Origin of the sequence: Bartonella sp. CM86QHHN (assembly GCF_042194695.1) — a bacterium.
GTDB lineage: Bacteria > Pseudomonadota > Alphaproteobacteria > Rhizobiales > Rhizobiaceae > Bartonella.
Genome location: NZ_JBHIND010000074.1, coordinates 1 through 57,671, shown reverse-complemented (window position 1 = coordinate 57,671; position 57,671 = coordinate 1). Strand labels below are relative to the sequence as shown.

Sequence of the window (57,671 nt, the reverse complement as noted above, 5' to 3'; positions counted from 1 at the left end):
TGAAATAAGAGAAAACTGAATTATAGACTACAAATTAAATTATAAAGATATCTTGCTAAATCATAGCTGTTAAATTTAGAAATATAAATAAAATGAAAAATAATACCGTTTTGAAAAATTTATTTTATTAAATTAATTTTAATAAGAAAATAAATAAAAACAGTTTTATTTAATCAATATATTTTCAAAAATTTTTATTGTTAAGTATAATATTAAAAATAAAATCATCTTTGGAACCTGTTAGTAACACAGAGGTTAATGAAGTGTTGTTTCAACAAATGGTAACAAGATGACACTAAATAATTTTTTGAAATTAAGTACTTTTTTTATAATGATTGCATGTGTCTCGTTGATAGTCACGACTTCAATAAGTGAAGTTTTTCACCTTCCTTATTGTCAAACCTTTACCTATAGCTCTACTCAAAAGGTCACTAAAATAGGTCAGAACTCATTTACTGCTTCACAAGTTAAAAATTGTCTTATGCAAAATGGTTTTGAGAATATTAAACGATTGCGCTTAGATGACAATGGTATCTGGCGTGCTTTAGTAAAATTTAAAAAGTCCCATTTTTTCGTATCCGTTGACTATTCAGGAACAGTTAGCATTCAAAATGAAAGAAAAGAATATGATTGATTTAAAAACTTACAGCAACGTTTCTTTTCACAGCTGTAAGAAAAAAAAATTAAAAAAGTACTGCCATTCTATTAAAGAATTTTCTTTCATTGGCGGTTTAAATGGTAGCATATCAGGAGCTATCGCGGCAACTCTTGCAGCTTATGGTTATATTGCTCTTCCAGGATTTGGTCCAGTTATCGCAATGGGTATAGGAGTAGCACTTTCTTCCGGAATAATAATAGGAGCACTGATAGGATCAGGAATGGGAGGGAGTGTCGGTATATGCTGTATTTTATTGGGAAATTTATATGAATCATAATAATTTTTTCTCTTATAAATTTCATAATGAATAGAAATTTCTCGTCATTTTTTCTATGAAAAACAATTAAATCATCAACAAATTATATATTCTTTTTTTGATGAAACGATCATCATATTATAAATGAAATAATAGCTAACTTACTAAAATTCCTTATTATACCTCAAAAAGTAGATTTTTTAAAAGCATCTCTTGAAGAAATGTAAGTGAGATATAATTATCCATCCATAAAAGCTGTATTTTTTATAGATCAAAAAATAAAAGTTATGTTCAGAAATATATATAAACACACTTTAATTTATTTGCTCTTTCTAATAACAGCATATTTCTATGTAAATTATTTTTCTTAAAGTTAAATTTAAGACATTTATATAATATATCATTAATATAGATTGTTATTTATAGACAACAATATATTAAAATATAAGTATAAAGGTATTTTATGAAAAAATATTATTATCATTATTGTTTTTTATGGCATTTTTAATTCATAAAAATTCTGCATTAGCACTATCAAAACAAGTAAATATTTATAAATTAGAATATAACAATTCCAAAAAGGCTATTGGTAGCATTAAAATTGAAGAAACCACATACGGTTTGATTTTCATCCCTAATTTATCTACTTTATCAGAAGGAATGCATGGTTTTCATGTACATGTAAATCCTTCATGTGATACAAAAGATGGCATAATTGGTGGAAGCGCAGGTGGACATTATGATCCGGAACATACCGGAAAACATTTAGGACCTTATAATGTCAATGGTCATCTTGGTGATTTACCAGCACTTTATGTTGATAAGCAGGGATATGCCATAATGAGCGTTCTTGCTCCACGATTAAAAAAAATCTCTGAAATTAAAGGGCGCTCTTTAGTCATTCATTTAGGGGCTGATAATCAATCAGATAAACCATTACCGCTTGGCGGAGGTGGTGCACGTTTAGCGTGCGGTATTATTGAAAAATAAAGAGAGTATTGTGGCAGACTGCGACAGTACACACTTCCTTTACCATAAGGTGTGAGAGAAATTTATTTTTTAAATCTATTTCAAGAAATTGAGTAAACTATGTGAATATTTTATAAAATTAATGTTTTTTTGAATGTTTACTTCGGATAACAAAAAGCTTAGTAATCATCAAAACGAACAGCAATGGAAATTAAAGAAATAGTAGTGTAAATTCTCCGTAAGAAGACTTCAATATGAGGAAGTAATATTTTCCATGCTTGATGTAAACAAAGAAAAAAAGTCGAATTTCACCCTCTATAATAGCAAATTTATAATAAATTATAATCATTAAGTCTAGTATCTAATGGAATCACGCTCAATGCACAAAATAGAACAGGCTTAAAACAGAATTTTTACTCTTCCCCTACTCAACCCTACTCATGAGGTACGTGAGAAAAATTTTAATTGATACAATATCAATATGAGATGGTTTGAAAGGATTGAATACTAGGATATTCATTCCCCTCATTTAAGTTTAAAGACTAATTATCATTAGTAAATCAACATATTATACCAATATAATAAGACAAATAAAATAGTTAGAGTAATTTTCATCATTCTGAAAAAAGGCTTTTAAACAATAGAGTCTTTTTAAAAATACTCCTCATAGATACATACGATCCCAATCTAGTGGACGCATCTCACCAGTTTGATAAAATTGACGAATGAGCTTAATATAATCAAGAAAATCTTTGTTTTCCTCCACTAATCTATTAGCTGTATCCCAATCAATATCACTACGTTCTTTGGCAGGAATTAAGATCTCACTCTCGGAAGAGTTTTCCTTATTAAGTCTTATAAATCCAATTCCATGCAAACTTGAAAGCATCCGAAGCTCTTTTAATGTATCAACTCCTTCAATTTCACTAGCAACTAAATAACTCAAATTAGCCCATGAAGAATTACTAACTGTTTGAAAAAATGCTTTTCGTAAATTTGAACGATTGATGAGAATTTTTACTTCAAAAGACCAAAGCTTTGTCTTTTTATCAAAATATTGCAAAACACAGTCTTTTATTTCACGATTCCATTCCTTGCTTAAATCTTGCATCCCTACGAGATCTGGATAAAGCCATTTATTTCCGCCTGCTCCATGTTTATTACGAGAACATTTCTCATTAATGCGCTTGCTATAAACTGCAAGCTCTGACCATAAAAATTTAGATAATAATGGATAAAGATCATGCTCTTTAACAGAGCCATCTTCTGTTCTACTCTTTGCATTGTCCTCTATTGCATCAATTTCAGCACTATCTGTTTGTTCAGTAAAATAATATTGTCGCGGTCGTCCTTCAGTGGTTTTAATTTCTGAATAACGCTTTTGTAACTGAGGGCGTTTTGCCCCTATTTCAGCAACAATTTGCTGAATAAGAGCTGCATCACTATTAAGGGGAGTGATTATTGCCGTTGAATTCTTTTGTTTTTGACGGCATTTTTCTGGGTAATTTTCAAATATCCATTGAGCAATTTCTCGAGCTGTAAACTTTTTTGTCGGGTTTTTCTTTAAAAAATTAAAAACAGTGTTTGTTAAATTTAAAGTCATATGAAAAACTCCCCCTTTTATCCTCTGGGTATTTCATTATATTCAGGCGTTTTAAATGAAAGAACAATAAACTGTTTAAGTTTTTTAAAAAAAGAACATTTATCAAATTACTCAATAAAATTAAAATATTTTTTTTAATTTATGACTATAAACTCAAAGATTTTTTTACATAATGAAAATAAGATTGTACTTTTATAAAAAAGTGTAAATGTGCTACAAATCCCCATACAAAAGCATAATCTTGTATAACTTTTCTATACATTTTTCTTTTTATTTTAACGTCGTTAGAAAAAAGTTAAAAATAATTATTCAAACATTTGATTAAACCTCACACCCGTCAATTAAAAAACTTATGTGTTTTATTTTTGAAGCAAAAAGTTATAAGCTCTCAAGTATAGATTCTGAAATGGTAAACTCTGCACACAAACCTTCAAAACTACTATTTGCTTTAATAGCATCATGGGGAATAAGAACATAATACCATTTTTTATCGCCATAAGTCGCCGCATAGCGCGTTGCATGACAACACCATTGAACTGCAGCTTCTCTCTTTTTTAAAACAATAGGATTTTGCATTTCAGAGGCTTTTTTAGGCTCACAAAGATATTTGGCATCCTTCGTTTCTACAACAAAGTCTGGTTCATAGATTGATCTTTTATCATATTCTATTCTGAAAAAACCTCGAGCGGGTTTCATCCATTTCAAGACTTGTGCATCATCCTCTAATATTTGAGCAAATCGTAATTCCCCTTCTACTGAATCAAACTTTTGTAAAGGATAACAGCATTTTCTAAAGCCGCTGAATACAAGTTTTTTAATATCGCTTTTAATGGCAGGAATATTACGAAAATCAAGAGGAGACGTCCCTTGCGGCAACACATAATGGATAGGTTGTAAAATTGTAAAACCTCGTGTAACTTTAACCGCATAATCTTTTTGCGTTTCCCATTGATGTTCTCTTAATTGCGCAACAATAAAACTAGTAAGCTTGTGCTGATAGTGAATTAATACGTTCTCAACAGCTGTATCATTGGGTAAATAAGATCGGAAATGTTCTACTATCTGACTAGCTAATTTTCGTAATAAGAGCGTATGGTTATCATAATCGACAAAGTCATTATCAATCAAACCACGAATGATGTAGTTTTCAAGATAAGGCTCTTTGACATATTCATTCTTAGATGTGAGAAAAATGCTTTTATGGGTACGCAATTCTCGAATTAAAAGTTCTTTACTAACAGGTTGAAAATTTAAGTTTTCTAAATTTTCCAAATCAAAATCATAAAAACCATAAGTAACATCACGCGAAGGAATGAGTATAATATTTGGAATATCTATTATCAGTTCTGTTAATTGTTTTGTCAGAATTGTCACCACTTTTGATACAAGAGACTTTTGTGATGAAGGCTTAATATTCATAACTTTATTAGCAATTTTTTCTTGTATCTGTGCAGAACAAAGCATTTGAGAACTTGGCAATTTATCATTCTCTTTGATAAGATCCCACGCGATCGCTGCAATATCTTGCTCTTCAGGTGTTAATGTAGGGGAATCTGTATGACGTAATATGATACCTTGTAAATCAGAAGATGCTCCATTTATATCGGAATTACGTATTACCATCGTTTGCATCAATAAAGCTTCTACTTGACTTGGAACTATCACTATATCGGTCTTTTCAAAGGGGATATTCCCTCCTGTTCCAATCTCAATATGCTTTTTTATAATTGAGTTTGGATCGTTTGCACGATCAATAATATCTTGAAAACGATCATGCGCAATAATTGTTAAACGATCAATAGCTTCCACGCCTGTTCTATACCCATAAGGCAAACGCAATCCACGCCCAATTGTTTGCTCTGTTAAAATTTCTGAAGCCGATGCACGCAACGGTACAATAGTATAGAGATTCGTAACATCCCACCCCTCCTTTAATTTATTAACGTGAATAACAATTTCTGTTGAGTCATGAGAATCTTCAATTGCAATCAGCTTTTGAATATTTTGATCTTCTTCTATATTCGACTGTTTTGTATGAATCTCTATAACTTTTCCCTTATAAGCTCCTGCAAAAAAATCATCTGATTCCAATAAATCACGCAATTTCTGTGCATGATTTGTATCTTGAGCGACAACTAAAATAAAAGGCTTAACGAACTTTTTGTTATAATCTTTTGCATAGACAATTAAATCTGCTTTCACAGTTTCATGGGCATGAATTGCATCTTGTAATTTGATATGTTCTAATTGTTCAGATGTATAATTTTGAGGTTGAAAATCTTTACGTGTAGCAACAGCAGGCTCTTTTACAAAACCATCTCTCATAGCCTCTGCAAGTGAATAACTATAGACAACATTTTTAAAATCTACGGGTTTTGCACCTATTGTTTTTGGTGTCGCTGTAAGCTCTATTCCTAAAACAGGTTTTAACTCATTAATTGCTGCCGCACCAGCAGAAGCTCGATAACGATGTGCTTCATCCATTAACAAAACTAAATCAGGAAGATTTGCGAGATAATCAAAATAACTTTCACCAATCGTTTCTTGTAAGCGTTTAATTCGCGGAATACTAGATTTTAGTGCGCCTTTTTTATTATCCGTTGTATTAATTTTAGAAATATTAAAAATATTGATAAAGGCCGTATCTCTATTCTCAAACAAACGCTTTTGTCCTTGAATATGGTGTTCATCAACGCGAATACCTTTACCACTTTCATAATCTTCACCTGTAATAATAACGGGTCTATTGGCAATAAATTCACTCATTCCACTGAAAACATACTTCGGACTTTGGGGACTAAAATCCTGTTTTAACTTTTCATAAATAGTCAAATTTGGCGCTAAAACAAAAAAATGGCGACTATGACCTGTTAAATAAAGATAGCTGATAAAAGCCCCCATAAGTCGCGTTTTCCCAACACCCGTTGCTAAGGCAAAACAAAAAGAGGGAAAATTTCGTTCAAAATCTTGTACAGAAGGATAAAGATTTTTTATCACTTCTAACTCTGCAACCAAATCAGCATTTTTAGAAAGCTCTATATTTTCTAAGATTTTTACCAAAATATTTAAAGATTCACGTTGAGGATCACGCAACGATAAGCGAGCAGAAATCCTTTGTTCAACAGTGTTCATGAAAAACTCCGCTTTTTATATATTATTCAAATAGATCTAATTCTGCTTGCGCAATATCTTTATTTTTGCTGTTTTCTTTTACCACAATCACTGGTTCAAGATTGGCTACATTTAAACTGTAATCGTCCCTTCCCCATTCGCATTTTTCTAATATTGCACGGGGGATTTTAGTGAGTGTCAGATTTTCAAAGGATGCTGATTTTGTATCAAAGGCTGTACCACAAATCAGCAACGTGCGATGAGAGCCTACCTCTTCACTCATTATACGGAGTTGTTCATGGGTCATAGCGCTTGTTGTGACATAAATATAATCTGTTTCGGTTGAATACCCTTGCATCCAATAATGATTTTCATCAGGTGCATAGGTAAATCCCATATGTTTGCACATTGCTTCTGAAAGCATCGCAGCATTATATTCGCGACGAATAATCCATTGTCCCCATGGATCCTTTTGCAACAGAGAAGGTGCAAGGCGATAATAACGGAATCCACCGCCACCTTGCCAATTGACACTTTTGGAAATTCCCCCTTGATCAGTTCCATCAATGACTTGTTTTAAACGAGGGATAATGTGGGTGTGACAATGCTCACCAAGTTCAATCATAATCCACTTCCTTCCCATTTTATGGGCAACAGCACCGGTTGTGCCAGAATCAGCAAAAGAATCCAGTACAAGATCACCGGGATTAGTGGCAAGTTGAATAATGCGTTCCATTAAACGTTCCGGTTTAGGAGTTGTAAAGACACTATCAGAATTGAAGACTTTGGCTTCTTTTTTTGCATCTTGATTATGGCCAACTTCCTGATAAGGCCAAATGGTCATTGAAACCATGCCATTTTTTACTTCTGATAAAAAACGCTTCAAAGAAGGAACATTGCTTCCTGTGGGGCCAAACCAAATACGATTATCATTCAATAATTCAAAGAATTTTTTTTTATTCATAGCCCAACTTCTACCATTAGGAGGCATTACCTTGCGTCCAGAAGGTGTGATGATTTCATAAATATCCTTAGGTGTTACTCTTTTTACAGATAAATCTCCAGATTTCCAAGGACCGCGAGGATCATTATCAGGATTTTTATAGCGCGCATCCATATCGTTTGAACGAGGAAGCAATTGAGGGCGCCAAATCGTTTTGTCTTTGGCATAAACCATTATAAAATCATGATTATCAGAAAGCCATTTTGTATCATTTTGTGGAGCATATTTCTTTTGCCAAATAATATTGTTGATGAAATTTTGGCGACCAAAAATTTCATCCATCATCACTTTAAGATAGGCTTGTTCATCATCATCAATTGATATCCAGATACTTCCATCATCCGCCAGTAAATGATGTAACAATTCTAGCCTGTCTCTCATAAGGCTTAGCCATAGGGAATGCTCCAAACCATCTTCATAATGTTCAAAGGCATTGCCTGTATTATAAGGCGGATCGATATAGATACATTTTACCTTCCCCATATATTCTTGTTCAAGCGCTTTGAGTGCGAGCAAATTGTCACCAAAAATAAGTTTATTATCAAAAATATCTTGGGATGATATTTGATGCGAAGCGTGATAAGATTTTTCAAGATCTTCCAATAAAATACGAGGCTCTAGTTTTGGGCGTTTTTCTTTTCCAATCCAAGTGAGTTCTAGTTTTTGTTTATTATAACTCATGCGATCGTCCTTAAATTTAAACGCTTATGAAAAGTAAACAGCTTATTCATGAATGGCTAAATTAGAGTCTCTTAACAATACTTTTAGTACCATCCGACAGCAATTTGAGCTTCTTCTGACATACAATCAGGTGTCCATGGTGGATCAAAAGTCATAGTGACTTCAACATACGAAACCCCTTCAACTGCACTGACTGCATTTTCTACCCACCCCGGCATTTCACCTGCAACAGGACATCCCGGTGCTGTAAGAGTCATTTCAATTTTTACTGAACGATCATCGTCAATATCAATACGATAAATCAATCCTAGCTCATAAATATCAGCAGGAATCTCTGGATCATAAACTGTTTTGAGAGCAGCAATAATATCATTTGTCATACGATCAATTTCGTCTGCTGGAATTGCTGATATGTAAGATTTTTTATTTTCGCTTACAGTTTCAACGGATTCTGTAGAATGACGCTCTTCAATTGATTCAGCCATTAAAAAATGTCCTTGTTTCTTGCAATGCTTCTACTAATTGATCTATATCCTCTTGAGTGTTATACATGGCTAACGATGCGCGGCAAATAGATGTTAGACCAAAGCGCTGTAATAAAGGCTGTGCACAATGGGTTCCCGCGCGGATTGCAACCCCTTTTCTATCAATAAACATAGCGATATCATGGGCGTGAATCCCTTCAATTGTAAATGATATAATAGCTCCTTTATTGGGAGAATGACCATAAATACGCAATGACTCAACCATTTTAAGTTTTTCCTGCGCATAAGCTAAAAGGGACCTCTCATGGGCATGAATCGTGCTACGACCTTTCTCTTGTATATAATCAATAGCCGCAGTTAATCCAATAGCTTCAACGATAGGAGGAGTGCCTGCTTCAAAACGGTAAGGAGGAGCATTATAAAAAACCTTATCGGTTGTTACCTCCTCGATCATTTCCCCTCCCCCTTGAAAAGGACGCATTTCTTCTAACCTATCTTCTTTACCATACAAAACACCAATACCAGTGGGTCCATAAAGCTTATGACCTGTAAAGACATACCAATCACAATTGAGATCTTGCACATCAACGGTTAAATGTACTGCTCCTTGAGAACCATCAACAAGAACCGGAATAGAATTTTGATGTGCTAGTTTAATAATCTCTTTAACAGGAGGCACAGTTCCTAATATATTGGACATATGCGTTATAGCAACAAGCCGCGTTTTTTCGCTTAAAGCCTTTTGGAAATCTTCAATGTGCAGAACACCATTTTCATCGACAGGAACAAAAATAAGTTTAACACCTTTTTGTTCACGGAGAAAATGCCAAGGAATAATATTTGAATGATGTTCCATGATCGTTAGAACAATCTCATCACCTTCCTTGAGTTTTGGCATCGCCCAACCATAAGCAACAGTATTAATAGCTTCTGTTGCATTTTTCGTAAAAACAATTTCTTCAGCTTTTTGAGCATTTAGAAAAACACGAACGGTTTCACGAGAATTTTCATAGGATTGTGTTGCTATATTGGCTAAAAAATACATTCCCCTATGCACATTAGCATAACTATAGTGATAATAATTATTCATTGCATTGAGTACTGACATTGGTTTTTGGGCAGAAGCACTACTATCAAGATATGCTAATCGCTTTCCATAAACTTGATGGTGCAAAATAGGAAAATCACGCCGAATTTCTTCGACATTATAAGTAAATGTTTGTACGTTATTTTCCATTTTTTCTACCTTAAACATTTTTTTCAAGCCATTTACTAATGATATTCTCCAAAACGATTTGAATATTATCTTGCTTGATGTCATCAATGAGCTCAGAGATAAATCCTTTAATCAAAAGTGCTCGCGCCGTTTTAAATGGGATACCACGTGTCATAAGATAAAAAAGATAATCATGATTAATATTAGCAACTGTTGCACCATGACCACATGCAACATCATCAGCAAAAATCTCCAGTTCAGGCTTTGCATTAAATTCTGCATCATCTGAAAGAATAAGGCTATTACAAGCCATGCGTGCATCTGTTTTTTGCGCTTTTTGAGAAACACGTATTATTCCTTGGAAAACACCAACAGCCTTATCTGTAACCACATTGCGTATAATTTCGGTTGATGTTGATTTTTCTTCCACGTGACGAACAGTCATTGTAAGATCACTATGTGTTTGTCCTGATAATAAATTTATGACGCGTAATTGAAAATCAGATTCTTCTCCCTGTAATTCAATATCGATTTCTTGGCGATTTAATTGACTCCCTATATTAATGACATAAAGTGATAACTTCGCTCTTTGATCAAGAACAGCACAAAATCGACCAAATTGTGTAGAATTAAAATCACGATTGCGAATGAGAATCCACGTAACATCACTATCAGCAGCAACATTTAATGAAAATATTGAACTGACAAAGGTATCTTTATCATTGCCAACCTGATGTTCAATAAACATAACTTGACTATTTTTATCAACTTTTATATCCGAAAAAATATGAGATTGTCCCCCCATTTGTATATTTTGTAATTCAATGGGGATATTTAACTTTGTATTTTCAGGGATGTGAAAAAGCCAACCATCTGTAACAAAAGCTGTATTTAACTGTCCAATAAAATCTTCATCAGAAATGTTTTGATTTATCTGTACAGAATTATCTTCTAATGCGTCTGAAAGGCGTTTTACTGCAATGTTGTCTACCTTTGACTCTATCGATGTTTTTCCATTGTTTATGGAGAAAACAGCACTTTCTGAAAGCAATGCATCAACCAATTGATTGTCTTGAACTTTTGAAAAATTGCTAATAGACTTCAGTAAGGTACGCAGATTGGTATAATGCCAACTTTCGATTTTACGGGAAGGAAGCCGTGTCGTTTGAAACTGCTCAATAGTTTTCTTGCGGATTTCCTGTACAGCTTTATCACCAGGTAAGTGGTTTACATACTGATTAAAATTACTGAGTATATTTTCTTCAACCGCTAACAAGTTTTGCTGTGCATTCATATTTAATAACCTCAAACCGCTTCCCTAATAAGATCAGCATACCCATTTTCCTCTAAATAAAGCGCTAAGGATTTATCACCGCTTTTGATAATTTGTCCTTTATAAAGAACATGTACCGTATCAGGAATAATATAATTAAGCAGCCGTTGATAATGGGTAATCACCAAAAATGAACGTTTTGAATCCCGAAGTTTATTAACACCATCTGCAACAATTTTTAGTGCATCAATATCTAAGCCAGAATCCGTTTCATCTAAAATGCAAAGTGTAGGTTCAAGAAGTGCCATTTGTAAAATTTCAGCGCGTTTTTTTTCTCCACCTGAAAAACCTACATTTAATGGACGCTTTAGCATATCCATATCTATTTCAAGTTTGGCTGAAACTTCTTTAACACATTTTATAAATTCAGGAATTTTAAGTTCTTCGTCACCTCGCGCTTTGCGTTGAGAATTCATCGCAACTTTTAAAAATTCCATTGTTGCTACCCCTGGTATTTCCATTGGATATTGAAATGCAAGAAAAACACCATATGCAGCACGTTCTGCTGGATCCATTTCTAAAAGTGATTGTCCATTATAGAGAATATCTCCTTCTGTTATTTCATAATCATCACGACCAGCAAGCAAATAAGATAAAGTTGATTTTCCGGCTCCATTTTGTCCCATGATAGCGGCAACTTCTCCATCTTGAACTGTCAAGTTTAAACCACGAATAATTTCTGTATCGGTTTCAGCAATACGGGCGTGCAAATTTTTGATCTCTAACATAATTTAATCCTGTTTTGGCTGTTTTTCAGATATCAATGCGTATTATTTTACCTTAGCATCCATCTACTTTTGTAATTACCATAGAGGTCATTTTTAGCATTATGTGCTACCGTTACAGCCTTTTTACATAAAGTCTTCTATTTATCTAATTAAATAAAATTATCCAACACTACCTTCAAGGCTAATACTAATAAGCTTTTGTGCTTCGACAGCAAATTCCATGGGAAGTTTTTGAATGACCTCTTTTACAAAACCATTTACAATTAATGCGATAGCTTCTTCTTCGGGAATTCCTCTTTGCATAACATAAAAAAGTTGGTCATCAGAAATTTTTGATGTTGTGGCTTCATGTTCAAACTGAGCTGTTGCATTTTTTGCTTCAATATAAGGAACTGTATGCGCACCACAATCATTCCCGATTAACAAACTATCACATTGCGTAAAGTTACGCGCATTTTGTGCTTTTCGATGCGCTGTGACTTGTCCTCGATACGTGTTATTTGAAAAACCTGCAGAAATACCTTTGGAAATAATGCGACTGGAAGTATTTTTTCCCAAATGAATCATTTTTGTACCGGAATCAATTTGTTGATAACCGTTTGCAACGGCAATAGAATAAAATTCTCCACGCGCATTATTACCACGGAGTAAGCAGGATGGATATTTCCAAGTAATCGCAGAACCAGTCTCAACTTGTGTCCATGAAATTTTAGAGCTATCACCTCGACAATCTCCACGCTTCGTCACAAAATTATAAATACCGCCCTTTCCATCTTTATCGCCAGGATACCAGTTTTGTACTGTAGAATATTTAATCTCTGCATTTTCAAGGGCAATAAGCTCAACAACAGCAGCATGAAGTTGGTTTTCATCACGTTGGGGTGCTGTACACCCTTCAAGATAAGAAACATAGGAATCTTCAGCGGCGATAATCAATGTTCGTTCAAATTGGCCAGTGTTGCGTTCATTAATCCTAAAATAAGTTGAAAGCTCCATAGGACAACGAACCCCTTTAGGAATATAAACAAATGAACCATCTGTAAAGACAGCTGCATTTAAGGCCGCATAATAATTATCACTTATAGGTACAACTGTTCCTAAATATTCTTTAATAAGCTCAGAATGTTCAATAATCGCCTCTGAAATAGAACAAAAAATCACACCAGCACGTGCCAGCTCTTTTTTGAATGTTGTTACAACAGAAACAGAATCAAAGACTGCATCAACAGCCACCTGCCCCGATACAGACATACTGTCATCAAAAGTGGAGGGATCAGACTGTTTTCTTACTCCTGCCAAAATCTCTTGTTCTTTAAGGGGAATGCCAAGTTTTTCGTACGTTGCTAATAACTCAGGATCCACTTCATCCAAAGATTTTGGTCCTGTATGATTTTTTGGAGCAGCATAATAATAAAGCTCCTGAAAATCAATTTTAGGATATTCAAGACGCGCCCAATGAGGCTCTTGCATTGTCAGCCAACGGCGGTAAGCTTTTAAGCGCCATGTTAGCATCCATTCAGGCTCATTTTTTTTAGCGGAAATAAATTTGATAATATCCTCATTTAAGCCTTTTGGAGCTTTATCGGTTTCAATATTGGTTTCAAAACCATATTTATATTGGTCAACATCTATTTCACGTACTTGGCGTATCGTTTCTTGTACTGCCGGCATAAATTTTCTCCATTTTTTGGCGTCAAAAACCGGTAACTAAAGTCTTGTTTTTTACAAGATTAAAGTAAGCAAGTTATCTCCTAGGCTATAGGTAAAGCGCAAAAATTTCAATCAAACTTATTTTATTTTTAAAATAATTCTAATTTTTATAACTTTCTGATGATAAATCTTCCCCTTTTTTCCTGCTTATAATTTGAGAAAAAAACGACAGAAAATCATCAATATCTTCAGAAGTTGTGCCACGCCCTAGCGAAATGCGAATGGCACCATTTGGAACATGATACCCCATTGCCTCCAACACTTTGCTTTGTTTTACTTTTCCCGAAGAACAGGCAGAGCCGGATGATAAAGAAAACCCTTCTAAATCAAAAGCAATTTGCATCGTTTCAGCTTTTATATTTTTCACGGTAAAGTAAGTTGTATTTGGCAAACGTTGAACTCTTTTGCCAAAAATCTCAACATTTTTACTTATTTTTTGTAGTCCAGCTTCTAATTTATTGCGTAAATATATTAACTGTTTTATTTCCTCCTGTGTGAAGCAATCAGTCATTGCTGCCCCAAAAGCAGCAATAAGGGGCAATGCTTCTGTTCCTCCACGGAGACCTTTTTCTTGTCCTCCTCCAATAATAAGAGGGTGTGGCATGAGAAGATTACCACATGAAACAAAAGCACCAATTCCTTTAGGACCGCCAATTTTATGGGCAGACAGTATAAAAAAGTCTCCTCCTAACTGATGAATATCCACAAAATTTTTATCTACATATTGTGTCAAATCAACTATAAGAGTGCCTCCTAAATCCCGAACAATAGCGGCGATTTCTGTTAACGGTTGAATAACACCCGTTTCACTATTTGCAGCTTGAATAGCAACAAGAGGTAAACCTTTTGTTTTATCGTGAACCGTTAAGAGTGATGTTAATTTATCTTGTTGTATGAGCCCATCTTGATCAACATCAATGACGCTTATCAATTCTTTAGAAAAACGTCCTCCCTCTGCAACAGAGGGATGTTCAGTCGCTCCAAGGTAAAGATGAGAAAATTTAACTTTTGCTTTCCCCATATTGTAAAAAGGTGTTAACAAAGTCATTGCGGCTTCACTCGCACCAGAGGTAAATACCACGTGATCTGGATCTGTTTTAAGATTTTCAGCGATTTGCCGACGGGACTTTTGCAACAAAGTTTTAGCGGCACGCCCTTCCTTATGAACCGATGATGGATTACCAAATATCTCTAAAGATTCCAGTAACGCTATCCGTGCCACTTTTTTGAGCGGTGTTGTTGCGTTATGATCAAAATATCGGCGTTTTATAACCATTTTACATCGCTATCATTAATCTTATGAATTGATTGAAAAAATAGCGCATTTTTCTTGAAAAGTGCACTAAAAAAAGAATATCTAATAATTATTTAAGAGATTCTATGGTAAAAGTCGACCAGGGTCAAAGAGAGCCTTTTATTGCATTAAGGAGCATTTTATGCCAGAAATTATTTTTAACGGTCCCGCGGGTCGGCTCGAAGGGCGTTATCAACCTTCACAACAAAAAAATGCACCCATTGCGATCATTTTGCATCCTCATCCCCAATTTGGTGGAACTATGAATCATAAAATTGTCTATGACCTCTTTTATATGTTCCAACAACGTGGCTTTACAACTTTACGTTTTAACTTTCGTGGTATTGGTCGTAGTCAGGGTGAATTTGATTATGGAATAGGAGAACTTTCAGATGCTGCTGCTGCTCTCGATTGGGTGCAGACACAACATCCAGACTCTAAAAATTGTTGGGTAGCAGGATACTCATTTGGAGCATGGATTGGTATGCAGCTTTTAATGCGCCGACCGGAAATTGAGGGATTTATCTCAGTTGCCCCTCAGCCTAATGTTTATGACTTTTCATTTCTTGCACCTTGTCCCTCTTCTGGACTTATCATTCATGGCGGTATCGATAAAGTTGCCCCTCCAAAAGATGTTCAAATACTTGTCGATAAATTAAAAACACAAAAAGGTATCATCATTACACAAGAAATATTGGAAGAGGCTAATCACTTTTTCAGTGGATGTCATGAAAAACTTATTGAACGATGTGCCCACTATTTGGATAACCATATCTCCAATGAACTTCTCGCTCCTCCTCCTGAAATACTTTCACTAACTTAGGAAAATACGATAGATTTATAAAAAATTAGCAAAAATCGTCTCTGATCATAACAAAGTAATTTTTTTAGTCTGCATTTAAAATTTTTCTAAATTTTATTTCAGGATAGAAATGAGAATAACAGAACACCTTTTTTCTATTACTAAGAAGTTTCTTTTTTAGCGTAAAAAGGAAATAATACCTGTATTATTATCTTTATACTACCAATATGTCTCTTTCTCTTGTGAGGTGTGCGTCAGTTATGATAGATAACGCATTAATAATTCGTTATATAATCGCCTATTATATACAATAAATGCACTCTTAAATTAGGAAATTAAATCTGTGTTTGCCTTTAAATCTGATTTTTTACACATTATGAGCGAACGTGGTTTTATCCACCAAATTTCAGATGAAAAAGGCTTAGATGATCTTTTTTCAAAAGAAACTGTAAGCGCTTATACTGGATTTGACCCAACAGCATCGAGTTTACATGCTGGAAGTCTTCTTCAGATTATGATGCTTTATTGGTTACAAAAAACGGGTCATCGCCCCATTGCTTTAATGGGTGGAGGAACCGGATTGATTGGTGATCCTTCTTTCAAAGACGAAGCGCGACGCCTTCTGACACAAGATGATATTGCTGCAAATATTGATGGTATTAAAAAGGTATTTGCTAACTATTTGACATTCGGTGACCGAGAAACCGATGCTTGTATTGTGAATAATGCTGAATGGTTATGCAATTTAAACTACTTAGAATTTTTGCGTGATGTAGGAAAGCATTTTTCTGTCAACCGTATGTTGTCATTTGATTCTGTCAGACTCAGACTTGAGCGTGAGCACTCTTTGTCATTCTTAGAGTTTAATTATATGATTCTGCAAGCTTATGACTTTGTTGAACTTTATAAACGTTATGGGTTGCGTATGCAAATGGGGGGCTCTGATCAGTGGGGCAACATTATTAACGGAATCGAATTAGGACATCGTTTAGGAACACCGCAATTATATGCGTTAACATCACCATTGCTGACAACCTCTTCCGGTGCCAAAATGGGTAAATCATTGAATGGGGCTGTATGGCTAAATGCGGATAAACTCTCACCTTATCAATTTTGGCAATACTGGCGCAATACAGAAGATGCTGATGTAACACGATTTCTAAAGCTCTATACTCCATTGCCGATGGATGAGATTCTTAAACTTTCTCTATTACAAGGAACTGAAATTAACGAAGCAAAAAAAATTCTTGCAACAGAAATTACAGCAATGTTGCATGGACGTGTTCTTGCTGATGCAGCAGCAGAAACGGCTCGCAAGACGTTTGAAGAAAAAACTCTGGGAGAAAATCTTCCAACTGTTGAAATTAATGCCTCAGAATTAAAAAAAGGTGTTGGATTGCTCACTCTTTTAGTAGAAGCAGGACTCGCTAGATCTAATAGTGAGGCACGCCGACACGTTCAAGGTGGAGGTGTCCGTGTAAATGATCAAATTATTGAGGATGAAACACATCTTATTATTGAAGGGGATGTCAGTGCAGAAGGAACCATTAAACTTTCTTTTGGTAAGAAAAAACATGTTGTGATGAAACCAGTATAATCTTTTGCTGTTTTGTTTATGTTGTTCACGTCGAGCTTGTTCTTTCAATTCAATCGTTGTGATAGGGCGAATTTTGTTAGGGAAATAAAAGTCTCTTCAAAACGATAAAATTCTAGAGAGTTGAATAGTTCTTTTCTTCTGTGTACTCTGATATCTTATACCTGTTACACAAAAAAGAAAGATGAAAACAATGACAAGACCAATGAAAGGTGCTCTTGCTCCTGATTTTACTTTGCCGCGCGATGGAGGAGAGACAGTGTGTCTTTCTGACTTTAAAGGAAAGCCTGTTGTTTTATATTTTTATCCCAAAGATGACACCAGTGGTTGCACAAGTGAAGCACTTGATTTCACAAAATTAAAGATGAAATTTGATGAAATCGGTGTTTCTGTTATTGGAATCTCTCCAGATAATGTAAAAAAACATGATAAATTTAAAATAAAACATGAACTTGATGTCATCTTGGTTTCTGATGAAGAAAAAACGACCCTCGAAGCTTATGGTGTTTGGGTTGAGAAAAGCATGTATGGACGCAAATATATGGGAGTTGAACGGAGCACTTTTTTAATTGATGCAAATGGAATAATAGCAGAAGAATGGCGCAAAGTAAGCGTATCTGGGCATGCTGAAAATGTTTTAGCTACTGCAACACTTTTATATCATAATGGTAACTTGTAAATTGAGTGTTTGATTTATCTTCAAAAGCAAAAGTTATTCTCCCTAATTGATTTTAGTTTTTCAACGGATTCAATTTTTACAATATATTGATTTATAAGGATAATGAATTGTTTTACATTTATATTAGTCCCTCGAATATCCCAAATTTTTCTTATTTTAGATTCTTCCTATCACTTGCAATATCATAAGCAGAATTGGTGTGTGAGAAAAAAATGAAGAAAGAAACAAAAAAAATCCCTCTTTAAACCTTTAAAGTATCAAGGACTATCGTAACATCACAACATCAGTAAAACGAACAGCTTAAGAAAAAATCTACATGGCTTGAAGGAAGGATATATAATTAACGAATATCCTCAATTTTTTTGTCTTGTCTATGAATGCGCCGTGCGAGTGCTGCCTCTATAAATGCATCTAAATTACCATTAAGTACGGATTGTGGATCCGTATTTTCAATTCCTGTACGCAAATCTTTGACAAGCTGGTAGGGTTGAAGAACATAAGATCTAATTTGATGTCCCCATCCGATTTCTGTTTTAGAAGATTCAGCAGCATTGGTTTCTTCTTCTCTTTTTTTAAGCTCTTCTTCATAAAGCCGTGCACGCAACATCGACCAAGCCGTAGCGCGATTTTTATGTTGAGAACGCTCTGTTTGACATTGAACAACAATACCCGTTTTTATATGTGTGATGCGAACAGCAGAATCTGTCGTGTTAACATGTTGTCCTCCTGCTCCAGATGCACGATACGTATCAATACGCACATCTGCCTCTGAAACATCAACTTCAATATTGTCATCAATAACTGGATAAACCCAAATGCTCGCAAAAGAAGTATGGCGCTTTGCATTCGAATCAAATGGAGAAATCCGCACTAAGCGATGAACGCCTGATTCTGTTTTTAACATTCCATAAGCATTATGCCCTTTTACAAGAATAGTCGCTGACTTTATTCCTGCTTCTTCTCCATCATGAATTTCTAAAATTTCAACCTTCATTTCATGCTGTTCAGCCCATCGCATATACATACGTAAGAGCATAGAAGCCCAATCTTGGCTTTCTGTTCCCCCTGCTCCAGCATGAACTTCTAAATAGGTATCATTCGGATCTGCCTCTCCTGAAAGAAGTACGTCAATTTGCCTTTTATCTATCTCATTTTTAAGATTACGTATTGATCTTTCTGCATCAGCGATAATTTCAATATCACTTTCTTCTTCGCCCATCGCAATAAGCTCAATGCATTCTTCAAGTGTTTTTGTAAATGATAAAAGACCGTTGATTGAATCATCAAGACGTTGACGCTCACGCATCATATCCTGTGCTCGTTGTGCATCATCCCATAATGATGGATCTTCCGCTTTTTGATTAAGATATTCAAGACGCTTTAGTGATTGATCCCAGTCAAAGATGCCCCCTTAGCAATTGTATTGCTTTCTGGATTTCATCAACTAATGTTTCTATTTCTGCTCGCATAATTTAACACCGTATTTTTAAAAACTCTTTTTGGTTGTGTCTCTTAGCATTTTATACAAATTTAATAGCTGCTATCAGAAAATGGTACAGTTCTATCACTCTATTTATAGAACCGACATTGTAAAAAAGAGATAAAAAACATGACTCATGGCAAAAGGAGATTTTGTCGATTAATACAGCCCACCTGTCCCACTTTCAAGTGCTTTGTTGACTTGTGGAGAAGTCGTTACTGCAGGAACACCTTCTTGAAAAGAATTTGTACTCCCAATAACTTGATATATATCAGCAGGCCCAGTCCCTGGTTTAAATGCTTCTATAATGACATCTTGATCTCCTCTTTCGGCAAGCATTCCTGTTTTTCGATTAATTGGCATTAAAATCATACCCTTTGGCATCTTAAAGGGAACATCTGGCTTTCCTTTAAGAGCATCTGCCATAAAATCACCAAAAATAGGTGCAGCTAATGAACTTCCTGTTCCATTATATCCTAACGGAGCTGGTTGATCATAACCGACAAAAATACCAACGACAATGTCAGGAGTAAATCCCATAAACCAGACATCCTTAGAGTCATTGGTTGTTCCTGTTTTAGCGGCAATATGTCGATTAAGATAACGTAAACGTGCCGCAGTACCACGCTGAACAACCCCTTCCATCATCGATGTAATTTGATAAGCCGTCATAGGGTCAAGAACTTGATCTCGCTCATCAATCAATGTGGGTTCACTTTGATTATTCCATGAATTCGTATTACAATTTTCGCAAATACGATCATCATGACGATAAATTGTCTTCCCATAACGATCTTGAATTCTGTCTATCAGAGAAGGTTTAATAGAGCGTCCGCCATTGGCAATAACGGAATAAGCTGTAACCATTCGTAATACTGTTGTTTCACCAGCCCCTAAAGCCATGGGAAGATAAGGCTGCAATTTATCTACGATCCCAAAGCGTTCTGCATATTCAGCGACAAGAGGCATTCCCATATCATTGGCAAGCCGTATTGTCATAAGATTACGAGAACGCTCAATACCATAACGCAACGTTGAAGGTCCTGCAAAGGTACCCCCATAATTTTTGGGTTGCCAAACTTCACCATTATATTGACGAACTTCAATGGGGCCATCTAAAACAACGGATGCTGGTGTATATCCGTTATCAAGAGCTGCTGCATAAACAAAAGGCTTAAAAGCAGACCCCGGTTGGCGATAAGCTTGGGTTGCACGATTGAATTCAGATGCTGCAAAAGAAAATCCTCCCACCATAGCAAGAACGCGCCCTGTATGAGGTTCCATAGCAACAATTGCACCTTCAACCTTTGGAATTTGTTGTAAACGATAAGTGTTGTTTGTATTAGATAGTTTTTCAACAAAAATGACATCCCCAACTTGCAGAACATGAGATAAGCTCTGAACAGTTTTTCGATAACCATTTTCTTTTACAACATGGAGTGCCCATTTTGAATCAGCTTCAGATAAAACAGCAATTTCCCGTTTTTTTGATAATATACCTGAAGCTTCGCGCTGTGGCTGTAAACCAATCTCTACTTTATTGAGATTAGTAGAAAGAACAACAGCTAAACGCCATTCAGGAACATCACTTAGCCCTGTGATATCTGCAAGTTCTGTCCCCCAATCACCTTTCTCATCAATATGCGCATAAGCTCCACGCCATCCTTGCGCATGATCAAATCTAATTAATCCATCGTGCAAAGCACGTCGCGCAATAAGTTGTAAATGCGGATCAAGCGTTGTACGAATGGAAAGCCCACCTTCATAAAGTGTTTTAGCCCCATAGCGATGTATTAAACGACGCCGTACTTCTTCAGTAAAATAATCAGCCGCAAAAACATAGCTATCACTCCCACGTATTGTCGCTCCTAAAGGTTTAGCTTTCGCTTTTTCACCTTGTTCACGCGTTACATATCCATTTGCAATCATCCGGTCTATAACCCAATTACGCCGATCAATAGCACGTTGTGTATTCTTAAATGGATCATAATTTGCTGGTCCTTTTGGAAGAGCAGCCAAATAAGCACATTGTTCTAGCGTCAGGTCATTGACGGATTTATTGAAATAGGTCAATGAAGCAGCAGCTATGCCATAAGTGCCACGACCCAGATAAATTTCATTGAGATAAAGTTCGAGAATATGATCTTTTGAATAAGTTTTCTCAATACGCATTGCTAAAATAGCTTCCTTAAATTTACGTTCTAACGTTGTTTCTGAACTTAAAAGGAAGTTTTTAGCGACTTGTTGCGTTATAGTTGATGCACCCTCTGGACGTCTTCCAGAACCAATATTACGAATATTATTGATCAAAGCTCGAGAAAGTCCTTCAGGATCTAAACCAAAATGATGATAAAAGTTTTTGTCTTCAGCCGAAATGAAAGCATTTATAACAAGCTTTGGTATTGATTGAATCGGTAAATAGAGGCGATGTTTTGTTGCAAACTCTGCCATAAGACGGCCATCAGAAGCATGGACACGGGTCATTACCGGCGGCTCATAAAGTGAAAGAACTTCATAATCAGGGAGTGCATTTGCTTGACCACTGGTCATAACACCCCACGTTATTGCACCATAAAGTCCAATAGCAATAAAAAAACGAAGAAGATATCTTAAAAAAATCATCATAAAAACGGCTATCGCTTTCTTAAGAATTAATTAAAGAAAAAATACATTACTTCAAACACACCAAGTGGATATCACCACAAGATTGAGATCAAGAGAAATTGTTTTCTATCTTTTATTTATACTAGGGTACACTAGAAGCCCATATTGATACTCTATTTTCTCATAAATTTAAAGAGGCTGTATCATTTTCTGCCTATAATCAGCAAATTGACGAATAGAATGAGCAATAGAGGCTGCCATTTGTTTTCTCCAATGAGGATCATTTAATAACTTTTCATCCTCTTTATTGGATAAATAACCTATCTCTATCAAGACTGAGGGTATATCTGAAGCTCTTAAAACTTGAAAATTAGCATACCGATGTGGGTTATTAATCAAGTTAATATGATTCTTTGATAAACTTGAAATAACACTATTTGCAAAATTAACCGAAAATGTATGTGTTTCACGTCGTGTAAGATCCATCAAAATATCTGTAACTTCGAGCGTTTCATCTGCAGGCAAACCATCAAGCAAATCAACTTTATTTTCATTTTCAGCTAAAGATTTTGCAATGGCATCAGAGGCTTTATCTGATATGGTATACACTGTGGCACCGCGAAGAGAATGTAGATCAATCGTATCTGCGTGAATAGATATAAAAAGATCAGCATCAAACTCTTGCGCTTTTTTAACTCTTTCACTTAGTCTTAAAAAAATATTGGAATCTCGTGTTAAAGCAACGGTAATATGAGAATCCTTTTGTAATTCGTCTCGCAATGCACGCGCAAAGTCTAAAGTCACATCTTTTTCTAAAATTCCAGTAACACCCCGTGCACCGCCATCAATACCACCATGACCAGGATCAAGAACAACACGGAAATTATATGCTGGCATTAACTGTGTTTTTGTATCAAAATTGCTTCTTTGCTGTTTTTTTAATATCTCATCAAATTTTTCTTGTGTACTTTTACGAATATCAATCAGCAACTGCCATAAACCATTATTTAATTTTTTTACGACATTTTTTTCAACCACAAAAGCCGTTTTACTTGTCAAAATAATGCGTGAAGTCTGTATGTCAGAGAAAGCATAACGCACATCTGAAAGCATAACGGATAATGTATTCCGTTTCTTTAAAGGCGTATTTTGCATCGAAAAGTCAATTGTAGGTAAATTGATAACCAAACGTGCGGGCCTGTCAAAAATCTGTAAACGAACATTTGGTTTTGAATTAAAAACCGCAATAATACGCGTATGAATACTATCACCAATGGTTCGAAAATTAATAAGTCTCAGAGGATCTGCGGCTTGAACACTAGTTTGGAGTAGCAAAAAAGATAATAAAAAGTATGTGACGAGCACAATAACATCCCCATAAGCTGTTTTCAGCTTTTTGGTAAAAAAAACTCTTATCATAAGCAAAATACTCTACATTACCTTTGTAATAATTTATCTTGGTTACATAAAACGATACACCAATTTATTATCTATTTTTCAATAAAAGCTAAATAAACACCTCAAAACGAAATTAAGGTCATAAAGATATTATAATTATACATGATTTACATTGTTACTTGCCAAACGCATGATATCAACATAAAAGAATATTTATGCTTCCTAGCTGATAATAGTCATCTAAATTATCTGTAACTCATATTAAGTTGTCTTTAGAAGTTTTTTGTCTATTATGCGTTGAGACTTTTTTATGGATGAAAAATTTCTATGTTGTAACATTAGGATTGCATTACTTAAGATTCGTTGGTTCGGATATCCGAACTGTTTTAAAGATTATTTTACCGGAGACTTTTAAGAAAATATGAGTCATAAAAAACAGATGGAAATAATGATGAGAAATGGTGTAAATGCAGTCATGCCTTTGCACGTGGTGTTCCGTCCTGTTTTTCTGGTACCTCCCTTTTATGGCAGACAGCCTTTTATGTTTACGAATAATTATAGCATTCGTTTGAATAAAATTGTGCATGTCGCCTTCAGGATATTAACTTATGTCAAACAAAATGCTTATAGATGCCTCCCATCCGGAGGAAACACGTGTTGTTGTTGTTCACGGCAACAAAATTGAAGAACTTGATTTTGAATCAGAACATAGAAAACAGCTCAAGGGGAATATTTATCTCGCACGTATTACGCGTGTAGAACCGTCTCTCCAAGCGGCTTTTGTTGAATATGGTGGAAACCGACATGGTTTTTTAACATTTTCTGAAATTCATCCTGATTATTATCAAATTCCTATTGCTGATCGCCTTGCTCTTCTTGAAGAAGAAGAAAAAGAAGCTGTAGGAGAAAATTCTGTAGATACCTTTACGGAAGAAGCAACTAAAAATAAAAAACGCTCCAGAAGAACAAAAAAAAGTGAAAAAAACAATGTTATAGCAGCCTATATTGAAAATGATATCACATCTGAAGCGATAATAATTGATAATACAGAAGAAGCATTAAATGCCAATATCTCTTATGATGAGATTGAAATGGTCGGTGCTGAGGACATCCGTGAAGAGCTCCCGATTTATCAAAGAAAACAAGGGCGCCAGTATAAAATTCAAGAAGTCATTAAACGACGTCAAATTTTGTTGGTACAAGTTATCAAAGAAGAGCGTGGTAATAAAGGTGCTGCCCTTACAACATATCTATCTCTAGCTGGTCGTTACTCTGTTCTAATGCCCAACACAGCACGTGGTGGTGGTATTTCACGAAAAATTACGAACGTACAAGACCGTAAGCGTCTTAAAGAAATCGTAAAAGAATTAGCCGTTCCAAAAGGTATGGGCGTTATCTTACGAACCGCTGGTGCCAATAGAACAAAAGCTGAAATTAAACGTGATTATGAATATCTTATGCGGTTATGGGATACTATTCGCACTTTGACACTCGAGTCAACGGCACCATGCCTTGTCCATGAAGAAAGCAATCTCATCAAGCGTTCTATACGAGATCTTTATAATAAGAACATTAGTGAAATTCTTGTCTCTGGAGACCAAGGATATCGTGAAGCGAAAGACTTTATGCGTATGCTCATGCCAAGTCATGCAAAAGTTGTGCAACCTTACCGTGATCCTACGCCCATTTTTGCAAGAAATAATATTGAAATTCAACTTGATAAAATGTTGCAACCACAGGTTTCTTTAAAATCTGGTGGTTATCTTGTTATTAATCAAACAGAAGCACTTGTTGCTATTGACGTAAATTCTGGCCGCTCTACGAAAGAATTCTCTGTCGAAAAGACAGCCTTACAAACTAACCTTGAAGCTGCTGAAGAAGTAGCGCGTCAATTACGCTTGCGTGACCTTGCTGGTTTAATTGTGATTGATTTTATTGATATGCTTGAAGAACGCAATGTGAAGCTGGTCGAAAAAAAATTAAAAGATTGTTTAAAAAACGATCGTGCTCGTATTCAAGTAGGTCATATTTCACACTTCGGCCTTTTAGAAATGAGTCGTCAACGTATTCGCATATCGGTTTTAGAAAGTACGACACAGCCCTGCCCACATTGCGCAGGAACAGGAAATATACGTTCTGAATCATCAATTGCGTTACATGTCATGCGCTCAATTGAAGAATATCTTCTTCATAATTCGCAACATAATATTATCGTGCGCACCCCCGTAGCAACAGCGCTTTATGTATTAAATCATAAACGCAATATTCTTGTTAATTTAGAAGCTCGCTTTAAACTTAATATTAGTATTGAAGCAGATGATAGTATTGGAACGCAACATCTTGTTATTTCTAAAGGCTCAATAGCAGAGAGCATTTCTCGATCTTCATTGGAAGATGCCAATGAGCAAGAAATTGAAGATTCTGTTTTCATAAAGAGTGAATCTATTGAAAATCCTTCTCCCATTGAAACAAACCAAAAGCGTAGGCGCAAAAATCGTCACGGTGAAATTACTGATCATTCTCTCTCCAACGTTCATAAAAAAGAAGATACTTTGAATGATGATTCTTATCGTCGAGGACGTCGTCGAGGACGTCGTGGTGGTCGACGCAATCAAGATAATAGTTTTCATCAGATTCGCGTTCCTTACGCAGAACCAGTGGGAGATTTTGCTAAGCAAGCTTTGGCAGAAATTAAAGCAGCGCATCGCAAACGTCGTATTTCGCCTACTAAATCTTTTGAACTTGAAGAAACAACAAATAATACACAAGCTCTAGATATACAACAACAGGGTGAATCTGAAAAAATTGATACAAGTATTAAACCTAAAAAACGTAAAACACGTTCTTCAAAAGTAGTAGAAAATCAGCTTTCTTTAGAGAATGATCAAAATATTGCAGAACAAAAATCTCTTGAAGAAAAACCTACAACCAGTCCGGTGCGTAAAACTAAAACAAAAAAAGCAGACAAAGTTATTCATGAGGTAGAAAATAAAGCTCTTGAAAAGAGTAAAAAATCAACACGTGAAACACGTAAAAAATCATCTTCTAAAGAGACAACGCAAATACAAAAAATATTAGAGCAAGAAACTGTAATCGAGATGGAGAAAGTTATCGAAACCTCTCCTTCCCAAATTGAAGAAACAATTAATCAACCCGTTGTTATTTCATCAACGCCTAATGATTCTTCCAAAACTGAACGTATTGGTTGGTGGAAACGCAGAATTCTTTCGAAAAATTAAGGATTTAAAAAAAACGCCACAGTTTTCTGTGGCGGTTCAAATAAACAATTATAGAAAACGTTTTGACCAACTTTTATGGTGTGGTTTTATTACTTTTGTTTCGCTTTTTCTTGCTCAGCCCGCATACGCTCTTCAATTTCTTTTTGCTTTGATTGAATAGCTTGCTGCAGCTTTATTTGTTCTTGTTGGAAATCTTTTTCCTCCATACCAGGACCGGTGTAGGCTGCTGTAAACCCATTAAGAGAAAATTCAATAGGATTAGCTGAACCACGGAAATTAACTGTGGTTACAACCATTTTTGTACCACTTTTCATAGCTGCTATAAGCTTATCATCTAAGACATCATTAGCAATACAACTTGGTCCATTACAAATAATATAAGGAATTTTTTTAGAGAACTCGTCACCAATTTTAATGTGAACACCTTCTGGCAAAAAACGACCTGTAGGCACTTGAATACCTATACGTTTCTCATTTTGCTTCCCTTTTATTTCAACAAGATTAAAAGCCGTTAAAGGTTGTCCCGTATTCGATAATACAGTATTCATTGTATTACAAATATCAACATCATGCTGCTTACTGCAAACTTTGTACCAACCTTGTGATAAAGTTTGCGCATTTGCAGAAATACCAGCTATAAGAAAAAGGGTAGCGGCTCCAACTAATACTGAAACAGCAGAATAAACATTTTTATGCGACATGATTAAGTTAATCCTTTCAACGCGCTCTTAAGTAACTTCAAAAAAATATTAAATATAATTCCAACTTAATTTATTAAATTATAATGAAATAACAATTAATTTTACTATTTTTACTTCAATATAAAAAAAAAGTCAAATTTAGAGAAAAAATACGACGAGCCATTCTAATTTTTATACACTCATATCATTTCCCCTCTTCATCACATTGGTATTTGATGCAATCTATCCATAAAACACCTCTGTGCATTTAAACTAAGATTACACAAACGAATCAATATTGCAATATTAATTAAAATAAACTCTGATACTACTCTAAAAAACTTACTAATTAAAATTTTTACATTTATTACTCTTCATGTTAAGCTTATAGAACCTTAGCAACAGGTGTTGCAATGCATGAAGCTCCAAAATATCAGATAAATTTTACTGTTTTCCTTATGTGCCTCGTGTGATACACAAAAACAAAATCATCTACGATATTATTGAAACATTTAATGAATTAAAACCACTGATTGTCTAAAATTTCTGCATAATTGTAAGAGAGCTTTTTGCTAATGAACAATTTTCTGCCCTTGTTTACAAAATAATGGTGATACGCTTTTGTAATAAAAATTTTATATTCCATAGCGTTTAACTAAACAGTTTAGTTTAAAAATACGCTACTAAAGAAGTGCTTTTTTCTTAATTAAACAACACATTTTCTTAGAGAGAAAATGTATAACTGCTGAAAATGTTTTATTTATAAAAAACTTTCTTAAAATATAATAACATATTAATTTATAATAATAATTTATCTTTTTTCTATTTCTATATTGTATGAAAGATCCTAATAGCGCAAACCTCTCTTATGTTGAATCAATAAAATTTATCCACTTGTACATCACAAGCAGAGTTAGTTTTATAGATAAAACTACTGAACAAAGGAATTCTCCCCTATGAATCATCTCACGTGCCTAAAGCCATAATAAATTTATGCTCATATATTATACATCTATTATTTCACCTCTGTACAAATATCATCTCTCAGCTTTATAACGTGAATAAAAAATGTAGCTTTTATCAATTTATTTTAAGTTATTTCTCAAATAAAAGAAGCTTCTAAAATGATAAATTCTTTTCAGTTTTCACAACATCAAAGATATAAATCGTTAATGATTTAAGTTTTAAGAAAAAATGAATTAAAAATATCATTTTGTTTTCCTATATAACACAACTTAGAACTATAAAATATTTCTCTTATCGTATTAATGAAACAAGATTTATGATATGAGATGTATCGTCATTAAAATAATTAATCAGATAAAAATAAAAAACTACAAGCACAAAAAATTATGCATAAAAAGAAAACATAAAAAAGATATATGAGTTTATTATTTAATATATATTAAATCTTATATGATAAGAACAATAGATAATATCTTATGTACATAAAATTACTTTATTATAAATAATAATTAAAAACAAAAAGTTAAAATATATTTTACTAACATATTTTAACTATTATTTAGTATATAATCTTAATTTCTCTGTATTTATACGAGTAATTTTTTAATTGGATATTATTATAGCATTATTTTTTATGAATTTTCTAAATTATACTGTTATGAAAAATTAATTATTTTTCTATTTTGAATATACTTCTACATAAATCAAACAATACTTTTTAATTGAATAATTCTTTAACATGAGAACGCATACGATCTATAATATTCTTTTTCTTGTTTGGCAGCATTATATTATGTACTTCTTTAATGGTTCTACAAAGCTCAGGTGCATTTTTAACAAACCAATTATCTCCTGTAAGACTATTTTTTATATCGTCAAATATTTGTTTTTCATAACTATAAGAGCCATCTGTTAGTAATTCTTTAATATCCCTGACTAAACTAGGACTTATTGAATTATTTGCGCCTTTAGCCCAACTAAAATCTTTATCTTTCCAATCAAAATCTTTGCGCAAAATCGCACCTATATCACTCTGCAATATATCCGCTAACGTGTTGCAAGCAATAATAAATATAAGATAATTTTTCATTATCTCATCATCACCTCCACTTTTCTCATTCATTCCCCATTCATTAAACATTTGAGTTTTTTTTAAATAGTTTTTTGTTTTAATCAACTTTTCTTCATACTCCCCTACTTCGTACTCTCTCGCTATATGTATTCTAGAGATAATTTTTTGTTTTTTTTCAGCTAGATCCTGTAATTTCGAACCAAGATTATAATATTCATTCTTCAGAGTTTTCAGTTTTTTGTATAACTTATTCCGTTCCTGCAAACGCTCATAGTACTCTGCTTTAGAAATATTTTTTTCCCAAATATCCAAATGAGACATACTTTCTTCAATAAATTGTATGCTCTCTTTAATATTCTTTCTTTTGTTTTTTAAATGTTGGTATTGTTCATCAGAAGATAACTCAGCGTGAGCGTTTTTTACGCCATATATCAAAGTGAGTAATAAAAAAACGATAGTTAGACACTTTTGTAATGAAGAAAGCATGCTATCTTTACCTAAATTTTTTCTTTCTAAAAAATTTACAGGAGCTTATTAGCTTATTATATGCAAGTGCTATTTAATGCGGTTAAACCGTCTAATCTATTTTCTTCATTATATCAATACGTATATAATAAAAACTAAATAAATATATAAAGGGTTCTTTATTATAAACTTAAATTTTATTCAGAATGATTTTATAAAAATGAGTAACAGTTCTGAAACAATAAAGAAATTTTTTAAACAGAATGTTGTTCTGCCATTTCGACAAGCTGTGTCATAATATTCGCTGCTCCAACAAGCCTTTCATCCGCTGAGGACCAATCACGAATAAGAGCAATACTTTGATCTGGTCGAATTTTTGCCATTGAACCTTGTTTTCCCACCCACTGAACAAAAGCAACACTATTTGCGAAATAGTTATTACGAAACTGTATGACAATCCCCTTTGGTCCAACATCTAATTTCTCTACATGTGCTTTTCGACACAATGTTTTAATATGAAAGACTTTAAGAAGATGTTGAACCTCAAGGGGCAAAGGACCAAAGCGATCAATTAACTCCGCTGCAAATTCATCAATTTGTTCTAAACCATCAAGTTCTGTTAAACGACGATAAAGTCCCATACGTAATGATAAGTCAGGCACGAAACTTTCTGGTATCATCACTGTTGTACCAAGGGAAATTTGAGGTGACCATTGCTTATCTTCATTTAGCTCTCCATCTTTTAATTCAGCAACAGCTTCTTCAAGCATTTTTTGATAGAGTTCAAATCCAACTTCTTTGATATGCCCCGATTGCTCTTCACCTAAAAAATTGCCTGAACCGCGGATATCCATGTCATGGCTTGCCAATTGAAAACCGGCCCCTAAGGTGTCAAGAGATTGTAACACTTTAAGACGGCGATCAGCAGCAGTTGTTAAAACTTTACCAGCAGGAAATGTAAAGAGAGCATACGCACGTTGTTTTGAACGTCCTACCCTACCACGTAACTGATAAAGGGCAGAAAGACCAAACATCTCAGCACGATGCACAATTAGGGTATTGGCTGTTGGAATATCAAGACCTGATTCAATAATGGTTGTTGAGAGCAGCACATCATATTGTCCATCATAAAATGCATTCATGATATCATCAAGTTGTCCAGCCGGCATTTGTCCATGAGCCACAACGAATTTCAGTTCTGGCACATGTGTTTTGAGATATTCTTCTACAAAAGCCAGATCAGAAATACGAGGACAAACATAGAAACTTTGTCCACCACGATAATATTCTCGAAGCAGGGTCTCTCGTATAACAAGTGCATCAAAGGGTGAAATAAAAGTACGAACCGCCATTCTATCAATGGGGGGGGTTGTTATCAATGAAAGTTCACGTACACCCGATAAAGCTAACCCTAAAGTGCGTGGTATGGGAGTTGCTGAAAGTGTGAGAACATGAATATCACTTTTAAGCTCTTTTAAACGCTCTTTGTGTTTGACACCAAAATGCTGTTCCTCATCAATGATAAGAAGACCTAACCGTAAAAAATTAACTGCACCACTTAATAATGCATGGGTTCCAATGACAATATCGATTGTACCATCTGAAACACCTTTTTTTACTCGTGCAAGTTCTTTCGCTTTTACAAGCCTCGAAGCATGTCCAATTTTAACCGGTAATCCTTGAAAACGCGAAATAAATGTTTTGTAATGTTGACGTGAAAGCAAAGTTGTCGGTACAACAACAGCAACCTGATATCCATTTAATGCTGCAACAAAAGCACTTCGAATGGCTACTTCAGTTTTTCCAAAACCAACATCACCGCATATCAAGCGATCCATCGGCTTGCCTGAGGCTAGATCGTCCAAAACAGCATCAATTGCATTCATTTGATCTTCCGTTTCTTCATAGGGAAAGCAAGCAACAAACTCATCAAATGGTCCAATTGGTGGAAGTAAAGCAGGCGCAGCACGAGTCATACGCTCTGCAGCTATACGGATTAATTGCCCTGCCATTTCCAATAAATGTTTTTTAAGCCGAGCTTTACGTGCTTGCCAAGCAACACCTCCTAATTTATCTAAAGTTACCTCTGTTCCTTCTGAGCCATAACGTGAGAGAAGCTCAATATTTTCAACAGGTAAAAAGAGTAAATCACCTCCAGCATATCTAATTTCAAGGCAGTCTCGTAAAATTCCAGTGGTTCTGATGGTTTTAAGACCAACAAATTGGCCAATACCGTGGTCGATATGCACAATAATATCACCAGAATTTAAAGCAGAAATTTCAGAAATAAAATTTGTATTATTCTTACGCCGCTTTGGCGATCTTATAAAACGATCGCCAAGGATATCTTGCTCTGCTATAATAGCCAAATCTTCAGCCACAAAACCATGTTCTATCATGATAACAGCTGCTAATATGCGATCCCGAGGTGTTGCTTTGACAGTTTGCAAAGATTTTGCAACATCTATTTTTTTCAATCCATGCTCATCGAGAACTTGTAACAAACGATTGAGAGATCCTTCACTCCAACACGCTAAAAGCACTTTTTTACCAGCAGCGCGTAAAGATGCGATATGATCAATGACACTTGAAAAAACATTTTTTTCCTGCGCATTACGCTCTTTTACAAAATCATATCCTTGTTTAACATTGGTGTGAATAACAGTTTGTTCCAAACTTTGTGGAATATTAAAAGGCGAAAAATCAATACGCTGCGAAGATTGTTGCGCACCTTCCAAAACACGCTCTGGCGTTAAATAAAAAAGACTAGGATCTATTGGATGATAAGAAGTAGAATTTTTTTCATCACTTTCGCGCTCTTTGCGCGCATTATAATAGTCTTCAATAAGACGATAGCGCTCAATGAAGACTTCTTCTATGAGATGCTCAAAAACTATCGGTAAGTTGCCACAATGGTCAAAAAAAGTGTCAAGCTCTTCATAAAAAAATGGAAGCCAATGTTCCATACCGGCAAAACGCCGACCTTGAGCAATTGCTTCATAAAGCATATTATTTTTTTGTGATACACCAAATGTACGGGTATAATTGCTTTTAAAACGACTGATACGTTCTGGTGTAAGAACAACCTCACTCATTGCCTGTAATAAAAGTTCAGTTTTTTGGCCTGTTGTCCTTTGACTTTCTGGATCAAATACGCGGATACTTTCTAGGGTATCTCCAAAAAAATCAAGGCGTAAAGGTTCAACATCCATCGGAGAAAAGATATCAAGTATTCCTCCTCTTACAGCAAACTCACCAACATCACGGACAACCGTAACGCGTTCAAAACCATTGGTTTCTAGAAATTGAATAAGATTTCCCATGTTATTGCGCTGGCCAACACGTGCGTGAATAAGCTGAGCTTCTATCATTTCACGAGGAGGCAACTTTTGCATAATTGCATTTGCTGTTGTTAATATAATTGCAGAATATGGATCTTTCCGTAAATTTGCTATGTGTGCCAATGTTGATAGTCGACGTGCCATAACAGCAATTCCTGGTGATACGCGATCATAAGGCAAACAATCCCATGCAGGAAATTGAAGTACGGGTAAATTGGGTTCAATAAAACTTAAAACTTGTTGTAAATGCGCAATTTTTGTTCCGTCACGGACAACATAGATGAGCGGTTTACCTTGTGCAATTTCTGAACTTAATTTAGCAAGCGCAAAGGCTTCAAATCCATCAGTAACGCTATCTAAAATCATACGAACAGAATTATTTTTGGGAATAACAATTTTTTTAAATATAGGCATCGGGATTAATAACTTAAGCAAGTACGATAATTGGCAATATCACGGAAAAGTGGACTATCAACTTCAGAGGGGGGCAAAATTTCTCCAGTAATCCATGTGAGTAAATCACGATCATCAAAAGACATAATATACTCAAGCTCAGAGAGCGTTCTATCATTCATCCCAGTAATATGAGCATCGACATAATGTCCAAAAATGAGATCCATTTCACGAATACCGCGATGCCATGCACGAAAAATCAATCGACGACGACGAGCATCTAATTGATTTTTGTCAACGACAAAAACTGTCATAAAAAATCTCCTTGAATAAAGTAATATAAACTATTCAATTAGTCGTATAAAATTTTTACCTTGCTTTAAGGAAGTTCTATAATCTTTTGTTCTTTAAGTGTAATTCGACGATGCATTTGCTTAGCCAAAGCGTAATTATGTGTTGCAATAAGAGCAGAAAGACCAGACTGACGAACAAGGATAGATAAAGCTTGAAAGACATAAGCTGAAGTTACTGGATCAAGATTTCCTGTAGGTTCATCAGCCAAAAGAACCGAAGGGCCATTTGCTACTGCACGTGCAATAGCAACACGTTGTTGTTCTCCTCCCGATAACTCTGAGGGACGATGGTTCGCACGATGAGAAACACGCAGATACGTCAATAATTTGCGCGCACGATCTTCTGCTATAGATTTTTTTAATCCTGCTATCATTTGGGGTATCATGACATTTTCTAACGCCGTAAACTCTGGAAGTAAATGATGAAATTGATAAACAAAACCAATATCATTTCGTCTTATAGCTGTTCGCTCACTATCAGAGCGCTTTGCACAAGAAACACCCCGTAACATCACATCACCAGCTGTTGGTTTTTCTAATAATCCAGCAATATGAAGAAGTGTTGATTTTCCAGCACCAGATGGTGCAACAAGTGCGACAAGCTCTCCACGATTAAGAATAAAATTCGCTTTATCTAAAACAATGAGTGGCTTATGACTCTCGAAAAAGTGTCTTTCAATCTCTACAAGCTCTAAAATAGCTGTCATTATTCATACCTCAAAGCTTGTACGGGATCTAGCTTAGCAGCACGCCATGCCGGAATGAGAGCAGCAAGAAACGACAAGAATAAAGCCATCATAGCAACCAAGATGGTCTGTTTCCACTCAATTTGTGCAGGCAATTTTGTTAAAAAATAAAGTTGAGGATTAAAAACGTCGACATTAAATAACCAAGATATAAAATCTTGGATATGATTAATATTCGCGGTCGCGATAACACCTAAAACTAAACCCAATATAGTTCCAATAAAACCAATCATCATTCCTGTAATGATAAATATACGCAAAATCGCACTCTGTTGAGCCCCCATCGTGCGTAAAATTGCAATATCATGACTTTTATCTTTTACAAGCATAATCAGCCCTGAAATAATATTTAAAGCAGCAACAAGAACGATCAGAGAAAGAATGAAAAACATAACATTTCGTTCAATCTGTAAGGCTGAAAAAAAAGCCTGATTGCGTGTACGCCAATCAATTAAATAGACCTGTTGTTCAACTACTTTTTCTACAACAGGTTTTATTTGATCAACAGCATCAGGATCATTTAGAAATAATTCCAAAGACTGAACCTTATCTCCCAAATTAAAAAACATTTGTGCTTCATGGAGAGGCATAAATATAAATATTGAATCATATTCAGACATACCAACTTCAAAAATAGCAACGACTTTATAAGCTTTCACACGTGGGGTAACGCCAAAAGGAGTCTCATCACCATCTGGAGTAATAATACGAATATCTCTTCCAACTGTCAGTCCTAATTTTTCTGCTAAGCCACTTCCAATTGCAACACCTTCTTCTTGATCAAACCGAGAAATCGATCCTAATTTAATGTTTTGAGAGACTGTTTTAAGCTTTTCTAGATCTTGTTTGCGCATACCACGAACTAACGCGCCAGAGCCACCTTGAACTTCACCTTGAACAAGCGCTTGACCTTCAATAACAGGTAAAGCAAACTTCACACCATTTGTAGTTTCTAAAGAAGAAATAAGAGTCTTATAATCAGAGAAACCAGAATCAACTGTTTGAATAATAAGATGCCCATTCATACCAAGAATACGATTGAGAAGTTCTGTACGAAAGCCATTCATCACCGCCATAACAACAACCAGAGCAAATACGCCCAACATAATCCCAATAAGAGAAATAATTGAAATAACAGATGCAACGACATGTTTTTTATTGGGAATCATATAACGAAAAGCGATCATCCACTCATAAGATGAAAAGCATTTTTTTTTCAGCCTCTTCATAATATTTCCTATTAAATTATAGAAAGTTGGCTGAGCACATCTTCAACCTTTAGAGATTTTTTTATTCCTGTTTTTCGATCTTTAATTTCAACTTCATTTTGTGCAATACTGTTAGGACCAACAATGATTTGCGTTGGCAAACCAATCAAATCCATTGTTGCAAATTTTGATCCAGGGCGTTCATTTCTATCATCTAATAACGGATCAAAACCAACCTTCTTTAATCCCTGATAGAGAAACTCACATGCCTGTGTGCATTTTTCATCATCGGGCTTCATATTGATAATCCCAAAATCAAACGGTGCCATAAACTTTGGCCAAATAATACCATTTTCATCATGAGAAGCCTCAATAGCGGCCGCAACAAGACGCGAAGGCCCAATACCATAAGATCCCATAGAGACCACATGCTCTTTTCCATCTTGTCCCATAACTTTTGCTCCCATTGGAGCAGAATATTTAGTACCAAAGTGGAAAATATGCCCTACTTCAATACCACGCGCTGAAAGACGATTATGATCAGAAACTTTAGCCCACTCCTCTTCATTATGCATTTCTTCCGTTGCTGCATAAAAAGATGTCCATTGCTTAACAATATCATCTAAAACAGCTTTATCACTAAAATCGATTGAACTATCAGGAACGGTAAGTTCAAGAAATTGTTTATCACAGAAGATAGCACTCTCTCCTGTTTCAGCCAAAATGATAAATTCATGACTGAGTTCCCCCCCTATTGGACCTGTATCTGCACGCATAGGAATTGCTTTTAAGCCAAGGCGAGAAAAAGTGCGTAAATAAGCAACAAACATACGATTATAAGATGTTTCAGAGCCTTCATAATCAAGATCAAAAGAATAAGCATCTTTCATTAAAAATTCTCGTGCTCGCATCACACCAAAACGTGGACGAATTTCATCACGAAATTTCCATTGAATATGGTATAAATTAAGCGGAAGATCTTTATAAGAACGAACATAAGAGCGAAAAATATCTGTTACCATCTCTTCATTGGTTGGACCATAAAGTAAATCACGCTTTTGACGATCTTTAATGCGGAGCATTTCCAAACCATAATCATCATAACGACCGCTTTCACGCCAAAGATCAGCAGACTGAATTGTAGGCATCAATATTTCTATTGCACCCGCACGTTCTTGCTCTTCACGAATAATTTTACAAACTTTATCAAGCACTTTTTTTCCCAAAGGAAGCCAAGAATAAATCCCTGATGTTTGTTGTCGAATCATTCCAGCGCGCAACATGAAGCGATGAGAAACAATTTCTGCTTCTTTAGGATTCTCTTTTAAAAGTGGAAGGAAATATTGAGAAAGACGCATTGAAATAATTAACTCCTAATCAGATCTATCATATCGGAACAATTTATCACACCCTCTATTCATCTATAGCCGCATTCTGAATACTTGCAAATATAACGATCTTATCATTTAAAAATTTATTGTGCTTTATTCTCTATTTTTCTTATTTAGCAATAAAATAAAAATGCTCTTCTCTTTTTAAATAACGTAATAGGAAAGTTCTTTTATTTTGACCGATGTAAAAAAACTGTACAGATAGGTTTTTTTTGCCAAATTTCATGAACAGCCGCTCTTACTGCACGTCGTGTTGCCTCTCGAATAAGTTCATTATTTTTCTGTTTCATGCGTGGGATATTATAAACTGTATTTTCTACGATATCTAAAAGAATATCTTTTAAACTTTCCCCCTTTCCATTACTTTCAGGTAACCCGAATGTTGTTAGACCTATATCCCCTAATAATTCATGCTTACTATTTATATGGAGAGAAATAGTAACATGACCAGCATAACTTAGTTTACGGCGTTCACGAATCCCTAATTCATCTTCATCTCCAATTAAGCAACCATCCTTATAGATGCGGCCAACAGGAACTTGATCAATAACTTCTACAGGCTCTGGTGCAAGACGTAACATATAGCCATTTCTGATATCCATAACAGTTTTAATACCCGCTTGACGTGCTAAAGTTGCCTGAGCCTTAAGATGCATTGCTTCCCCATGTACAGGGACAAGTATTTGTGGCTTTATCCAATCATACATCTGTAAAAGTTCTGAACGACGGGGATGACCTGAAACATGAACAAGTGCATCTTCATTCGTAATAATTTTAATACCCAAATCAATGAAACGATTTTGTACCTCAATAATCGCTTTTTCGTTTCCTGGAATACTTCGTGATGAATAAATAACGGTATCACCAGCGGAAAGTGCAATATTTTTCATTCCATCACGTGACAGTTTAGCCAAAGCAGCACATGGCTCACCTTGGCTCCCTGTGACAATTAAAACAAGATCTTTTCGCGAGATGTACCCATAATCATCTTCCGTTACAAATGGTGCTAAACCATTCATATAACCAAGCTCTTGTGCAACCATAATACTTCGCTTAAGGGAACGCCCAATGACAAGCACCTTACGTCCAGCAGCTTCAGCTGCAAGAGCAATAGAACGTATCCGACCAATATTAGAAGAAAAAGTTGCTATCGCAACGCGCCCTTCAGCTTTAGAAATAATCTCTGAAAGACTGGCTTGAACTTGCTGTTCTGAAGGAGAGATACCATCCCGACATGCATTTGTGGAATCACAAAGTAATGCTAAAACACCTTTTTTGCCTAAAGCACGAAATCTTTTTTCATCGGTTACAGCCCCGAGTGAAGGGGTATGATCAATTTTCCAATCACCAGTATGAATCACAGTCCCCAAAGAGGTTGTAATTGCTAAAGATACAGATTCTGGTATTGAATGGTTAACGGCTATAGCCTCTACAGCAAAGGAACCTACCTGAAAACAATCACCAGCTTGAAAAATATTGAGTAAAATTTTTTGAGATTCAAAATCTAATTGTTTTTTAGTTTCCAATAATCCTGCCGTAAAAGGCGTACAGTAAATCGGCACTTGTAACTTTGGACATAAATCAAGAACGGCCCCATAATGATCTTCATGTGCATGTGTTAAAACAAGACCCCGTATATTGTGTTTTTCACTTTCTAGAAAACGAATATCAGGCAAAACAAGATCGACACCTGGTAATTCAGAACCAGCAAAACTAATCCCCATATCAACCAGCAGCCATTCACGAAGATATTGGGGACCAAATCCGTAAGCAGCTAAATTCATCCCTATTTCACCTACACCTCCCAGAGGTAAAAAAACAAATTCACATCTATTGGCTGCAACCATAAACATCTCCCAAATCATTAAGGTATCTGATGATAAAATAATTTTTCAATAACGGCCTGCATTAACAGAATCAGCCAAACCAAAATGAACATCCCCAGCTGTTATAATGGCTGTCTGACCGTCTTTTCGCTTTATGATGCAGTTAAAATCACTATCAAGACCATCAAAAATACCCTCAATGACTTTTTCATCATTCACCACTTTGACATGTTTCCCAAGATGAGCGGAATATAAAAGCCATTTTTTTCGGATTATTTCACATCCTTTTGGTTGTTTCCAAAGAAGGTAATTTTTAGAAAAACACTCCGTCAAAACCGTAAATAATTGTTCTGCATCAATACGCAACCCGATATTCTTTAAGCTTGAAGTGGAATAGGGCGCATCTTCATAATTATATTTCACATTTATTCCAATCCCAATAACCAAGGCATATTGTTGTGATGACAATTTTAAAATCTCAAGCAAAACTCCAGAGCTTTTTTCTCCTCTGAGCAAAATATCGTTTGGCCATTTTAAGCTCACAATATTGTTTGTCTGCTTTTCCTCTTTTATCAATTGTTTTATTGCCTCTGCCACACTTACTCCAGCAACAAAACCAAGTTGAGCCGCAGTTTGATGAACAATATCATCAATTAATAAAAGACTAGAATAAAGGTTCCCTTTTGGACTAGACCAAGTCCTCCCTCTTCTTGCTCTTCCCTGTGATTGTTCTTGTGCAACAATCCAAAGATTACCTTGATGACCAGTTTGCGCTTTTCGTTGCGCAATAAGATTTGTTGAATCAACACTATCGTACGCTTCAACAGTGTATCCCTGTTTTTGTGCAAAATCTGATAAAGTATAAACCATATTCATTAAAACAATGCTGTTGCTGCTTTTTCTGCTAGCTCAGCGAACCAAACTCCAAAAAGCGCGTAAAATAAAATAAAGAATACAGAAAGACCAAGACAAAATTGAAGCTCTTTCGATAAAGCAACAAAATGCGCTTTTGCATCATCAAACCACATAATTTTAATGACTCGCAAATAGTAAAAAGCCCCAACTACAGACGCTATCATCCCAACGACAGCAAGTGGCGTAAGTCCAGCGTGGACAGCAGCAGAAAATGTATACCACTTTCCAAAAAAACCAGCCATAGGAGGTATGCTTGCTAAAGAAAAAAGCTGTATTGTCATCACAACAGCCATAAACGGATTCGTCTTTGCTAACCCTGAAAGATCATAAATATTTTCAACATTTCCATTCTGAGAGCGCATTCCAAGAATAAAGGCAAATGAACCAAGCGTCATTCCAAGATAAATAGTCATATAAAGGATAACGCTTTTTATCCCAAGCATATCTCCAGCAGATAAACCAACAAGTGCATAACCCATATGACTGATCGACGAATAAGCCATTAAGCGCTTAATATTATTCTGACCGATTGCAGCAAAAGCACCCAGTATCATTGATGTAATCGCCATGAACACCAAAATTTGTTGCCATGCAGGCATCACGTTATCAACACGCCCTAGGGGAATAAAGGTCACCACAATAATACGGATGATTAAAGCCATTGCAGCAACTTTAGGGGCACCAGCAAAAAATGCTGTAATCGGTGTGGGCGCTCCTTCATAAACATCAGGTGTCCACATATGAAACGGAACAGCAGAAATTTTGAAAGCCAAACCAGCTAAAATAAAGACAATTCCAAAAATGACCCCCAATTGTACATTTTTGCCCTTTAAAGCAAGAGCAATTTCGTGAAAACCAATTTGACCGGTAAAACCATAAAGCAAAGAAATACCATAAAGAAGCAACCCTGAAGATAATGCTCCTAAAACAAAGTATTTTATACCGGCTTCAGAAGATTTTACATTATTACGATTAATCGCTGCTAAAACATATAAAGCTAAAGATTGCAGCTCTAACCCCATATAAAGCGACAGCATATTACCCGCTGAAATCATAAACATCATTCCAAGGGTTGCTAAAAGAACAAGTACTGGAAACTCAAATATATTAAACTTTTGTGCATTGGCAAAACCAACAGACATGATAAGAGAAAAGAGTGCACCAATAAGCATTAAAATTTTCATATAACGACTAAAGGAATCGATAACGAGCGCATTGGTTTGAAATGAACCATTTTTCGGAAAAACTATAAGAATAATAATGGTTGCCACAAGAAGTGCCATAGCTAAACCTGTCACTGTTAAAGAAGCACGTGTATTGGAATAAACACCAATCATAAGCAGCATGACAGCTCCTAATGCAATTAAAAGCTCTGGAAGAATTAAGACTAATTGCGCTATTATTTCAGTTTGCATGTGCATTCTTCCCTTATCTAGTGCAGTTTATTGATGAGGGTTTCTACGGAAAACGCCGTTGCCTTAAGAATAGGCGTTGGATAGATACCAAAGAATATTGTAAGAATAACCATTGGATAAAGGAGGAGTTTTTCTCTTAAAGAAAGATCTATTAATACTTTTAAATTCTCTTTATCCAAGGAACCAAAAATCACACGCCGATAAAGATAAAGGGCATAGGCTGCCGATAAGATAACACCTGTTGTTGCTAAAACAACAACCAATTTATTTACTTGAAAAACACCTATTAAGGTTAAAAATTCACCCAAAAATCCTGAGCTTCCAGGCAAACCAACATTTGCCATGGTAAAAATTAAGAAAACAACAGCATATTTAGGCATATTATTCACTAAACCACCAAACGCTGAAATTTCACGTGTATGCAAGCGATCATAGATAACCCCAACACAAAGAAACAATGCTGCTGAAACAATTCCATGGGATAGCATCTGATAAATAGCCCCTTGTATCCCCTGTTCATTCACAGCAAAAATACCCATCGTTACATATCCCATATGCGCTATTGAGGAATATGCAATAAGTTTTTTGATGTCACTTTGAACAAGTGCAACCAGTGATGTATAAATAATAGCGATAAGCGATAATGTGAAAACAAAAGGCGCAAAATCTGCTGAAGCGATAGGAAACATAGGTAAAGAAAAACGAAGAAAACCATACCCACCTAATTTAAGTAAGACACCAGCTAAAATAACAGAACCCGCTGTCGGTGCTTCTACGTGAGCATCAGGGAGCCATGTATGAACTGGCCACATTGGCATTTTAACTGCGAAAGAAGCAAAAAATGCAAGCCATAGCCATATTTGCATATGAGCAGGAAACTGATAATTGAGTAAAGTTGGTATATCAAGTGTCCCAGCCTCCCAATACATAACCATAAGAGCAACCAGCATAAGCACTGAACCAAGTAAAGTATATAAGAAAAACTTTATACTTGCATAAACACGACGTGCTCCTCCCCATACACCTATAATGATAAACATTGGAATGAGGCTGCCTTCAAAAAAAACATAGAATAGCATTGCATCAAGAGCACAAAAAACACCAATAATCGCAACTTCTAGAAGAAGAAACGCAATCATATAGGCTTTTAATCTCTCTTTAACATTCTCCCAACTTGCTAAAATACAGAAAGGCAAAAGAAAAGCCGAGAGAACAACAAAAAGAATAGAAATACCATCGACCCCCATATGATAGCTAATACCACCCCCTAACCAACTGGATTTTTCAACCATTTGAAAATTTTGGTTGCTAGAATCAAATCCTATCCAAATAATTAAAGAAATAATAAAAACAAATAGAGTCGTAAAAAATGCGACATTACGTATATTATGGCGTGCTACTTCACTATCATCTTTGATAAACAAAATCAGAAGAACACCAACAAGCGGCAAAAATGTAACCGTAGAAAGAATAGGCCAATCGGTCATTAGTTTACGCCCCCGATCATCATCCATGTAATGAGCAATGCAACGCCGATAAGCATTGCAAATGCATAGTGGTAAAGATAGCCTGTTTGCATTCGAACAACTCTATTTGTAATATCAACAACACGCGCTGCAATACCATTGGGACCTAGACCATCAATAATCTTACCGTCTCCCACTTTCCAAAGAAAAGAACCAATTCTAAAGGTAGGACGAACAAATAAAAAGTTATATAATTGATCGAAATACCACTTTTGGTAAAGAAAGTGATACACTCCTGGCATAATACGCGCCATTTTCTTGGGAAGAGAGGGAGCCACAATATAAAATAAATAAGCCAACATAAACCCAAGAATCATTGCTATAAAAGGCGACCATTTTACCCAATTAAAAACATGGTGAGCATCATGAAGAATATGATTATGGCTGCTTGTAAACAATGCTCCCTTCCAAAAAGCATTATACAAATCACCAAAAAAGTAAGGTTGGAAAACGACACCAGAAAATATTGCTCCAATAGATAAAAGAAAGAGTGGAATCAACATAACTGGAGGCGATTCATGAACATGATGCATCACATCAACTGTTGCCCGTGGTTTACCATGGAATGTCATAAAGATAAGTCGCCATGAATAGAAACTTGTTAAAAAGGCAGCAAAAACAAGAAGATAAAAAGCATATCCTGAAGCAATATTATGAGATGCAAAAGCAGACTCTATAATCGCATCTTTTGAGAAAAAACCTGCAGTCCCGAAAAGTGTTCCTGGAATTCCAACTCCGGTCAAGGCAATGGTCCCGACCATCATCATCCAATAGGTGACCTTTATATGTTTGCGTAACCCACCCATTTTTCGCATATCTTGTTCATCAGATACAGCATGAATCACAGAACCTGCACCAAGAAACAATAAGGCTTTAAAAAAAGCATGCGTAAAAAGATGAAAGACAGCAGCGCCATAAGCTCCAACACCTAATGCCACAAACATATAACCAAGTTGAGAGCATGTAGAATAAGCAATAACACGCTTAATATCATTCTGCACCAACCCCACAGTTGCTGCAAAAAACGCTGTTGTTGCACCAACAATAATAATCACGCTCAAAGCAGTTGAAGAAAGTTCAAAAATTGGCGACATACGCGCAATCATAAAAACACCAGCCGTTACCATTGTAGCGGCATGAATAAGCGCTGATACAGGGGTTGGCCCTTCCATTGCATCAGGCAGCCAAGTATGTAAAAGAAATTGTGCGGATTTTCCCATCGCACCAATAAATAATAAAAGACATGTAATGGTAATTGCCGTCTGCCCATCAAATTGCCAATCTAAAAATGTCATATTTTGTATAAAGCTCTTGTCGGCAGCTTTTGCAAAAATAGAGGCAAAATCAACCGATTGGAACAAAACAAAAATACTAAAGATTCCTAAGAGAAAACCAAAGTCTCCAACACGGTTAACTACAAAAGCTTTCATTGCGGCCTTATTAGCAGAATCGCGCTGAAACCAAAAACCAATGAGTAAATAAGAAGCAAGTCCGACACCTTCCCATCCAAAAAACATCTGAATCAAATTATTGGATGTGACCAACATAAGCATCATAAATGTAAACAAAGAAAGATAAGAAAAAAAACGAGACCTTGAAGGGTCATGGTGCATATAACCAATTGAATAAATATGCACCAATGCCGAAACACTGTTTACAACAATAAGCATGACAGCTGTTAATGCATCAACATGTAAAGCCCAATTAAAGCTTAAGTCACCAACAGTCATCCAATGTAATACCAATACATCAATCGCTGGAATATGACCAAGTGCAATACTGAAAAAAGCTATCCACGATAATATGGCAACAACAACCATAAAGCTACATGTTATCAATTCACTCGCACGATCTCCTATCGTTTTTCCACCTAGTGCAGCAATTAAAAAACCCAAAAGCGGAAGAAAGACAATCGTATAATACATCACTGGTTAGCCTTTCATTACATTAACATCTTCAACCGCAATGGAACCACGATTACGGAAAAAAACGACCAGAATTGCTAAACCAATGGCAGCTTCAGCAGCTGCTACGGTTAAGACAAATAAAGCGAATACCTGACCAACGAGATCATGAAGAAATGCTGAAAATGCAACAAAATTGAGATTAACTGAAAGCAATATAAGCTCAATGGACATCAAGATAATAATCACATTTTTTCTGTTGAGAAAAATTCCAGCAATACCAATTGTAAACATCAAAGCAGAAACAGTGAGATAATGTGTAATATCAATATACATCTGCATAGCCCCCCTTACATACCTTTGCCTGATTCAACTTGTTTGATTTCAATGGCACTTTCTACCGTTCTAGAAACTTGCTCCGCAATAGATTGCCGCTTTACTCCTAATTTATGATGAAGTGTTAAAACAATAGCTCCAATCATTGCAACCAATAAAATCATTCCAGCAATTTGAAAATAGAAAACATAATCCGTATAGAGAATATCACCTAATGCTTGTGTATTTGTTCGCTGCGCTAAATCTGGCATTGGTTGCGTAACATGCGTTCTCAAGACTGGAGAAAAATAGCTACTCATAAAAACAACAATCAATTCTACAGCGATAATAACACCAATAAGAGCTCCAATAGGAGCATACCGAAGAGTTCCACTCTTTAACTCAGCAAAATCAACGTCAAGCATCATAACGACAAATAAAAATAAAACAGCGACAGCTCCAACATACACAACAAGCAGAATAAGCCCTAAAAACTCTGCTCCTGCAAGTAAAAACAAAGCTGCTGCATTAAAAAATGCGAGGATTAAAAACAAAACAGAATGCACTGGATTGCGTGCTGTAATAACAATAACTGCACTTGTTAGCATAATAAAAGCAAACAAATAGAAAAATGCCGCCGCTAGATCTGTTAGCATAGGCTTCTCCTTAATTATTCAAACAATTGGTATAAACTTCATACCAGATTACAATTTATCGGAAAAATATCCGACACCTCATTTAACGATACACTTAACGATAAGGCGCATCCATCAATATATTTCGAGCAATTTCTCGCTCCCAGCGATCTCCATTCAATAAAAGTTTTTCTTTATCATAATAAAGTTCTTCACGTGTTTCCGTCGCAAACTCAAAATTTGGACCTTCGACAATAGCCTCAACCGGACAGGCTTCTTGACAAAAACCACAGTAGATACATTTAACCATGTCTATATCATAACGGACAGTTCTACGTGTACCATCATTGCGCCGTGGACCAGCTTCAATTGTAATCGCTTGAGCAGGACAAATCGCTTCACATAATTTACAAGCAATACACCGTTCTTCACCATTTGGATAGCGACGCAATGCATGCTCACCACGAAAACGCTGAGATACAAAACCTTTTTCATAAGGATAATTAATCGTGGGTTTTGGTGAAAAAAATTGACGCATAGCTAAGAAAAAAGCACTCACAAATTCCAATAGAAGAAGTGACTTTGCCGCCTGAATAAAACCTGACATCGTAAAATCTCCTCTTAAACGAAATCCGTAAACTTTAAAAAAGCAGCAGTTATCACAACCATTGCTAGTGAGAGAGGAAGAAAAACCTTCCAACCAAGCCGCATGAGCTGATCATAGCGATAACGTGGAACAAATGCTTTAACCATAGCAAACCCAAAAAATACAAAACAGACTTTTAAAACAAACCAAATGATACCAGGAACCCAATTAAGCCACCAAACATCTAAGGGAGGCAGCCAACCGCCTAAAAATAGAATGGTTGTTAATGCGCACATTAAAACAATCGCAACATATTCACCTAGAAAGAAGAGCATGTAAGGCGTTGAAGAATATTCTACCATATGACCAGCAACAAGTTCGGATTCTGCTTCCACCAAATCGAATGGAGGACGATTTGTCTCTGCAAGCGCAGAAATAAAAAATATAATAAACATTGGAAAAAGGACCAACCAATTCCAATCGAGAAAACTGTTAAAAGGAAGACCAAGAGTTGTACCAAGCCCGTGCGTTTGTTTAAAAACAATTGTTGTGAGATCTAACGAACCACTTATTAAAATGACAGTCACAAGCACAAAACCAATGGAAACTTCATAAGAAACCATTTGTGCCGCCGAACGAAGAGCTCCTAAGAAAGGATATTTTGAATTTGATGCCCATCCCCCCATAATAACACCATAAACTTCAAGAGATGAAATGGCTAAAATATAAAGCAAGCCAACATTAATCTTTGCAATCTCCCAACCCTCATTGACAGGAATAACAGCCCAAGTTGATAAAGCAAGTGTCGCTGAAACAAAAGGAGCCAAAAGAAAAACACCCTTATTTGCACCTGCAGGGATAATAGGCTCCTTAACAACAAATTTAATTAAATCTGCAAAAGACTGTAACAAACCCCATGGTCCAACAACGTTTGGTCCACGACGCAATTGTACCGCTGCCCAAATTTTTCTATCTGCATAAAGAAGATAAGCAACTAAGACCAAAAGAACGACCAAAAGAAGAAGTGTTTTTCCGATTATAATGAGTAATGGCAACAGCCAAGTCATAAAGAAATCATACATCATTATTCCTTTTCCTTTGCCTTACTTTACTGTTTGTGTAGCACGGTTTTTTGCAAGAGATGAACATTCAGCCATAACAGCAGAAGCACGTGCTATCGGATTTGTTAAATAAAAATCTTTAACCATAGAAGTAAATGCTTGACTCTCGAGAGAAACCATTTTTGAACCAAGCGCCTTAAGACCACTTATATCAGAAGGCACTATATCATCAACAGCACAAAGGTGTGGATAATCATTAAACAAGCATTGCCTTAATTGAGAAAGAGAATCAAAAGGGAGCTTTTGTCCTAAAATATCCGATAAAGCACGCAAAATAGCCCAATCTTCTTTTGCTTCACCTGGAGCAAAACCAGCCCGATTTGTCATTTGAACACGTCCTTCTGTATTCACATAAAGCCCTGATTTTTCAGTGTAAGCAGATGCAGGCAAAATAACGTCAGCAGCATGTGCACCATTATCACCATGGCTCCCAATATAAACTGTAAAAGCTTTTGTATTGGCTAATTCTACTTCATCAGCACCAAGCAAAAATAGAACTTCACAGGTTTTAAGTATATTTGCAACCCCAAGCTTAGAAGTAAAGCCTATGTCCAACCCTCCAACAATCGAAGCTGCATTATGAAGAACCCCAAACCCATTCCATGTCTCACTAAGAGCACCTATATTATCAGCTAATTTAGCAAGACTTTTTAAAACAGATAAACCTTCACTTCCTGAAACCGCTCCCTCTCCGATAAGAATAAGGGGCCTCTTCGCTTCTTTTAAGACATTAAAAAAAACATCCTCTCCACGAATAAGTGTCGTTAATGTATCACTCCCAGATCCAAGGTAAGAATAAGGATAACGTAAATCGACTTTCTCTCCAATTAATGCAATAGGAAAATTGCCCATCCGTTGGCGCTTTAAAATACGCGCATTTAAAACAGCTGCTTCATGACGTGGATTAGATCCCACAATAAGCAGTGCATCAGCCTGTTCAATACCTACAATTGTAGGATTAAAAATATAACTCGAGCGCCCAAACTCTGGCGATAAAGCCCCCCCTCTTTGACGACAATCAAAAAGCGTTGAGCCCAAAGAACTCAATAATGCTTTAAGGGCATACATTTCTTCAACAGAAGCAAGATCCCCCGCAATGGCTCCAATTTTTTCTGGAAAAATTTTAGAGATTACCATTTTAATTTTTGCAAAAGCTTCTGTCCAACTGACAGGTTGAAGCTTTCCATCTTTGCGTACATATGGCTTATCAAGCCGCTGAGTCCGTAATCCATCCCAAATAAAACGCGTTTTATCAGAGATCCATTCCTCATTTACATCTTCATTCGTACGCGGCATAATCCGCATAACTTCACGGCCGCGGCTATCAATACGGATAGCACTACCAAGCGCATCCATCACATCAATCGATTCCGTTTTTACCAATTCCCACGGACGGGCATGAAACGCATAAGGTTTTGAAGTTAGAGCTCCCACTGGACAAAGATCAATAACATTTCCCTGTAATTCAGATGTCATAGCTTTTTCAAGATACGTCGTAATTTCAGCATCTTCACCACGACCGATCAAACCAAGCTCAGAAATACCTGCAACTTCCGTTGTAAAACGAACACACCGTGTACAATGAATACACCGTGTCATAACAGTTTTGACAAGAGGTCCAATATATTTATCTTCTACAGCACGTTTATTTTCTGTATAACGAGAACAATCTCGTCCATAAAGCATTGCTTGATCTTGAAGATCACACTCTCCCCCTTGATCACACACTGGACAATCCAAAGGATGATTAATGAGAAGAAATTCCATAACACCTTCACGTGCTTTTTTTACCATCGGTGTATTGGTAAAAATCTCAGGTGCCTCACCGTTAGGCCCTAATCGTAAATCACGAACCCCCATAGCACAAGAAGCCTGAGGTTTTGGTGGACCACCCTTAACCTCAACTAAACACATACGACAATTTCCAGCAATTGACAAAGATTCATGAAAACAAAAACGTGGAATTTCTGCCCCAGCCGCCTCAGCAGCCTGAAGCAACGTGTAGTAATCAGGAACTTCAATCTCTTTGCCATCAACTTTGATATTTATCATCACCCATCCAACCTGCGGATAACCCACTTAAAATTTGCATTCGGTCGTTCTTAAAACAAAATCCTTTATTAAACCGCTTCTAAAGCAATATTTTTGCTTTGGACTACATTTCGCGTGTATTCATCAATTCTACGCTCGATTTCTGGACGAAAATTACGTATCAACCCCTGTACAGGCCATGCGGCAGCATCACCAAGCGCACAAATAGTGTGTCCTTCAACCTGTTTAGACACTTCAAACAAAAGATCAATCTCGCGTTTTTGCGCTCTTCCCTCAACCATACGCCCTAAAAGACGCATCATCCATCCCGTCCCCTCACGACACGGTGTACACTGACCACAACTCTCGTGCTTGAAAAAAGCAGCTATACGCCAAATTGCCTTGATAATATCGGTTGATTTATCCATAACAATCATTCCCCCTGTGCCAAAAGAAGACCCGACATCTCGCATCCCATCAAAATCCATGATCGCATCGATCATATCCTCACCACGAACGACTGGACAAGAAGCCCCCCCTGGAATAACTGCTAAAAGATTATTCCATCCACCACGAACACCACCCGTATGTTTTTCAATTAATTCACGGAATGAAACACCAAGAGCGTCTTCAAATGTACAAGGTGCATTAACATGCCCTGAAACCATAAATAATTTCGTTCCAACATTATTTGCTCGTCCGATTGATGAAAACCACGAAGCACCCCGCCGCAAAATCGTTGGAACAACGGCAATAGACTCTACATTATTTACTGTTGTTGGACAGCCATAAATCCCCATATTGGCAGGAAATGGTGGTTTAAGCCGAGGTTGTCCCTTTTTTCCCTCAAGACTTTCAAGAAGAGCTGTTTCTTCACCACAAATATAAGCACCCGCTCCATGATGAATAACAATATCACAAGCATGCCCATATTTCGTTTTTTTGCCAAGTAAACCCGCATCATAGCATTCATCAACCGCAGCTTGAAGCGCTTCACGTTCACGAATATATTCACCACGAATATAAATAAAAGCAACATTGGCTCCCATAGCAAAAGTAGCGATTGCACATCCTTCAATCAAAGTGTGGGGGTCATGACGTAAAATATCACGGTCTTTACAAGTTCCAGGTTCAGATTCATCGGCATTGACAACCAAATAATGAGGACGTCCATCATTCTGCTTTGGCATAAAGGACCACTTCATTCCAGTAGGAAAACCAGCACCACCACGACCGCGTAAACCCGATGCCTTCACTTCATCAATGATCCAATCACGACCTTTGTCAATCATTTCTTTCAGACCATTCCAATGCCCACGCAACATCGCAGCCTTTAATGATTTGTCTTTTAAACCATAAATATTGGTGAAGATACGATCTTTATCAGCTAGCATACCCCACCTTTTTTTCTATTACCCATAGCATTTTCCGCTTTTCCTCAAATGCAATTTTTAAATATCTTTTCAAGATTTCTTACTTTTCGTTAAATGTTGCCATCATGGGTAGAATAATAAAATATTTTCTCAAGAAAAATACTTAATTATGTTCCCCATTCTTTCCTATCCTTTTTTGGTGAAGACTTGAGAGATCTTTTTTTCTTTCTCATCATCAATAAGAGAAGTTAAACCACTAATCGGTTCCGACGATTTACGACTATTTTGCGGACCAACCTCTATCTCAGAACCCTTACCTGCTTCAAATGCATCAATAATTTCTTCAAGGCGTTCAGCTGTAAGATCTTCATAAGTATCTTTAAAAATCATAACCATCGGAGCATTCACACAAGCACCAAGACACTCCACCTCTTCCCATGATAAGGTTCCATCCTGATTGGTCGCAAAAGGTTCATGATGAATTTTTTTCTGACAAACTTTAATCAATTCATCAGAACCACGTAACATACAAGGCGTTGTACCACAAACTTGAATATGCGCTTTTGTTCCAACAGGCTTAAGCTGAAACTGAGTATAAAAAGTAGCAACTTCTAAGACACGGATATAAGCCATGGAAAGAATCTGAGCAATATGCTCAATCGCAGCACGTGTCACCCAACCATCTTGCTCTTGAGCACGCATTAATAATGGAATTACAGCAGACTGCTGACGCCCTGCAGGATATTTTTTTATGGTATTTTTTACCCATATCTGATTTTCTTTTGTAAAAGAAAACTCAGCCGGCTGATAAACATCATCTGCAAGACGGCGTACGGACATTAGCGATCAACCTCCCCAAAAACAATATCAATCGAACCCAAAATAGCTGTAGCATCTGCTAACATATGACCTCTGGTTAAAAAATCCATAGCTTGGAGATGAGCAAACCCAGGAGCACGCAACTTGACACGATAAGGCTTATTGGTTCCATCAGAAACAAGATAAACACCAAACTCACCCTTCGGAGCTTCCACAGCAACATATACTTCTCCAGGAGGTGTATGAAAACCTTCCGTATAGAGTTTAAAGTGATGAATCAGTGCTTCCATCGAGCTTTTCATTTCACTCCGCGTCGGTGGTACAATTTTGCGATCCAAGCTCGAAACCGGTCCATTTTTTTCAGTACTCAGTAAACGTTCCACACATTGGCGCATAATTTTCGCTGATTGACGCATTTCTTCCATACGAATAAGATAGCGATCATAACAATCGCTATTTTTACCTATAGGAATATCGAATTCCATTTCATCGTAACATTCATAAGGCTGACTTTTACGCAAATCCCATGGAACACCAGCTCCACGAATCATAACCCCAGAAAAACCGCGTGCCCAAGCTTCATCAATACTTACAACGCCAATATCCACATTACGCTGCTTAAAAATCCGATTTGGGGTCACAAGCGCATCAAGTTTTCCGAGAGAAACAAGAAATGGATCAATAAAATCACCAATATCTTCAACTAAAGATTCTGGTAAATCTTGATGCACGCCACCAGGACGAAAATAATTTGCATGAAGACGAGCACCACAGGCACGCTCATAAAAAATCATCAATCTTTCACGTTGCTCAAATCCCCAAAGCGGTGGTGTTAAAGCACCAACATCCATTGCCTGTGTCGTTACATTAAGCAAATGATTAAGAATACGCCCAATTTCAGAAAACAAAACACGTATTAATTGCCCTCTTTTAGGAACTTTTATATCTAATAACTTTTCAATAGCAAGAACAAAAGCATGTTCCTGATTCATAGGAGCAACATAATCCAAACGATCTAGATAAGGACCAGCTTGGAGATAAGTTTTTGTTTCCATTAATTTTTCAGTACCGCGATGCAACAACCCAATATGTGGATCTACACGCTCAACAACTTCACCGTCCAGCTCCAGAACCATGCGCAAAACCCCATGCGCGGCAGGATGCTGCGGACCAAAATTGATATTAAAGTTTCGAACATTGACCTCAGCCACAATCAACCCCTTGCTTTTTAAAAAACTTCATATCAAATATCAAAAAAATCTATCACGCTAAAAAATATTTAATTATTTAAGAAATACAGTACCCTAATATAATGCCTTATCAAAACCAATATTATTTTTTTTCATCTGCTTTCCCATCACATGGCAAAGTATACTGTCCTCCTTCCCAAGGAGAAAGAAAATCAAAATTACGCATCTCTTGGCGCAAAACAACAGGCTCATAAATCACCCTCTTTGCTTCATTATCATAACGGCATTCAACAAATCCTGTCACAGGAAAGTCTTTGCGTAAAGGATATCCTTCAAACCCATAATCTGTTAAAATCCGTCTCAAATCCGGATGTCCTGAAAATAAAATCCCATACATATCATACGTTTCACGTTCATACCACTCTGCGCCAGGATAAACCGTACAAGCTGAAGCAACAGGAGTATTTTCATCCGTACGAACTTTTACACGTAAGCGTAAATTCTCACGAGGAGATAACAATTGGTAAGAAACATCAAAGCGCTTATCGCGAGAAGGATAATCCACACCACTAATGTCTGTAAGATTAATAAATTGACAGCGAGAATCATCACGAACAAACATTAAGACATCGATAATTGCATCAAGACGTGCCACAATGGTCAATTCGCCAAAAGCAAGAACAGTCTCTTCAAGCTTATTTTTTAATTTGTTTTCCAAATAAGCAGCAAGCTCAACCAATGTTTCATCCACCATGACAAGAAAACTCTCTATCGCTCTATGGATCCGGTACGACGGATTTTTTTCTGTAGCAACAATATGCCGTATAATAATGCCTCTGCTGTAGGTGGACACCCTGGGACATATATATCGACAGGCACGATACGATCACATCCCCGCACTACTGAATAGGAATAATGATAATATCCCCCACCGTTTGCACATGATCCCATAGAAATCACATAACGTGGCTCTGGCATCTGATCGTACACTTTTCTTAAAGCAGGAGCCATCTTATTTGTCAGAGTACCTGCCACCACCATCACATCTGACTGGCGGGGTGAAGCTCGTGGTGCATATCCAAAACGCTCATTATCATAATGAGGCATTGAGCATTGCATCATTTCGATAGCACAACAAGCCAAACCAAAACTCATCCACATTAAAGAACCGGTACGTGCCCAAGTAATCAAAGCATCTGCCGAGGTAACTAAAAAACCCTTATCTGATAATTCAGCATTGATATCACGAAAAAACTTATCGTCAGATCCTATCAGCCCACCAGTATTTGGATCAATGATTCCTTTTGGTTTTGGAGCCTCAATCGTTGAATTATTAGATCTTAATTCCATTCAAGGGCTCCTTTTTTCCATTCATATATAAATCCAATAGTCAAAATCGCTAAAAACACAATCATCGACCAAAAGCCAAACATACCTATTGATTCGAATGAAACAGCCCAAGGAAAAAGAAATGCAACTTCAAGATCAAAAATAATAAATAAAATTGACACCAAATAGAAACGAATATCAAACTTCATGCGTGCATCACTAAATGAATTAAACCCACATTCATAAGCCGATAATTTTTCAGGATCGGGGGAACGATATGCTACAATGTAAGGTGTAATCAACAAAACTCCAGCAATAACCGCTGACACAATAATGAAAATCAAGACTGGCAAATAAGAGCTCAATAAATAAGCCATAACCCTCTTCCATCGTAACGAAATGCCTGAGTTTAACACAATGATTCAAGATTGCGAGACCAAACAGACAAATTTAACAATCGCTCTATTAACTCTACTCATACTGCTTTTAAGGCATACAGAGCGATACTTTTCTTATCGGCATAGGTAACGCAGAGCAAAGAAAGACGCAAGCCCTATTCTTATAAACCATATAAAAAGAAAGAAAAAACATATTTATTCCCCAATCAAACACTCCACTACATTACTCATAGCATATGGATATTTTAAAAAGGAAATTTCATAAGGAATCACGAAATGGCGCGAGTGACGGGGCTCGAACCCGCGACCTCCGGCGTGACAGGCCAGCACTCTAACCAACTGAGCTACACCCGCGCATTTTTTTCGAACCAATTTAATTTGGTACAAGCGGTCGTGTAAGGGGTTCATGCGTTCATGTCAAGAAGGATTATGCATTTTTAAAAAAAATTATCAAATCCCATCTTTATTCTTGCGTTTAGAAAAATTCTTCCTTAAATAGTCTCCATTCAATTGCTGATCATTGCATTGGGCGATTAGCTCAGCTGGTAGAGCGCCTCGTTTACACCGAGGATGTCGGGAGTTCGAGTCTCTCATCGCCCACCATATAGCTTTATATTCCTATTAAGTTTTTGAAATTCATATCTTTTTTGCTGCGAGGGATGCCTTAATAAAGTTAGGGGAATAGGGTTTTCACTATTTCCTTTACAAAGCGTATTCTTTTTGCCAGCTTTCTCTAACAATTTTTTAATAGTTCTAAATCTTTTCTTGTGAAATAATGTTTATCAGTCTAGCAAACATACCAACAGCTTCACATCTAAATGTATCAGAAGACTTTATAGTGAAACTTTTACAACAAGCATCCGATTCTCTTCTCAAAATTTCTGCTGCCTCTTGATCTAAACCATAAAGCTCTATGATCTTTTCCTCCAGTCCTACAGGAACAGATTTTTTGCTAATCTCGACAGAAGATAAAAATCCTACAGATATGTCTAATTTCTTAGCCATATCTAAGAGGCGTTCGGAGTGATCAATGCGAAGTTTCCGTAAAATTTTACCAAAGGGTGTTAGCATTTAAATAAAACGCGTAAGGGTATAAGCTTTACGGCATAAACTGAGAAAATTATCCACCAATAATATGTTTCACGCAATCAGCAATGTGATTTACTTTCTTTGCATTAGCAGCAACTCCATTAAATTTTTTTATAATCCAATCAGCTCCTGTTCCAAGGTGTGTAATCCATGTTTTTTGAACAATAGGCTCAACAGCCCTCACAGTTTCTTCAGGAGATATAGTTAATTCCAGAAATCTTTCACAAACAATTCGAGGCGCTTCAAAATCATTTGCTTCATTACGTACGGTAAACAAATTATCCAAATTATCGTCGTTAATAAGATAAGGGGAATGCGTCGAATAAATTACTTTATTGCCCTTTATGCTCGATAAAGTTTGTAAGGAGCTTAATATTTTTCTCTGTGGATGAATATGTAAATTATTTGCTGGCTCATCCAATAAAAAAATTATTCCATTTTTGCTTCTATGCCTGCGAACTTCTGTAAGGACTTTAAAACAAAAAAACCAACGAAACCCTTTACTTCTCTCATGTAAATAAAAAAGAGGTTATTTACTTTAATTTGTAAACAATAATCTACAAAACCACTATTAGATTTTTCTATTATACAATCATCAAAAAGGCTCTTCCCTTCAGTAATATCCACCCAACCTTCTTTCACTACTGACTTCAAATAACCATTGATCAATCCTATACGCTGCTTAACAGCATCGTTGTCATCACAATTAACAATATCTTCCTGAAAACTAATAGCAAGATTTTTTTCTTATTTTGTTCACGATGAGATGTGCCATAGCGCCATGTACACTTATCGCTCGCATCTCCAAGACAAGTATGGGGACTTATGGGATTCATGACCACTCTCCACCATTCTGTCAAAACGTTACTACCAGCAGGTATTGTCTCATAAGTATAGCCATTGCCGCCAATAATTCTGCTTACAAAGTCATATCTATGCCCATCAAAGCCAACAGTGGTTTGTTTGCCATCACTCACATAACCTAACAGACCGGATGCAACTAAAACATTAAAGGCTGGTCCATAGAAATTGATATTCGTGTTGTCGGCTATACCGTGAACACCTTCTTGTTTGAAAGAATTCAGCATATTTCCCAATGTCATTGTCCCGCGACTATGTCCATAAAGTTCTAATCCTGTAAGACCATAGCTATACATCAAATCTTTTGCTTCTTGTGTGGAATTGGTCAAACCCCAAAAGTTATTTTCCATAAACTTCTGATAGCCCGCGACTAGAAGTTCTGAGATAGCAGAATCGGCTTCTGGGAACACAACAAAATAAAGCGGTTCATTTTTATTCTCCGCATGTTGAACCGCATAAACAGCGGCTTCCTCTGGTGGAGTAAAGATGCCATTAAATGCTGCTTTTCTTCATCCGTTAAATAATGTGCGTGAGGTATTGGTTGTCCACGAGCGTCTTTGATATACTGTCCATTTTCATCTTTTTTATAGATTATATTGCCCTTTTCATCACGGTCGACAACGGCGATGGGGTGCTCTTTGATAAACATGGTTTTATAGGAGTCATCGCTGTATTTAAATCCTTCTTCCAACAATTGCGTTGCCATTTCACGGTTTTCATGGACGATTTGTTCCAGCTTGCCTACATCGAGCTGTTGTACACCCTTATGGGCGGTGGCAGTATCACGATTAAGGGAGGCTATGGCTTGCTCAACATCTTGCCCTGTCAATGCCTTCTGCCCTGCTTCATCAGTAATGACGATAGTGCCATTGCTGATAGC

At 36.2% G+C, this 57,671-nt stretch carries 44 protein-coding genes, 2 tRNA genes and 3 pseudogenes; 8 read left to right on the top strand and 41 right to left on the bottom strand.

Annotated features, from left to right (window positions below):
• The first annotated feature begins 289 nt into the window (after positions 1 to 289).
• The 3 genes from ACFIKX_RS08210 to sodC all read left to right on the top strand — a co-directional run bounded on the left by ACFIKX_RS08210 (position 290) and on the right by sodC (position 1,904).
• A complete protein-coding gene (locus tag ACFIKX_RS08210) occupies positions 290 to 634 on the top strand; it encodes a hypothetical protein (protein WP_375611907.1) in 345 nt (114 codons plus the stop codon).
• Positions 627 to 935 (top strand): hypothetical protein, encoded by a 309-nt coding sequence (locus tag ACFIKX_RS08205; RefSeq protein ID WP_375611906.1) that lies wholly within the window; start codon positions 627 to 629, stop codon positions 933 to 935. Before ACFIKX_RS08210 ends, ACFIKX_RS08205 begins: the two co-directional genes overlap by 8 nt.
• A gap of 474 nt (positions 936 to 1,409) precedes the next feature.
• Positions 1,410 to 1,904 (top strand): superoxide dismutase [Cu-Zn] SodC, encoded by a 495-nt coding sequence (gene sodC / locus ACFIKX_RS08200; RefSeq protein WP_375628108.1) that lies wholly within the window; start codon positions 1,410 to 1,412, stop codon positions 1,902 to 1,904.
• A gap of 643 nt (positions 1,905 to 2,547) precedes the next feature.
• On the opposite strand, the gene ACFIKX_RS08195 is transcribed toward sodC, so the two are convergent.
• The 9 genes from ACFIKX_RS08195 to ACFIKX_RS08155 all read right to left on the bottom strand — a co-directional run bounded on the left by ACFIKX_RS08195 (position 2,548) and on the right by ACFIKX_RS08155 (position 15,029).
• Entirely contained in the window at positions 2,548 to 3,486 is a 939-nt protein-coding gene (locus tag ACFIKX_RS08195; protein ID WP_375628106.1) for a COG2958 family protein, read from the bottom strand.
• 378 nt (positions 3,487 to 3,864) lie between these two features.
• Positions 3,865 to 6,618 (bottom strand): DEAD/DEAH box helicase, encoded by a 2,754-nt coding sequence (locus ACFIKX_RS08190; RefSeq protein ID WP_375628104.1) that lies wholly within the window; start codon positions 6,616 to 6,618, stop codon positions 3,865 to 3,867.
• 22 nt (positions 6,619 to 6,640) lie between these two features.
• Complete coding sequence (locus tag ACFIKX_RS08185) at positions 6,641 to 8,281, bottom strand: site-specific DNA-methyltransferase (RefSeq protein WP_375628102.1); 1,641 nt, start codon at positions 8,279 to 8,281, stop codon at positions 6,641 to 6,643.
• 83 nt (positions 8,282 to 8,364) lie between these two features.
• Positions 8,365 to 8,766, bottom strand: coding sequence for an SUF system Fe-S cluster assembly protein (locus ACFIKX_RS08180; protein ID WP_375628101.1), 402 nt, complete (start codon positions 8,764 to 8,766; stop codon positions 8,365 to 8,367).
• Entirely contained in the window at positions 8,759 to 10,003 is a 1,245-nt protein-coding gene (locus ACFIKX_RS08175; RefSeq protein WP_375628099.1) for a cysteine desulfurase, read from the bottom strand. Before ACFIKX_RS08175 ends, ACFIKX_RS08180 begins: the two co-directional genes overlap by 8 nt.
• Before the next feature lie 10 nt (positions 10,004 to 10,013).
• A complete protein-coding gene (gene sufD / locus ACFIKX_RS08170) occupies positions 10,014 to 11,276 on the bottom strand; it encodes a Fe-S cluster assembly protein SufD (protein WP_375611953.1) in 1,263 nt (420 codons plus the stop codon).
• A gap of 11 nt (positions 11,277 to 11,287) precedes the next feature.
• Complete coding sequence (gene sufC / locus ACFIKX_RS08165; protein WP_375613438.1) at positions 11,288 to 12,043, bottom strand: Fe-S cluster assembly ATPase SufC; 756 nt, start codon at positions 12,041 to 12,043, stop codon at positions 11,288 to 11,290.
• 159 nt (positions 12,044 to 12,202) lie between these two features.
• On the bottom strand, positions 12,203 to 13,714 hold the full coding sequence (gene sufB, locus ACFIKX_RS08160; protein ID WP_375613439.1) for a Fe-S cluster assembly protein SufB: 1,512 nt from the start codon (positions 13,712 to 13,714) through the stop codon (positions 12,203 to 12,205).
• A 139-nt stretch (positions 13,715 to 13,853) separates the two neighbouring features.
• Positions 13,854 to 15,029, bottom strand: coding sequence for a cysteine desulfurase family protein (locus tag ACFIKX_RS08155; RefSeq protein ID WP_375628096.1), 1,176 nt, complete (start codon positions 15,027 to 15,029; stop codon positions 13,854 to 13,856).
• Positions 15,030 to 15,189: 160 nt separating this feature from the next.
• On the opposite strand from ACFIKX_RS08155, the gene ACFIKX_RS08150 reads away from it, so the two are divergent.
• The 3 genes from ACFIKX_RS08150 (at position 15,190) to ACFIKX_RS08140 (ending at position 18,122) form a co-directional block, all read left to right on the top strand.
• A complete protein-coding gene (locus tag ACFIKX_RS08150; RefSeq protein ID WP_375613441.1) occupies positions 15,190 to 15,870 on the top strand; it encodes an alpha/beta hydrolase in 681 nt (226 codons plus the stop codon).
• Positions 15,871 to 16,192: 322 nt separating this feature from the next.
• Complete coding sequence (gene tyrS, locus ACFIKX_RS08145; protein WP_375628094.1) at positions 16,193 to 17,446, top strand: tyrosine--tRNA ligase; 1,254 nt, start codon at positions 16,193 to 16,195, stop codon at positions 17,444 to 17,446.
• Between the two features lie 190 nt (positions 17,447 to 17,636).
• Positions 17,637 to 18,122, top strand: coding sequence for a peroxiredoxin (locus tag ACFIKX_RS08140; RefSeq protein WP_375628092.1), 486 nt, complete (start codon positions 17,637 to 17,639; stop codon positions 18,120 to 18,122).
• A 340-nt stretch (positions 18,123 to 18,462) separates the two neighbouring features.
• Here the strand turns inward: ACFIKX_RS08140 and prfB are convergent.
• The 3 genes from prfB to ACFIKX_RS08125 form a co-directional block, all read right to left on the bottom strand.
• Positions 18,463 to 19,591 (bottom strand): peptide chain release factor 2 gene (gene prfB, locus ACFIKX_RS08135; RefSeq protein WP_375628090.1). Its coding sequence is split into 2 segments (ribosomal slippage): positions 18,463 to 19,521 and positions 19,523 to 19,591, totalling 1,128 coding nucleotides; the frame shifts between segments, so codons are not numbered across the junction.
• 170 nt (positions 19,592 to 19,761) lie between these two features.
• Positions 19,762 to 22,227: a penicillin-binding protein 1A gene (locus tag ACFIKX_RS08130; RefSeq protein WP_375628088.1), complete on the bottom strand. Its 2,466-nt coding sequence runs from the start codon at positions 22,225 to 22,227 to the stop codon at positions 19,762 to 19,764.
• 168 nt (positions 22,228 to 22,395) lie between these two features.
• Complete coding sequence (locus ACFIKX_RS08125; protein ID WP_375628086.1) at positions 22,396 to 23,625, bottom strand: N-acetylmuramoyl-L-alanine amidase; 1,230 nt, start codon at positions 23,623 to 23,625, stop codon at positions 22,396 to 22,398.
• Positions 23,626 to 24,212: 587 nt separating this feature from the next.
• On the opposite strand from ACFIKX_RS08125, the gene ACFIKX_RS08120 reads away from it, so the two are divergent.
• Positions 24,213 to 26,843: an Rne/Rng family ribonuclease gene (locus ACFIKX_RS08120; protein ID WP_375628084.1), complete on the top strand. Its 2,631-nt coding sequence runs from the start codon at positions 24,213 to 24,215 to the stop codon at positions 26,841 to 26,843.
• 89 nt (positions 26,844 to 26,932) lie between these two features.
• On the opposite strand, the gene ACFIKX_RS08115 is transcribed toward ACFIKX_RS08120, so the two are convergent.
• The 24 genes and pseudogenes from ACFIKX_RS08115 to ACFIKX_RS08000 all read right to left on the bottom strand — a co-directional run bounded on the left by ACFIKX_RS08115 (position 26,933) and on the right by ACFIKX_RS08000 (position 55,195).
• Positions 26,933 to 27,544, bottom strand: coding sequence for an invasion associated locus B family protein (locus tag ACFIKX_RS08115; protein WP_375628083.1), 612 nt, complete (start codon positions 27,542 to 27,544; stop codon positions 26,933 to 26,935).
• Between the two features lie 1,663 nt (positions 27,545 to 29,207).
• Positions 29,208 to 30,047, bottom strand: a complete 840-nt coding sequence (locus ACFIKX_RS08110; RefSeq protein WP_375628082.1) for a hypothetical protein — start codon at positions 30,045 to 30,047, stop codon at positions 29,208 to 29,210.
• A gap of 233 nt (positions 30,048 to 30,280) precedes the next feature.
• Positions 30,281 to 33,781, bottom strand: coding sequence for a transcription-repair coupling factor (mfd, locus tag ACFIKX_RS08105; protein ID WP_375628080.1), 3,501 nt, complete (start codon positions 33,779 to 33,781; stop codon positions 30,281 to 30,283).
• 5 nt (positions 33,782 to 33,786) lie between these two features.
• A complete protein-coding gene (locus ACFIKX_RS08100; protein WP_273791268.1) occupies positions 33,787 to 34,074 on the bottom strand; it encodes a succinate dehydrogenase assembly factor 2 in 288 nt (95 codons plus the stop codon).
• 65 nt (positions 34,075 to 34,139) lie between these two features.
• A complete protein-coding gene (locus tag ACFIKX_RS08095; RefSeq protein WP_273791269.1) occupies positions 34,140 to 34,820 on the bottom strand; it encodes an ABC transporter ATP-binding protein in 681 nt (226 codons plus the stop codon).
• The gene (locus ACFIKX_RS08090) at positions 34,820 to 36,088 is read right to left on the bottom strand and encodes a lipoprotein-releasing ABC transporter permease subunit (protein WP_375628078.1); all 1,269 of its coding nucleotides are present in this window, start codon (positions 36,086 to 36,088) and stop codon (positions 34,820 to 34,822) included. The genes ACFIKX_RS08095 and ACFIKX_RS08090 overlap by 1 nt, the downstream gene beginning before the upstream one ends.
• An 11-nt stretch (positions 36,089 to 36,099) precedes the next feature.
• Positions 36,100 to 37,425 (bottom strand): proline--tRNA ligase, encoded by a 1,326-nt coding sequence (gene proS, locus ACFIKX_RS08085; RefSeq protein ID WP_375628076.1) that lies wholly within the window; start codon positions 37,423 to 37,425, stop codon positions 36,100 to 36,102.
• 203 nt (positions 37,426 to 37,628) lie between these two features.
• A complete protein-coding gene (locus tag ACFIKX_RS08080) occupies positions 37,629 to 39,305 on the bottom strand; it encodes a ribonuclease J (RefSeq protein WP_375628074.1) in 1,677 nt (558 codons plus the stop codon).
• Positions 39,306 to 39,350: 45 nt separating this feature from the next.
• Positions 39,351 to 40,160: a biotin--[acetyl-CoA-carboxylase] ligase gene (locus tag ACFIKX_RS08075; protein ID WP_375613451.1), complete on the bottom strand. Its 810-nt coding sequence runs from the start codon at positions 40,158 to 40,160 to the stop codon at positions 39,351 to 39,353.
• Positions 40,160 to 41,614 carry an NADH-quinone oxidoreductase subunit NuoN gene (gene nuoN / locus ACFIKX_RS08070; protein WP_375628072.1) on the bottom strand — a complete coding sequence of 485 codons (1,455 nt, stop codon included), beginning with the start codon at positions 41,612 to 41,614 and terminating at the stop codon, positions 40,160 to 40,162. Before nuoN ends, ACFIKX_RS08075 begins: the two co-directional genes overlap by 1 nt.
• A 17-nt stretch (positions 41,615 to 41,631) precedes the next feature.
• On the bottom strand, positions 41,632 to 43,101 hold the full coding sequence (locus ACFIKX_RS08065) for an NADH-quinone oxidoreductase subunit M (RefSeq protein ID WP_375628157.1): 1,470 nt from the start codon (positions 43,099 to 43,101) through the stop codon (positions 41,632 to 41,634).
• Positions 43,101 to 45,065: an NADH-quinone oxidoreductase subunit L gene (gene nuoL / locus ACFIKX_RS08060; protein ID WP_375628070.1), complete on the bottom strand. Its 1,965-nt coding sequence runs from the start codon at positions 45,063 to 45,065 to the stop codon at positions 43,101 to 43,103. The genes ACFIKX_RS08065 and nuoL overlap by 1 nt, the downstream gene beginning before the upstream one ends.
• A 6-nt stretch (positions 45,066 to 45,071) precedes the next feature.
• Entirely contained in the window at positions 45,072 to 45,380 is a 309-nt protein-coding gene (gene nuoK / locus ACFIKX_RS08055) for an NADH-quinone oxidoreductase subunit NuoK (protein ID WP_273791275.1), read from the bottom strand.
• A 14-nt stretch (positions 45,381 to 45,394) separates the two neighbouring features.
• Positions 45,395 to 46,015 carry an NADH-quinone oxidoreductase subunit J gene (locus ACFIKX_RS08050; RefSeq protein ID WP_375628068.1) on the bottom strand — a complete coding sequence of 207 codons (621 nt, stop codon included), beginning with the start codon at positions 46,013 to 46,015 and terminating at the stop codon, positions 45,395 to 45,397.
• Between the two features lie 94 nt (positions 46,016 to 46,109).
• On the bottom strand, positions 46,110 to 46,601 hold the full coding sequence (gene nuoI, locus ACFIKX_RS08045) for an NADH-quinone oxidoreductase subunit NuoI (protein WP_273723184.1): 492 nt from the start codon (positions 46,599 to 46,601) through the stop codon (positions 46,110 to 46,112).
• Between the two features lie 14 nt (positions 46,602 to 46,615).
• Positions 46,616 to 47,662 carry an NADH-quinone oxidoreductase subunit NuoH gene (gene nuoH, locus ACFIKX_RS08040; protein WP_375628156.1) on the bottom strand — a complete coding sequence of 349 codons (1,047 nt, stop codon included), beginning with the start codon at positions 47,660 to 47,662 and terminating at the stop codon, positions 46,616 to 46,618.
• 21 nt (positions 47,663 to 47,683) lie between these two features.
• Positions 47,684 to 49,753, bottom strand: a complete 2,070-nt coding sequence (gene nuoG / locus ACFIKX_RS08035; RefSeq protein ID WP_375613455.1) for an NADH-quinone oxidoreductase subunit NuoG — start codon at positions 49,751 to 49,753, stop codon at positions 47,684 to 47,686.
• A 68-nt stretch (positions 49,754 to 49,821) separates the two neighbouring features.
• Entirely contained in the window at positions 49,822 to 51,126 is a 1,305-nt protein-coding gene (gene nuoF / locus ACFIKX_RS08030; RefSeq protein ID WP_375613456.1) for an NADH-quinone oxidoreductase subunit NuoF, read from the bottom strand.
• A 146-nt stretch (positions 51,127 to 51,272) separates the two neighbouring features.
• Positions 51,273 to 51,945, bottom strand: a pseudogene (gene nuoE / locus ACFIKX_RS08025) (NADH-quinone oxidoreductase subunit NuoE).
• Positions 51,945 to 53,135 (bottom strand): NADH-quinone oxidoreductase subunit D, encoded by a 1,191-nt coding sequence (locus ACFIKX_RS08020; RefSeq protein WP_375613457.1) that lies wholly within the window; start codon positions 53,133 to 53,135, stop codon positions 51,945 to 51,947. Before ACFIKX_RS08020 ends, nuoE begins: the two are co-directional and overlap by 1 nt.
• Positions 53,136 to 53,256: 121 nt before the next feature.
• Positions 53,257 to 53,868 carry an NADH-quinone oxidoreductase subunit C gene (locus tag ACFIKX_RS08015; protein ID WP_375613458.1) on the bottom strand — a complete coding sequence of 204 codons (612 nt, stop codon included), beginning with the start codon at positions 53,866 to 53,868 and terminating at the stop codon, positions 53,257 to 53,259.
• Between the two features lie 14 nt (positions 53,869 to 53,882).
• Positions 53,883 to 54,464 carry a NuoB/complex I 20 kDa subunit family protein gene (locus tag ACFIKX_RS08010; protein ID WP_375606831.1) on the bottom strand — a complete coding sequence of 194 codons (582 nt, stop codon included), beginning with the start codon at positions 54,462 to 54,464 and terminating at the stop codon, positions 53,883 to 53,885.
• Entirely contained in the window at positions 54,455 to 54,820 is a 366-nt protein-coding gene (locus tag ACFIKX_RS08005) for an NADH-quinone oxidoreductase subunit A (protein ID WP_005773599.1), read from the bottom strand. The genes ACFIKX_RS08010 and ACFIKX_RS08005 overlap by 10 nt, the downstream gene beginning before the upstream one ends.
• 298 nt (positions 54,821 to 55,118) lie before the next feature.
• A tRNA-Asp gene (locus tag ACFIKX_RS08000) sits at positions 55,119 to 55,195 on the bottom strand.
• 173 nt (positions 55,196 to 55,368) lie between these two features.
• Between ACFIKX_RS08000 and ACFIKX_RS07995 the strand changes: the two genes are divergently transcribed.
• A tRNA-Val gene (locus ACFIKX_RS07995) sits at positions 55,369 to 55,444 on the top strand.
• Positions 55,445 to 55,560: 116 nt separating this feature from the next.
• Here ACFIKX_RS07995 and ACFIKX_RS07990 read toward each other — a convergent pair.
• The 5 genes and pseudogenes from ACFIKX_RS07990 to ACFIKX_RS07970 form a co-directional block, all read right to left on the bottom strand.
• A pseudogene (locus tag ACFIKX_RS07990) lies at positions 55,561 to 55,912 on the bottom strand (XRE family transcriptional regulator); the annotation flags it as partial.
• A gap of 49 nt (positions 55,913 to 55,961) precedes the next feature.
• Positions 55,962 to 56,351, bottom strand: coding sequence for an AAA family ATPase (locus tag ACFIKX_RS07985; protein WP_375628066.1), 390 nt, complete (start codon positions 56,349 to 56,351; stop codon positions 55,962 to 55,964).
• An 8-nt stretch (positions 56,352 to 56,359) separates the two neighbouring features.
• Positions 56,360 to 56,599: a hypothetical protein gene (locus ACFIKX_RS07980; protein WP_375628064.1), complete on the bottom strand. Its 240-nt coding sequence runs from the start codon at positions 56,597 to 56,599 to the stop codon at positions 56,360 to 56,362.
• A 2-nt stretch (positions 56,600 to 56,601) separates the two neighbouring features.
• On the bottom strand, positions 56,602 to 57,141 hold the full coding sequence (locus ACFIKX_RS07975; protein WP_375661238.1) for a filamentous hemagglutinin: 540 nt from the start codon (positions 57,139 to 57,141) through the stop codon (positions 56,602 to 56,604).
• A gap of 20 nt (positions 57,142 to 57,161) precedes the next feature.
• Positions 57,162 to 57,671: pseudogene (locus ACFIKX_RS07970) on the bottom strand (hypothetical protein); the annotation flags it as partial.

What these genes read in the sequence shown, in the direction of transcription:
- ACFIKX_RS08210 (WP_375611907.1), top strand. Translation starts at nt 290, where the DNA reads ATGACACTAAATAATTTTTTGAAATTAAGTACTTTTTTTATAATGATT.
- ACFIKX_RS08205 (WP_375611906.1), top strand. Translation starts at nt 627, where the DNA reads ATGATTGATTTAAAAACTTACAGCAACGTTTCTTTTCACAGCTGTAAG.
- sodC (WP_375628108.1), top strand. Translation starts at nt 1,410, where the DNA reads ATGGCATTTTTAATTCATAAAAATTCTGCATTAGCACTATCAAAACAA.
- ACFIKX_RS08195 (WP_375628106.1), bottom strand. Translation starts at nt 3,486, where the DNA reads ATGACTTTAAATTTAACAAACACTGTTTTTAATTTTTTAAAGAAAAAC.
- ACFIKX_RS08190 (WP_375628104.1), bottom strand. Translation starts at nt 6,618, where the DNA reads ATGAACACTGTTGAACAAAGGATTTCTGCTCGCTTATCGTTGCGTGAT.
- ACFIKX_RS08185 (WP_375628102.1), bottom strand. Translation starts at nt 8,281, where the DNA reads ATGAGTTATAATAAACAAAAACTAGAACTCACTTGGATTGGAAAAGAA.
- ACFIKX_RS08180 (WP_375628101.1), bottom strand. Translation starts at nt 8,766, where the DNA reads ATGGCTGAATCAATTGAAGAGCGTCATTCTACAGAATCCGTTGAAACT.
- ACFIKX_RS08175 (WP_375628099.1), bottom strand. Translation starts at nt 10,003, where the DNA reads ATGGAAAATAACGTACAAACATTTACTTATAATGTCGAAGAAATTCGG.
- sufD (WP_375611953.1), bottom strand. Translation starts at nt 11,276, where the DNA reads ATGAATGCACAGCAAAACTTGTTAGCGGTTGAAGAAAATATACTCAGT.
- sufC (WP_375613438.1), bottom strand. Translation starts at nt 12,043, where the DNA reads ATGTTAGAGATCAAAAATTTGCACGCCCGTATTGCTGAAACCGATACA.
- sufB (WP_375613439.1), bottom strand. Translation starts at nt 13,714, where the DNA reads ATGCCGGCAGTACAAGAAACGATACGCCAAGTACGTGAAATAGATGTT.
- ACFIKX_RS08155 (WP_375628096.1), bottom strand. Translation starts at nt 15,029, where the DNA reads ATGGTTATAAAACGCCGATATTTTGATCATAACGCAACAACACCGCTC.
- ACFIKX_RS08150 (WP_375613441.1), top strand. Translation starts at nt 15,190, where the DNA reads ATGCCAGAAATTATTTTTAACGGTCCCGCGGGTCGGCTCGAAGGGCGT.
- ACFIKX_RS08140 (WP_375628092.1), top strand. Translation starts at nt 17,637, where the DNA reads ATGACAAGACCAATGAAAGGTGCTCTTGCTCCTGATTTTACTTTGCCG.
- ACFIKX_RS08130 (WP_375628088.1), bottom strand. Translation starts at nt 22,227, where the DNA reads ATGATGATTTTTTTAAGATATCTTCTTCGTTTTTTTATTGCTATTGGA.
- ACFIKX_RS08125 (WP_375628086.1), bottom strand. Translation starts at nt 23,625, where the DNA reads ATGATAAGAGTTTTTTTTACCAAAAAGCTGAAAACAGCTTATGGGGAT.
- ACFIKX_RS08120 (WP_375628084.1), top strand. Translation starts at nt 24,213, where the DNA reads ATGTCAAACAAAATGCTTATAGATGCCTCCCATCCGGAGGAAACACGT.
- ACFIKX_RS08115 (WP_375628083.1), bottom strand. Translation starts at nt 27,544, where the DNA reads ATGTCGCATAAAAATGTTTATTCTGCTGTTTCAGTATTAGTTGGAGCC.
- ACFIKX_RS08110 (WP_375628082.1), bottom strand. Translation starts at nt 30,047, where the DNA reads ATGCTTTCTTCATTACAAAAGTGTCTAACTATCGTTTTTTTATTACTC.
- mfd (WP_375628080.1), bottom strand. Translation starts at nt 33,781, where the DNA reads ATGCCTATATTTAAAAAAATTGTTATTCCCAAAAATAATTCTGTTCGT.
- ACFIKX_RS08100 (WP_273791268.1), bottom strand. Translation starts at nt 34,074, where the DNA reads ATGACAGTTTTTGTCGTTGACAAAAATCAATTAGATGCTCGTCGTCGT.
- ACFIKX_RS08095 (WP_273791269.1), bottom strand. Translation starts at nt 34,820, where the DNA reads ATGACAGCTATTTTAGAGCTTGTAGAGATTGAAAGACACTTTTTCGAG.
- ACFIKX_RS08090 (WP_375628078.1), bottom strand. Translation starts at nt 36,088, where the DNA reads ATGAAGAGGCTGAAAAAAAAATGCTTTTCATCTTATGAGTGGATGATC.
- proS (WP_375628076.1), bottom strand. Translation starts at nt 37,425, where the DNA reads ATGCGTCTTTCTCAATATTTCCTTCCACTTTTAAAAGAGAATCCTAAA.
- ACFIKX_RS08080 (WP_375628074.1), bottom strand. Translation starts at nt 39,305, where the DNA reads ATGGTTGCAGCCAATAGATGTGAATTTGTTTTTTTACCTCTGGGAGGT.
- ACFIKX_RS08075 (WP_375613451.1), bottom strand. Translation starts at nt 40,160, where the DNA reads ATGAATATGGTTTATACTTTATCAGATTTTGCACAAAAACAGGGATAC.
- nuoN (WP_375628072.1), bottom strand. Translation starts at nt 41,614, where the DNA reads ATGCAAACTGAAATAATAGCGCAATTAGTCTTAATTCTTCCAGAGCTT.
- ACFIKX_RS08065 (WP_375628157.1), bottom strand. Translation starts at nt 43,101, where the DNA reads ATGACCGATTGGCCTATTCTTTCTACGGTTACATTTTTGCCGCTTGTT.
- nuoL (WP_375628070.1), bottom strand. Translation starts at nt 45,065, where the DNA reads ATGTATTATACGATTGTCTTTCTTCCGCTTTTGGGTTTTTTAATTGCT.
- nuoK (WP_273791275.1), bottom strand. Translation starts at nt 45,380, where the DNA reads ATGTATATTGATATTACACATTATCTCACTGTTTCTGCTTTGATGTTT.
- ACFIKX_RS08050 (WP_375628068.1), bottom strand. Translation starts at nt 46,015, where the DNA reads ATGCTAACAGATCTAGCGGCGGCATTTTTCTATTTGTTTGCTTTTATT.
- nuoI (WP_273723184.1), bottom strand. Translation starts at nt 46,601, where the DNA reads ATGTCAGGTTTTATTCAGGCGGCAAAGTCACTTCTTCTATTGGAATTT.
- nuoH (WP_375628156.1), bottom strand. Translation starts at nt 47,662, where the DNA reads ATGTATGATTTCTTTATGACTTGGCTGTTGCCATTACTCATTATAATC.
- nuoG (WP_375613455.1), bottom strand. Translation starts at nt 49,753, where the DNA reads ATGATAAATATCAAAGTTGATGGCAAAGAGATTGAAGTTCCTGATTAC.
- nuoF (WP_375613456.1), bottom strand. Translation starts at nt 51,126, where the DNA reads ATGCTAGCTGATAAAGATCGTATCTTCACCAATATTTATGGTTTAAAA.
- ACFIKX_RS08015 (WP_375613458.1), bottom strand. Translation starts at nt 53,868, where the DNA reads ATGGTGGATGAAACATTGGTTGAGCTTGCTGCTTATTTGGAAAACAAA.
- ACFIKX_RS08010 (WP_375606831.1), bottom strand. Translation starts at nt 54,464, where the DNA reads ATGGAATTAAGATCTAATAATTCAACGATTGAGGCTCCAAAACCAAAA.
- ACFIKX_RS08005 (WP_005773599.1), bottom strand. Translation starts at nt 54,820, where the DNA reads ATGGCTTATTTATTGAGCTCTTATTTGCCAGTCTTGATTTTCATTATT.
- ACFIKX_RS07975 (WP_375661238.1), bottom strand. Translation starts at nt 57,141, where the DNA reads ATGGAAAATAACTTTTGGGGTTTGACCAATTCCACACAAGAAGCAAAA.